Origin of the sequence: Rahnella sp. NRRL B-41462 (assembly GCF_003263525.1) — a bacterium.
GTDB classification, from domain to species: Bacteria; Pseudomonadota; Gammaproteobacteria; order Enterobacterales; family Enterobacteriaceae; genus Rahnella; species Rahnella aceris.
The window spans coordinates 1-57,671 of sequence record NZ_JYDF01000015.1 but is presented as its reverse complement, the minus strand read 5'-3'; the positions used below and the strand labels follow the sequence as shown (position 1 = coordinate 57,671).

The window sequence follows — 57,671 nt, the reverse complement described above, 5'->3', positions numbered from 1 at the left end:
GGAAGGGGAACTGCGGATTGATATCAATAATCAGGTTCCGGTTAGCAATGAACCGGCTGATAAAGACTTCAGACAGCGAATCCGGCAGTGCCTGATTCCAGAGTTGTTTCCAGTTTTCCGGCAAGGTGTATTCCAGCCCCGCAACAGACACTTCATCAAGCTGAAGGCGTTTGTTGGCGCGCAGCCAGTTGCCGGTCGTGCGCAATAAACTGCGCTCCCAGCGCGCCGTAGCTTGTTTGATCGCAATGCCCTGCGGCGAAAGGTCGAGGCTGATGATCGGATCCTGAATATGCAGGTTTCCATCAATCATATCCGTCGCATTCAGGGTGATTTCGCCGTCATCACTTTGCCAGTCGCCTTTTTCGAGCGTCAGATCCTGCACGGACAAATCAACGTCGCTGAATGCCCAGTCTGTTCCCTGCAAACGCGCGTCGATCAGATCAAGTCGCTGAATAGTCACTTTTGGCAGGGTCTGGAAGTCGTCGAAGAAAGCAGAAAGCGGTTTGGATGTTTGCAGACGCACATTGCTCAGCCGCAGGTTTTCTATGTTCCAGCTGCCATCGGCGGCCTGCGTCGCTTTACCCGTTAACTGACCGCGAGCCAGATCGCCGCCAAAATTACTCAGCGTCAGATTCTTATTATTGATGTTGCCCTGAATCAGCACATTTTCGGCCGGCAGTCCGTTGACCGTCAGGCTGGCGGCGCTCAGCTGGAAGTCAGCTTTATCGCCTAAAAGCTGATTGGGTTTTGGCTGCCACGGCGAAATACCGGCGTTAATCTGCTGACCCTGAATGTCTAAGCCAGCGGTATTGCCGGTGAGCGCCATTTTACTCAGTTGCAGGGTATTGGCCTGCAATGGCAAATTCATTGACGAAGGACTGACATTGAGGCGTCCGCTGACCAGCACGACGCGATCGAAAAAACGTGGCTCGGTGATCTGACGCCAGCTTAAATCCAGATCAACTTCACCGGCATTCAGCACTTCCGGCTGATTCTTCTGCCCGAAGATGACATTGGTTAACGTCACCCGACCCGGCGACGACCAGTTATGGTCGAGTTTCTCCACGGAGAGACGGTACTCGCTGTTATTGCTGACCCAGCGGCTGACCCAGCCAGCAGCCCAGCGGGTTTGTAATAGGACGTACACCAGCACGATCGCCAGCACCAGAAGTAAGGCGAACGTCAGCAAAATTTTACCGATAAATCTCATCGTCTGGAGCCCTGTAACGGGAAAATGGAAAAAGATTCTTTGTTTATGCCGCAAACAGCGAATTTTCTCAACAGGTTAGCCAAATGGAGGTAATAAAAAGCGGCAGAGGTTCCAGACCCTCTGCCGCTGTTGCACGCGGATTACATCCTGCTTTTACTTCTCGTGAGGGAAAACCAGATTCAGAACAATCGCAGTAATGCCGCCCGCTGCAATGCCAGAAGAGAGAAGGGTTTTCAGCCAGTCCGGTGCGAATTGCAGGATCAGCGGCTGCTGAGAAACACCCATACCGACGGCGAGAGAAAGCGCCATGATCATAATCGCGCGGCGATTCAGACGCTCGCGGGAAACAATGCGCACACCCGAAGCGGCAATGGTACCGAACATCACGATGGTCGCGCCGCCCAGTACCGGTTCAGGAATATGCTGCACAAATCCCGCAACAGCCGGGAACAGCCCGAGGATGATCAGCATCAGCGCGACCACAAAACCGACATAGCGGCTGGCAACGCCGGTCAGTTGAATGACGCCGTTGTTCTGCCCGAAGCAGGAATTCGGGAAGGTGTTAAATACAGCAGAAAGCATCGAGTTCAGGCCATTGGCCAGAACGCCGCCTTTGATGCGCTTCATGTACAGCGGGCCGCTGACCGGTTGCTCAGAAACGTCCGAGGTTGCGGTAATATCACCGATGGTTTCCAGCGATGTCACCATGAAAATCAGCATCAGCGGGATCAGCAAATTCCAGTCAAAACCCAGTCCGTAATACAGCGGCGTTGGTAATGTTATCCAGTTGCTTTGCGCGGCTGGCGCAACGGTTGGCAACATGCCCGTCATCCAGGCCACCAGATAACCCACCGCCATGGCGATAACCAGAGAGGCGACACGCAGGTAAGGGTTACGTTGACGGTTCAGCAGAACAATCACTACCAGCACGACGGCAGCCAGCAGCAGATTTTTCGGTGCCCCGAATGTGTGATCGCTCATGGCCGCATAACCGCCGCCGATAGACGTCAGACCGACCTGAATCAGCGACAGCCCGATAATCATCACCACGATGCCGGAAACCAGCGGCGTAATGATGCGACGTGCGAGATGCAGGAAACGGGAAAGAATGATTTCAGTGCAGGAAGCCAGCATCAGGGTGCCGAACAGCGCCGCCATCATGGTCGGCACATCCGCACCGCCATTTTTCAGCGCCATTCCGCCCATGATCAGCGGCGCAACAAAGTTAAAGCTGGTGCCCTGAATCGAGAGTAAACCCGAGCCGACCGGTCCCCAGGTTTTAATCTGCAAAATAGAAGCCAGGCCGGAGGCGAACAGCGACATGCTGATGATGTGCTGCGTGTCCTGCGCGGGCAAACCCAGCGCCTGGCAAATCAGTAGTGCTGGTGTGATTACCGCAACAAACATCGCCAGCAAATGCTGACAGGCGGCGAATAACGTTTGAGGTAATGGCGGGCGGTCCTCGAGCCGGTAAATCAGTTCACTTTTTTGCTGGCGGGAAAGATCGGGTTGCTGTGTTTCTTGTTCTGCGGTTTGCGAACTCATGCTGTGGCATTCCAATAAGCGGCAAAGCGGGCATTTTTATTGAAATTAACGACAAAAGCAATCGTTTGCTAATGGCAATATTCCTCGACTGGTTTTGGATTGGACGGGATTTATGGCCTGTTTTTCTTGCCTGACGCAGCTTGAATGACTTCTAATTCAGCTTCTGGGAAAAAACATGTCAGTGAAGTTTTTATAACTCGATAATTTTATTGGATTTATTTTAAAATGGAGTTCGTCAATGATTCAACTCGATACCTACGGCACCCTGGTTGCCGCCACGTTGGTGCTCCTTTTAGGACGGAAATGCGTCCAGTCGGTCAAATTCCTCAAAAAATACACCATTCCTGAACCCGTTGCCGGTGGTTTGCTGGTCGCTTTATTGTTACTGATCGCCAACCAGATAATCGGCTGGGAAGTCGGTTTCGACATGTCTTTAAAAGAGCCACTGATGCTGGCATTTTTTGCCACGATCGGTCTTAACGCCAATCTGGCAAGTCTGCGGGCAGGCGGTAAATCGCTGTTTATGCTGGTGTTTGTCGTCGTGGGCTTACTGCTTTTGCAAAATGCCATCGGTATCGGAATGGCGAAAATGCTCGGGCTGGATCCGCTGATGGGGTTGCTGGCGGGGTCGATTACCCTTTCAGGTGGCCACGGCACCGGCGCGGCATGGAGCAAGCTGTTTATCGAGCGTTATGGCTTTGAAAATGCGACGGAAGTCGCGATGGCTTGCGCAACTTTTGGTCTGGTGCTCGGCGGTATTATTGGGGGGCCGGTAGCGCGCTATCTGGTCAGCCATTCTTCCACCCCCAACGGAAACCCCGAGGATATGGTCGATCCGAGCGCATTTGAGAAACCGTCGATTGGCAGGATGATCACGCCACTGGTGATGGTTGAAACCATTGCCCTGATCGCGATTTGCCTGATGGCAGGGACATATGCCGCCAGTCTGTTGCAAGGCTCGGCATTTGAAATCCCAACCTTTGTCTGCGTGCTCTTCGTTGGTGTGATCCTGAGTAATATGCTGGCATGGCTCGGTTTTTATCGTGTCTTCGACCGTGCGGTATCCGTGCTGGGTAACGTCAGTTTGTCACTGTTCCTTGCCATGGCATTGATGAGCCTTAAGTTGTGGGAGATGGCGGCACTCGCCTTGCCGATGATGGCGATTCTTATCGTTCAAGCCCTCGCGATGGCGCTTTACGCGATTTTCGTGACTTATCGCGTGATGGGGAAAAACTACGATGCGGCGGTGTTGGCGGCAGGACACTGTGGTTTCGGGCTGGGTGCCACCCCGACGGCCATTGCCAATATGCAGGCGATCACCAACCAGTTTGGCCCTTCGCATCTGGCGTTTCTGGTGGTGCCGATGGTGGGCGCATTCTTCATCGATATCGCCAATGCGATTGTGATTAAACTCTACCTGATGCTGCCTGTATTCCCGGCTATAAGCTAAAAAAACAGGCACAGAAACATCGCTTCTGTGCCTGACGATTCCTTCCCGTCGGGTTTATTGTGCCGCGTCCGCCTTCTCAGTGAACACCTGTTCGGCCTCAGCGGCTTTTTCCTGCGTCAGTAACTGCTTCTCGTAGACTTTGAAGAATGGATAATAAATTACCATCGACAGTGCCATCAGCAGGATAACCAGAACCGACACTTTGAAATCCCAGCCCATCGCCCAGGCCGCCCCGATCGGTGCCGGCGATGTCCAGGGGACCAGTGAAATCATATGCGGGAGCAGATCCGTCGATACGGCCAGATAGGCGATAACGGCATTGACCATCGGTGCCAGCAGGAAGGGGATGAAAAATACCGGATTCATGACGATAGGTGTGCCAAAAATCACCGGCTCATTGATATTGAAACAGCTTGGCACCAGACTGAGTTTCCCCATGGTGCGCAGATGCGCTGACTTACTGCGACAAAACAGCAGGACCAGTCCCATTGTCGCGCCGGACCCGCCAATCACGATCAGGAAATTCCAGAATGCCTCGGTCATGATGTGCGTCATGGGTAAACCGGCAGCGAGATCTGTCTGATTCAGGCCGAGATTGGTTAACCAAAAAGCCTGCAACATGCCAGATACAATGGCCGAGCCATGAATGCCGGCGAACCACAACAGGTGGCAAATCAGCACGGCGAGAAGTACAGCAGGCAGTGAGTCTGCGGCAGAAATCAGGGGTTCGAACAGCGCCATAATCGCCTGTGGCAGCAACATATCAAACCCTGACTGGACCAGTAAGCTCAGCGGGAAAAGTGTAATCACCACGGCCACAATCGGGATCAGTAAATCAAACGAATGCTTAATGTTTGAAGGTACCTGTTCGGGTAAACGGATACCGATATTGTATTTTTTCAATAACCGCGTCAGTTCGGTGACATAAATCGCCACCAGAATAGCCGTAAAGATCCCCACGCCGCCCAGCGCCGTCGTCGACATCTTTTCATCAATCTGCGGTGCGGCGACCAGCAGGAAAGACATCAGCGCCAGCATTGCGGTCATGAACGGGTCTAGCTTGTAACTTCTTGCCAGATTGTAGGCAATCGATGCCGAGATGTAGATGGACATAATGCCCATCGTCATATTGAACGGCGTCAGGATCTGCACTTCATATTTTGCCGAGAGCGCCAGCCAGCTTCTGGCGAAGCCCCATGAAGATTCGGGCGAAAATGGCGGGTGAACAAAAACCAGTAAAAACGAACCAACAATCATAAAGGGCATTGCTGAGATGAAGCCATCACGCACTGCCATGACATGTCGCTGTGAGGATAATCGTGCGGCGAAGGGGCTGATTTTCTGTTCTATAAAAGTGAAGAGGGATTGGCTGATACTCATGATGATTTGGCCTTATGTTGAGGACATCAGACAGGGTTGCCTTAATTATCATCAGTGTAGTGACGGGAGGTGAAACCGGTTACCGGCTTTTCCCCACTCTGTGAAGGTTATCAAATAACCAGTGCGGAGAGTGGTTTTGGGGGCACAATAGGGAAAAGAGAAGAGAATATGTTGGAAACAAAACATCATTTTTAATAATGATTTGATGAAGTGAATGAGCGAAAAGAGAGATCAGGCGTTGGTGTAACGGACTCTTTCTGGCAGCCAGCGCTCAATCAGGGCTTTGGCATGATCAGGGAATTGTTGCTGCAGATAACGCGCAATGCGCTGTACATCCGGGATCATCGCCTGATCACGTAATAAATCAGCGACTTTAAATTCAGCACTGCCGGTCTGGCGCGTGCCCAGTAGTTCACCCGGCCCGCGGATTTCCAAATCCTGCTGTGCGATAACAAAGCCATCGTTGCTGTCGCGTAAAACCTGCAAACGTTTCTGCGCTGTTTTGCTGAGCGGCGTTTTGTAGAGCAGTACACAGTGAGAAGCAACGGCACCACGTCCAACGCGCCCACGTAACTGGTGCAACTGCGCCAGCCCTAAACGCTCCGGGTTTTCGATAATCATCAGGCTGGCATTCGGTACGTCAACGCCGACTTCAATGACAGTCGTTGCCACCAGAAGCTGCACTTCACCCTGTTTGAATGCCTGCATAACGGCCTGCTTTTCCTGGGCTTTCATACGACCGTGAACCAGTCCAATATTCAGCGCCGGGAGTGCCTCCTTCAGGCCTTCCCATGTGGCTTCAGCGGCCTGCGCTTCCAGCATTTCCGATTCTTCAATCAGCGTACACACCCAATAAGCCTGACGATTTTCCTGCTCGCAGGCACTTTTGACACGGCTGATAATGTCACTGCGGCGGGTGTCCGGAATGGCGACAGTAGTCACCGGCGTGCGGCCTGGCGGGAGTTCGTCGATCACAGAGGTATCAAGATCAGCGTAAGCCGTCATTGCCAGTGTGCGTGGGATCGGCGTGGCGGTCATGATCAACTGATGTGGATGGAAGCCCTGTTGCAGACCTTTTTCCCACAACGCCAGACGCTGATGCACACCGAAACGGTGCTGTTCATCGATAATGACCAGCGACAGTGACGAGAACAAAACCTGTTCCTGGAAGATAGCGTGCGTTCCCACCACCATCGACACCTGTCCGCTGGCGATCGCATCCTGCTGTGCCTGCCGGGCTTTACCCTTTTGTTTGCCCGCCAGCCAGCCGACCTGAATACCCAGTGGCTCAAACCACCGACGGAAATTATTGGCATGCTGTTCGGCCAGCAATTCTGTCGGCGCCATTAATCCGACCTGTTGGCCCTGAGCAATAGCGCAAAGTGCGGCGAGGGCGGCTACCAGCGTTTTACCTGATCCCACGTCGCCCTGCACCAGACGCATCATGGGATAACTTTTTGCCAGGTCCTGTTCAATTTCTGCCACAACCCGTGCTTGCGCACCGGTCGGGCTGAAAGGAAGCGACGCGAGGAACTGATTTTTCAGGCGGTCGTCATGATGCAACGGCAGAGCTTTATAACTCTGCGTACCGGCGCGGACAGCCAGCATACTGAGATTATGTGCCAGAAGTTCTTCCATAATCAGGCGGCGTTGAGCCGGATGATGACCTTTTTCAAGGTCTGCAAGCTGGATATCTGGCGGCGGGCGGTGCAGCAAATGCAGCGCCTGAGGAAGCGGGATCAGCGAACGACTCAGTTCCTCTGGCAACAGTTCGGCGACAGGTACGGTGTCGAGCAGTTCAAGTGCCTGATCCGTCAGTTTACGCAAGGTCGCCTGGCGGATACCTTCCGTTGTCGGATAAACCGGCGTCAGTGATTCCTGCAGAACGACTTCGCTGTTTTCACCCTGAATGCGGTATTCCGGATGAATGATTTCAGCACCGATCGTGCCGCGTTTGATTTCACCATAAGCGGTAACACGGCGACCTGTTGCCAGGCTGTTTTTCATCGCGGCGTTAAAGTTGAAGAAGCGCAACGTCGCCATGCCAGTGCCGTCACTTATCTGACAGGTCAGCATTCTGCGGCGGCCAAAACTGATATCACTACGCAACACTTCGCCTTCTATGGTGGCGAAAATGCCGGGCTGTAAATCATTGATGGTGTAAAGGCGGGTACGATCTTCATAGCGTAAAGGAAGATGAAGCAGTAAATCCTGAATAGTTTCAAGGCCGAGTTTGGCGAGCTTGTCTGCCTGACTGGCTCCGACGCCGGAAAGCGACGTCAGCGGGATGGCGTCGAGCAGGCGGCCTTTCATCTTTTTTTGACCGTCATTTGCATCGCCGACCACCATTCATCATCGGCAATGATTTGCCCGTGATCGTCAATGAAAGGGCGGGGAAGCTTCTTTCGCTTCGCCACATTGGACAGAACGGGATAGCCACCTTCAAACAGCAGTCGCTGCTGTTCCTTCTCGCTCAGCAGACTGCTGTCGCGGCGATACATACCGGCGTTTTCGCGCTGGCGCTGTGCTTCGTACAGGATAAGCGCCGAGGCAACGGAGACGTTCAGAGATTGCACCATACCGATCATCGGAATGATGATATCGCTGTCAGCCAGCGCTAACGCTTCAGGTGTGATACCGGTTTTCTCCTGACCCAGCAATATGCAAGTCGGGCGGGTGTAATCAATCGCGCGGAAGTCGACGGCTTTCTCTGACAAGTTGGTTGCCAGGATTTGCATGCCCTTCGCCTTCATTTTGGCGACGGCATCCTGAATGGTTTTGTGTGTTTTGACCTGAACCCAGCTGTTGCTGCCTGCCGCCGAAGAGACCAGTGTCTTCATTCGGGTCGTAGGCCAGACAGCGTGGATTTCGTGAACGCCGACGGCGTCTGCCGTACGGATGACGGCAGAAACGTTATGTGGTTTATGCACCTGTTCCATACAGACCGTCAGGTCTGGCTGTCGGGCCGCAAGCATTTCGCGGATGCGGGCATAACGTTCTGGGGTCATAACAATCAGTTTCGGTTGCGGGTAACTTTGATGACGTCCGGCATGATACGGATTTTACGCATGATATTCGCCAGATGAACGCGATCGCGGGTCGTCAGGCGGATAAAGGCGCTGTAGACGCGACCGTCTTTTTCTTCGGTGCTCAGATTCTGAATGTTCGACTGCGCGGCATTAATTGCAGCGGTCAGGTTCGCCAGTGCGCCCTGATGGTTGAACATATCAACTTTGATTTCAGCGATAAATTCCTGATCAGTTTCCTGGTGGTTATCCCAGTCAACGGCCATGAATTTCTCAGGTTCTTTCTGATAACCGCGAATATTACGGCAGGATTCATGATGGATCACCAGCCCTTTGCCCGGACTGACGTGGGCAATAATCGGGTCACCCGGAATCGGACGGCAACATTTCGCGAAGGTGATCAGCACGCCATCTGCGCCTTTAATCGGCAGATTACGGGTACCTGACGATGCCATTGAAGACTGGTCACCCATCAGGTTTTTGGCAACCACAACGCTCATGGCATTGCCGAGACCGATTTCCGCCAGCAGGTCATCCATCGCGGCGAGCTTCATACGATCCAGCTCGTTTTTGATGTTTTCCGGCGGAATGTCTGACAGTTTTTTACCGGCACCCAGCGCATGATTCAGCAGGCGACGGCCAAGTGAAACCGAATCATCACGTTTCAGGTTCTTCAGCATCTGGCGGATTTTGGCGCGTGCACGTGAGCTGACGACAAAGTTCAGCCAGGCAGCATTCGGGCGGGCGCCCGGTGCGGTAATGATTTCGATAGTTTGTCCGCTGGTCAGCGGTTGCGAGAGCGGATACGGCTGGCGGTCAACGCGCGCGCCAACGCAGGCATGGCCGATATCGGTATGCACAGCATAAGCAAAGTCGACCGGTGTCGCGCCCGCAGGCAATTCGACGATACGACCTTCCGGCGTAAAGACGTAAATCTCGTCCGGGAACAGATCCGATTTCACGCTCTCAATAAATTCAAAGGAGTTGCCTGCACTTTGTTGCAGCTCAAGCAGACTCTGTAACCAACGCTGAGCACGGATCTGTGCGGTGGTGCTGGTTTCACTGTTCTCTTTATAAGCCCAGTGAGCCGCAACCCCCATCTCCGCCATCTGATCCATATCTTCCGTACGGATCTGTACTTCAACCGGCACACCATGCGGACCGATTAGTGATGTATGCAAAGATTGATAGCCGTTGGCTTTGGGGATGGCGATGTAATCTTTAACCCGACCCGGACGCGGTTTGTACAGGCTATGTGCCTGTCCTAACACGCGATAACAGGTATCGAGTTCTTTAACGATCACCCGGAAGGCGTAGATATCCATAATAGAATGGAAACGCTGTTCCTTCAGGTGCATTTTGCAATAGATAGAATACAGGTGTTTTTCGCGACCACTGACACGGCACTGAATGCCGGCTTCGGTTAAACGGCCTTCAATCTCAGAGAGGATTTTCTGGATCATCTCTTTACGGTTACCACGCGCAGCTTTCACCACTTCTTTGATGACGCGATAACGGTTTGGATAAAGGGCTTCGAAGCCCAGCTCTTCGAGCTCGGTTTTCAGGTGATGAATACCCAAACGGTGTGCCAGCGGGCTGTAAATTTCCAGCGTTTCACGGGCAATGCGGCGACGTTTGTCCGGGCGTAAAGAGCCCAGCGTGCGCATGTTATGAGTACGGTCAGCGAGTTTGATCAAAATGACGCGGATATCTTGCACCATCGCCATGACCATTTTGCGGAAGTTTTCCGCCTGCGCTTCTTTCTTATCACGGAATTTCAGCTTGTCTAACTTTGAAACGCCTTCAACCAGCTCAGCAACGCTTTTGCCAAACAGTTGTTCCATGTCCTGGTAAGTTGCAGGCGTGTCTTCGATAACGTCGTGTAATAACGCCGCCATCAGAGTCTCATGATCGAGCCTCATTTCAGCCAAAATACATGCCACGGCCACCGGGTGAGTAATATACGGCTCACCGCTGGAACGTGTTTGCCCCTCGTGCGCGTCCCGCGCCACGAGGTAAGCCTGCACGAGGCGCTTAATTTGCTCCTCCGGCAGGTATTTTTGAATCAGTTGATTCAGGCTTTCAAAGATATACAAGTGAGATCCGTTTCGTTAATTAACGACGGCCTTCAGCGATGGCAGTCACTGCCTGAATCTCTGCGGCTTCCTGCTCCTGTTGCTCCTGACGGTCACGAACGTCGAGGATCTGATTGGTGATCAGGCCTTCTTCGATTTCGCGCAGGGCAATTACAGTGACTTTATCGTTTTCTTCAGCGACCAGTGGATCTTTACCACCAGATTGCAGCTGGCGTGCGCGACGAGCAGCCACCAACACCAGGTCAAAACGGTTACCAATTTTTTCAACAGCGTCTTGAACAGTTACGCGTGCCATATATGTGCTACTCCACAGGGTGACGAAAGACTGGGCATAATACTGAAAGTGACTTCAGTCTGCCAATAGTTTGGTGATTAATCCGTCATGACGGAGCCGCTGACGGCTCAGACGCAGACGTTCAGCGCGAATAATGGTTTTTAAATCCGATAAAGCCAGATCAAAATCATCATTCACAATTAAATAGTCGTATTCGGCAAAGTGTGTCATTTCAGCTACGGCTTGTGCCATACGTTTTGCGATAACGGCTTCGCTGTCTTGCCCGCGGCCACGCAGGCGACGGTCTAGCTCATCTTTCGATGGCGGTAAGACAAAAATACTGCGTGCCTGCGGCATTTTTTTCCGAATTTGCTGCGCGCCCTGCCAGTCGATATCCAGAAAAACATCCACACCCGACGCTAAAACCTGCTCAATGGTTTCACGCGAAGTCCCGTAATAGTTACCAAAAACTTCTGCGTGTTCTAAAAAGGCATCACGTTCAATCATCTCGCGAAACGCTTCTTTGTCGACAAAGAAGTAATGCTCGCCATCTTTCTCGCCCGGACGTATAGCTCGGGTCGTATGAGAAATAGAAACCTGTGTGTCGTAGAGCGGTTGTGTTTTAAGTAAAGCCTGAATCAGACTTGATTTGCCTGCTCCACTAGGGGCGGAGACAATATATAGCGTGCCTTGAACCATGATGACGTTTCAACTGAATGGGTTGATAGGAAGTATGCGAAGAGTGATCTCTCGCACAGTATACACGCTCGCTGCATTCGGTGCAGCGCCCAGACGTATTTCATCGCAACTTTGCCAGAGAAAATAGCCTTTCCTGACAGATTTACGTGCCGCATTCCAAATTTTTTCTTCGTTGCAGCAACAGATGAAATAACCAGGAAGGTATCTCGCAAGAAGGGGTTATGCCACTGGCAGGAAAAATTACACCGGCGTTTACTTGCCTTCACAAGGAGGTGCCAATGCGCCAGTTTATTTTTCTCATCTGCCTGTTCCCTTTTGCTTTCTCTGCTTACGGTAAGAATATGCCGTCGCCAGACTGCCCTGTCTGGCCATCAGAACGCCTGACACAGGAAACCCACCATCTCACCGCTCAGCTGACCCAGTGGGATGCAGCCTACCATCAGTCTGGCAGCAGCCCGATAGAAGATTCGGTCTATGATCATTTGCGTCAGAAACAACGTCTCTGGCTACAGTGTGCCAGCCAGCCGGTGCCTGAACTAACAGTGCCAGCGAGTGATGATGCTGAATTTACGCATCCGGTGGCTCATACCGGCCTGCATAAAATGAAAGATAAACATGCTGTCGCAAACTGGATGCAAGGGCGAAAGAATCTGTGGGTGCAGCCCAAAATCGATGGCGTAGCGGTGTCGCTGATTTACCGTTATGGGCAGCTGGCCGCACTGGTAAGTCGTGGCGATGGTGAGAAAGGACAAAACTGGACGGTAAAAGCCGCGTCAATTCCGGCGATCCCGCTGCATATCCCGGACATGAGCCCTGAGTTGATATTACAGGGCGAGCTTTATCTGTTGATGACCGGTCATCAACAAAGTGCTGATGGCGGGATGAATGCAAGATCAAAAGTTGCGGGTGCAATGATGCGTGCTTCTGCTTCTGCTTCTGACCTGCTGAAGCAGACGGGTATTTTTATCTGGTCATGGCCGGATGGACCCACGCTTATGGCTGACCACCTGGAGAAGCTGAGCCAGTTCGGTTTTCCGGTTGTGGCTCAGTTCACGCATGCGGTGAGCGCTGTCGAAGATGTGGAAAAGTGGCGTGAAGACTGGTTTCACCAGCCTCTGCCTTTTGCGACGGATGGTGTGGTTGTTCGTCAGCAAGAAGAGCCTGCCGGGAAATACTGGCAAAATAAACCCGCAGTCTGGGCGGTTGCCTGGAAATATCCGCCCGCCAGAGAGCTCACCGATGTCACGGGTATCACCACCACCACAGGACGAAGCGGGAAAGTGACCGTTATCCTCAACCTGAAGCCCCTGAGGCTGGACGATAAGTTAGTCAGTAAGGTGAGTGTGGGATCGGTTAGCCGGTTCAGACAATGGGATGTTCTTCCTGGCGATCAGGTCGCTGTCGCGCTGGCCGGACAGGGGATCCCGCGCCTTGATGAAGTGACATGGCGGGTAAGTAAGCGTACGGAAATGCCTTTGCCTGAACCAACGCGCTATAACGCACTTTCCTGCTTTACGCCTGAACCGGGCTGTATGCAGCAGTTTCTCTCACGTCTGATCTGGCTTAGCGGGCCGGAAGCGTTAGATATGGCGGGGTTCGGCGGGGCCACATGGCAAAAGTTACTGGATGCTTCCCCGGCGGATTCTCTGATCAGTTGGTTAAGCTTTAACGAGAAAGAGCTGGCTGCGGTTCCGGGTATCGGTGTTAAACAGGCGCAAAAACTGATGGCGCAAATTCATCTTGCACGCGAAAGGAGCTTCCGGCGCTGGCTGTCAGCAATAGGATTTCCTTCTTTTGCCTTGGGATTTGCAGAACGCCAGCAAAGCTGGAACAGGTTGAAACAGCTGACGTCTCGCGACTGGGAAATGACTGAGGGGATCGGGAGAAAGCGGGCCGCTCAGGTTTTTGATTTTATTCATCATCCGGACGTCGAGATTTTGACCGAAGCTCTGAGGCAGGCGCAATTGCCTGCATTCCGCTAACGGGCTACAGGAAGGACGCATTAGTGGTCCGAATGCGGGTAATTAAACACAGGCAATCCAAGGCGAAAACGCAGCGCAATAAGACGCGCGGTAAAGCCGATCAGTAACGTGATAATAACCACCAGATTGTGGGGCAGTGAGAAATATTGTAGCCCGATGTAAACCCAGGCTGAGGCAAATGACACGCCGGCATAAATTTCTTTCTGAAAGACCAGCGGGATCTGATTACACATCATGTCCCGCAGCACGCCGCCAAAAACACCGGTAATGACCGCACAAACCGAAGCAATGATAGCGCCATGTCCCATATCGAGGGCCACTTGTGTCCCGATAATGGAAAACACCACCAGCCCCACGGCATCAAGCACTAAAAAGAGCTTTCGCAGATGTTGCATTAAAGGAGCCAGCCAGGTGGTCATTAGCGCGGCCACAGCCACAATCACGATGTACTCCGGATGCTTAACCCATCCCAATGGGTAATGCCCTAAAAGCATGTCGCGAACAGAACCGCCGCCAATGGCCGTCGCTGCAGCAATAATAATGACGCCAAAGGAGTCCATTTTCCGACGTCCGGCAGCCAGAGCACCGGTCATGGCTTCTGCGGTGATCCCAATAATATAAAGAACGGTGAGTAACATGGATGTGCGCCAGACAAATCAGTCAGTGAGGAAACGGTAGCCGCGTAGAGTAATGAGTTTCCCATTAGCTGGCGACTGAGTTTTTCTTTTACATGGCTTTTAACATTACTTTATCTAATGCTGATTTCTCTCGTGTCAGCCATTACTAAAGGGTAAGAGAAAATGTTGCATTATTTTAGATTAGAAAATTGGTGATTACTCGTTTGTTTTGACGGTGCTTTTCCATTTATCCATGACGCCGTTTTTTATCAGAGGTGAATTTTCTTCGCTTATAGGTTACGATTAATTAAAATCGTCACTCATTGACGCACGGCTTAATTGTTTAATCTGCCCGGAGGAGTGTATGAAGCCCGATATTCCGGTTGCGTTAACACAGCGTGGACCTGCCGAGCACGAACGGCGTGAACAAATTATAGATGCGGCATTCGAGCACTTTCGTCTTTATGGCTATGCCAAAACGTCGGTGGCGGATCTTGCCAAGTCGATTGGCGTTTCAAGTGCTTATATTTATAAGTTTTTTGAGTCTAAACAAGCTATTGGCGAAGCCATTTGCTCGCAGCGGGTGGGGCAGATAGATGAAGCGCTCATGGTGATTGCGCAAAGTGACCAAAGTGCGACTCTGCGCCTGAGATCTATTTTTAAAACGCTGCTGACACGTAGTCTGGATCTCTTTTTCCTGGACAGGAAATTACATGATCTGGCCGCGATAGCCTCAGCTCAGCGATGGAAATCCACATTAAATCATCGTGCTATGATATACAGCATTGTTGAGAAAGTGGTTGCTGACGGCCGGGAATCCGGTGAATTTGAGCGTAAAACGCCGCTGGATGAGGTTTGTATGGCGATCACCACGGTGACAACCCCCTTCTCGCATCCGTTATTGCTGGAACAAAAAACACCTGAACAACTGGAAGAACGCGTTCAGGCAATCACCAGCCTGGTGTTGCGTAGCCTCGCAAAGTAGGCACAATAAAATTTTGGGTTACGGGTTTACAAAAACGTAATTCGTCACATACTGTCAGGCTTTATTATCCAGAAACCCGTTTCTGGCCGGTTCATGTAATCGCCTGCAGAAACTTACGTCTTATACAGACAGAGAGGAATGTTTTATGACTCATCGTCGAGTGGTTATTACCGGCATGGGGGCTGTGAGTCCTCTGGGCTGTGATATCGAAACTATCTGGAAGCGTCTGCTGGCCGGTCAGTCTGGTATCCGAGTTTTGCCGGAAGAGATTGTTGAAACGTTGACTGTGAAAATTGGTGGTCAGGTACAAACTAAAGAACAGGACCCTGAGTCAGGATTCGATCCGGATATGTTCGTGGTACCGAAAGACCAGAAAAAAATGGACCGTTTCATTCTGTTTGCGATGGCTGCTGCGGATATGGCTATTGCTGATGCCGGCTGGAAAGCAGAAACGCAGGAACAGCAGGAACGTACCGCAACAATCATCGGTTCTGGTATCGGCGGCTTCCCGGCTATTGCCCATGCCGTGCGCACCAATGACAGCCGTGGCGCTAAGCGTTTGTCGCCTTTCACTATACCTTCATTCCTGGTGAATCTGGCGTCTGGCCAGGTTTCGATTAAACATCAGTTCAAAGGCCCGATTGGCGCACCGGTAACGGCTTGCGCGGCAGGTGTTCAGGCGATTGGTGATGCAGTGCGTTTGATTCGCAATGACGAAGCCGATGTTGCGCTTTGTGGCGGCGCAGAAGCGGCGATTGATACCGTGAGCCTGGGCGGTTTTGCTGCAGCGAAGGCCATGTCTACCGGTCATGAAGATCATCCGGAAAAAGCCTCCCGTCCGTTTGACAGCGCGCGTGATGGTTTCATCATGGGCGAAGGCGCAGGCATGTTGGTGATCGAAGAGCTGGAACATGCGAAGGCACGTGGCGCCAAAATTCTGGCTGAGATTGTCGGTTACGGCACCAGCGGTGACGCCTACCACATGACGTCCGGTGCGGAAGATGGCAACGGTGCGGGCCGCGCGATGAAAATCGCCCTGCGTCAGGCGGGTATTCAGCCATCAGACGTGCAACATCTGAATGCTCATGCCACGTCTACGCCGGTGGGTGATCTGGGTGAAATCAATGCGATTAAAACCCTGTTTGGCACTGACGGCAAACTGGCTGTTACGTCTACCAAATCTGCGACCGGACACTTGTTGGGCGCGGCTGGCGGGCTGGAGACGATCTTCACCATTCTTGCCGTACGTGACCAAATCGTTCCTCCGACGCTGAATCTGGAAAACAAAGACGAAGCGGCTGCCGGTCTGAACATCGTCGGTAATACTGCGCAGAAACATGACATCACCTATGCCTTATCAAACGGTTTCGGCTTCGGTGGCGTTAATGCCTGTGTATTGTTGAAACGCTGGGAAGACTAATTTCTTTCTTCGCTGACGCATAAAAAAACGCCTCGGGTTTTATGACCGGAGGCGTTTTTTATTATGCGGGGGAGAGGATTTACTCGATGTTCTGAATTTGCTCGCGCATTTGTTCGATCAACACTTTCAACTCGATGGCTGACGTCGTGACATCAGCATTGATAGATTTAGATGCCAGTGTGTTCGATTCGCGGTTAAATTCCTGCATCATAAAATCAAGACGACGGCCCACGGCTTCTTCTTTCTTCATGATTTTATGTGTTTCTTTGACGTGCGCTTCAAGTCGGTCCAGCTCTTCAGCTACATCGACACGCTGCGCCATTAGAACCAGTTCCTGCTCCAGACGGGTATTTTCCAGCTGAACCTGCGCATCTTCCAGTTTGCTGACCAGGCGCTCGCGCTGCCATTGCAGAATATTTGGCATCTGGGCGCGGACTTTTACCACTTCTGCACTCACACCGTCGAGACGCTGTTCGATCATCGTTTTCAGTGCGGCACCTTCGCTTTCGCGTGCGCTGATGAAATCGTCCAGTGCTGTTTCCAGCGCCAGCAGCAACTCGGTGCTGATGGCATCCAGATCCTGTTCTTCAGCCAGCATCACGCCCGGCCAGCGCAGGACTTCCAGCGGATTAATTTCGCCTTCATCACTTTGCATTTTCACCCATTGCGCGGCTTCAACCAGCTGTTTCGCCAGTTTTTCATTGAGCTGCAACGTGCTTTGTGCGCCCGGATCGAGATCAAAACGCAGATTACATTCGACTTTACCGCGGGTAAGCCGGGCGCGAATGCGCTCACGGACAACCGGCTCCAGGCTGCGGAATTGCTCGGGCAGACGGATGTAGGTTTCGAGATAACGTTGGTTTACCGAGCGGAGTTCCCACGCTGCGCTGCCCCAGTCACCCTTAATTTCGCGTCGGGCATAAGCGGTCATACTTCTGATCATGTATGCGTACCTGTTAATGTAAAGATGCAGCGATTATAGCCGTGCCATGCCAGTCATGATAGGTATAACCTCCTGAAGTCCGTATCCCCGTCACCCTTCAGGCTGCCTCTGCGTTGGCGTCGTTTACTCATTCCGGTCGCTTACGTGAGTAAGCTCGCGGAGTTCATTCACTTGCCGCCTTGATGCAACCTGAATGTTTTTGGGTATAATGCGCAGCCAAACATGATTCGTGACCCGGAGAAGTATCCATGCGTCCAGCAGGCCGAAATGCACAACAAGTGCGCCCCGTAACACTGACCCGCCATTACACTAAACACGCTGAAGGTTCCGTGCTGGTGGAGTTTGGTGATACTAAAGTGCTATGTACCGCGACGGTGGAGGAAGGTGTTCCGCGTTTTCTGAAAGGTCAGGGACAAGGTTGGATCACCGCAGAGTACGGCATGTTGCCGCGTTCTACCCATACGCGTAATGCGCGTGAAGCCGCAAAAGGCAAGCAAGGCGGTCGTACTCTGGAAATTCAGCGTCTGATTGCCCGTTCCCTGCGTGCTGCGGTGGATCTGAAAAAGCTGGGTGAATTCACCATTACGCTCGACTGTGATGTGTTGCAGGCGGACGGCGGCACGCGCACTGCGTCCATTTCTGGTGCTTGCGTTGCTCTGGCGGATGCACTGAATGCGCTGGTAGCTGCAGGTAAACTGAAAGCTAATCCGATGAAAGGCATGGTTGCAGCGGTTTCCGTAGGCATCGTGAAAGGCGAAGCGCTGTGTGATCTCGAGTATGTCGAAGACTCAGCGGCAGAAACCGACATGAACGTGGTGATGATGGAAGATGGCCGCATGATTGAGGTACAGGGCACCGCAGAAGGTGAGCCATTCAGCCACGAAGAGTTACTCGGTTTACTTGCTCTCGCCAGAGGGGGCATCGACACTATCTTCCAGGCGCAGAAAGCGGCGCTGGCGGAATAATTTTTTAAGGCGACTGAGAAGTCGCCTTTTTTATGGCCTGCGGGCTGACAATAAGAAATAAGACGTTATAGAGGAGACCATCAATGAAAGCCTATCAGCGCCAGTTTATTGAGTTCGCACTGAACAAACAGGTTTTGAAATTCGGTGAATTTACCCTGAAGTCCGGGCGCATCAGCCCTTACTTCTTCAATGCTGGTCTATTTAATACTGGCCGTGATCTGGCGTTACTGGGACGTTTTTATGCCGAAGCATTGGTGGATTCCAAAATTGATTTCGATTTAGTGTTTGGCCCGGCTTACAAAGGTATTCCAATTGCGACGACCACCGCAGTTGCACTGGCTGAGCATCATGAGCGCGATGTGCCATACTGCTTTAACCGCAAAGAAGCCAAAGACCACGGTGAAGGCGGCTTGCTGGTCGGCAGCCCTTTGCAGGGGCGTGTCATGCTGGTCGATGATGTGATCACCGCCGGTACTGCCATCCGTGAATCGATGGAAATCATCAACGCGAACAAAGCCACTCTGGCTGGCGTATTGATTTCTCTGGACCGTCAGGAACGTGGACGCGCAGATATCTCCGCTATTCAGGAGGTTGAGCGCGACTATCATTGCAAAGTGATTTCAATTATTACGCTGGCCGACCTGATTGAGTATCTGGAAGAAAAGGCGGAAATGGCTGACCATCTGGCTGCTGTGCGGGCTTACCGGCAGGAGTATGGTGTTTAATATCGGGTAAAACCTCAAAGGCAGGGATGTCATGACACAAAATGAAGCCGGCAGCAAAGAATGGATGCCTTCGCGGGCGGCAGAGTTTCTCTGTCGCCAGACGGAGCGTCTGGTCAAAAGCGGTAGCCTGACGCCGGCCGCATGTCAGCGTATTTATGACTTTTGTGGCGTCCGGCCGGGTTATCCCGAATGGCGGAAATTTCTGGTTCCCTTACTCTCCCTGCTGGGTCTGTTATCACTGGTGGCCGGTGCCGTATTCTTTGTAGCCTGGAACTGGGCTGATATGCCAAAGATGGCAAAATTTGCGCTGGCCGAGTTACTGATCGTTGCGCTTGCCGTCGTCGTCTGGTGGCGCTGGTATGACGGGATTGCACGCAGTGCCTTGCTGGCTGCGGGTCTCGGCTTTGGTGCTCTGTTTGCCCTTTATGGCCAGATTTATCAGACGGGGGCCGACAGCTGGGAGCTGTTCAGGGCCTGGCTGTTTGTTTTCCTGCCTTTAGCCTTAATCGCCCGACAGAACAGTCTGTGGTTCTGCTCCTGGTTACTTGCCAATCTGACGTTTCAGCTCTATTACGCCACGGTGTCTATGTCCCTGATGGACAGCGCCGTATTCGACGGTCTCGACTATTTCCCCACAACTGCGCTCTACAGCTATCTGATTGCGCAGACGTTGTGCCTGATCATTCGCGAAGTTCTGGCCATGCGGGTCATTAAGCACAATCCCCACTCCTGGCTTGCCAGCCGCTGGTTTTCCCGGGTGATGGCTGGTTTCCTGCTGTTAGTGCTGACTTGCATTGTTGCCGAAAATATATCCGGTTGGGGATACGATACCCCTCACCCCTTTGTCACCGCCTTATGGCTGGCAGTCTTAGTGGTGAGTTACTTCTTTTATCGTTATCGCTATCCTGATCTCTGCATGCTGACTCTGGGAACCGCCAGCGCAGCGGCAGTGGGATGTGTGCTGATCGTGCAGATGTTCGACAGTTCTTACGATGTGGGTGGCCTGTTTATGCTGGGCTGTCTGATGGCTTTATGGCTGGCGGGATGTGGCGCCCTGATGCTCTACTGGCGGCGTAAACTCTATGAGAGCCAGCCGGTCGAGGTTTCTTCCACGGAAATGGCAGTGCTGACGGAACGACTACGCCGAAATGATTTGCTTAGTCAGGCGCAAATTGAAGAGATTCAGCAATACGATCACTCCTCTCATCTCCCCTGGTACCTGCGACTGACACTGGGTATCGGTGGCTGGGTCGCCGCAATGATTATTTTATTTCTGCTGATTCTGGTGCTGTATGTTGTCGACCTGCTCAATGACCCCAATGCTGCCACGGTGATTATCCCTTCTCTGCTCCTTGCAATTGTCGCGGGTGGGCTTTTGCGCATGCAGGGCGTGAGTAAGCATCATATCGGGCTGGCATGGGCGATAGCCGCGACCTGCGGCCTCTGTTTTGGTTTCTATCTTCTCTTTGAACCCGACTGGGAAATGTCCTTCCTGGTGGGCTCGCTCTGTTCATTACCGGTGCTTACGTTGATGGCGCTGGCAATGCGCGATCGTACTTTCCGCTTTATGGCGATAACGGCGCTGACATTTTTGCTGATCCTTTCCGGCAATTTGCTGACAGGGATGTATTTACCGCCGGTCACCCGTTTTTGGGCGGTTTCCGCGCTGGTTACTGTCATTGTGATTTTCTGGCTGTGGATTATCAGAGAACAAATTAACTTAAAAGCCACATCATGGGCTGAGGCTGTTTTCCCCCTCCTCTGGGGTATTCCTTCCGGCCTGATATTGCAGTGTTTTTCCGCCATTAACACCTCGCTTCTCTTCGATGTTTTCTGGCGGCCAGCGGGGTATTTTCCTCTTTCGGGAGGAACTGGCGCAGGCATTGCCGCAGGTTTAGTACTGGTGTGTTTGTATCAGACTGTGGTGAAAAAGACGCCATCAGCAATGCTGTATCTGGTGGCGGCGGTTGTGTGTGGCGTCGCAGCCTTTTATGCGCCGGGAATTGGCCTGGGGCTGTGGCTATTACTGATGGCGCGTTATCAGGGAAATCAGGGGATTTTAGCCGCGAGCGGCTGTTTCCTCGCGCTGTATGTTATCGACTGGTATTACTTCCTCGGCGTCAGCTTATTACAGAAATCCCTTCTGATGTTTGTCACCGGCGTGGTGTTGCTGGCGCTGGCCTTTGCAGCCAAAAAACTGATCCCCGTGCGTAAGGAGGAAGCTTATGCAAACCCGTAATCTGAGGAAATGGCTGTCAGGAGTAGTGATACTGCTGGCACTGATCGCAGTGAATGCGGGTATCTGGCAAAAAGAGCAGGTGCTTAAACAGGGCGCGGTAATGATATTGCAGCTTGCGCCGGTTGATCCGCGTTCTTTGATGCAGGGGGATTACATGGCTCTCAATTATGCCATCACGCGATCTTTGCAAGAGGAGTTATACCAGCAACGTCAGGGTTGTAATTCTCTTCCACAGACGCCTTGTTTTCCTGTTAGTGGCAAAATTATTGTGGCAGTTAATGAACACCGGCAGGTCACTCAGGCGCGGTTTGATAGCGGTGACCCGCTGAAGCCCGATGAATTACGGGTTAACTATCATATGAATGCCGGAACACTGATGGTGGGAACTAATGCGTATTTTTTCCAGGAAGGACAAGGTGAACGTTTCGCCCGTGCACGTTATGGTGCATTTCGGGTAGGTGATGACGGCACAGCGTTACTGACCGCGATGCTGGATGAAAATGGGAAAATGATTCAGCCATAATATGAAAAAAGGGCCTTTCGGCCCTTTTTAGATTTGACGTTTGTCCCTGCGCCTTTATTGCAGCTGAGCAGAGATAAGTGGCCAGCGGGTATCGAAGTCCTGAGTCGGTTTGTACTTGAATTCAGAGCGTACAAAACGTGACAGCATCCCTTCGCAAAATGCCAGTAACTGGCTGGCGAGTAGAGTTTCATCGCTGATGAATCCGCTGCCTTCACGCATTTTCTTTTCCCGCAGTACCTGACGCAGTTGCGCTTCAATCCGCTCGAAAAGTTGGTTGATGCGGCCCTGCAAACGGTCCTGTTCAAACATCAGGGCATGGCCGGTCATAATACGGGTCAATCCCGGATTACGCTCGGCAAACCCTAAAATCAGCAGCAAAATCAGACGTATTCTGTTTAGCGTATCCTTTTCATCCTGCAGGATGAGATTGATACGGGTGATCAGACTGTCTTCGATAAACTCAATTAAGCTGTCAAACATCCGCGTTTTACTGGGAAAATGACGATAAAGAGCTGCTTCTGAAACCCCCACGCTGGCGGCGAGCTTTGCAGTCGTGATCCGCTGGCTGCCGTCGCTGGACTGAAGCATTTGCGCTAATGCCTGCAAAATCTCTTCGCGCCTGTTCCTTTTTGTCGTTTCTTTCTCTGCCATGTCTGAATAGACCCTTGCTAAAAAACGGCTAAAATCATGGAGAAACCGCACAACTGCCGCATGAATCGCTGTGATCCTGCGGCTTATTTCGTTCCCTTCGCGTTGTTACGGTCTGATAGTGATAAGGATCTGTTCAATATCGCGTCAAAATCAGCGGTGCTGAACAGGTTCTTATTGGCGACCTGAGTGGCCAAAGCCCCCTTCGCCGCGTTCACTGGCGTCAAAATCTTCCACCAGATTGAATTCTGCCTGAACGACAGGCACAAACACCATCTGAGCAATGCGCTCGCCCGGTTCGATAACAAATGTTGTCTGACCACGGTTCCAGACGGACACCATAAGTTGGCCCTGATAATCTGAATCGATAAGGCCAACCAGATTGCCCAGTACAACGCCGTGTTTATGACCCAGACCGGAACGTGGCAAAATCACCGCCGCCAGATTAGCATCACCAATATGGATAGCCAGACCTGTTGGCAGCAGTGTGGTTTCGCCCGGTTTCAGTTCTACAGAAGCATCCAGACAGGCGCGTAAATCCAGACCCGCAGACCCCGGTGTCGCGTAAGCCGGTAAAGGGAAAGTCGAACCGATGCGCGGGTCGAGAATTTTAATGTCGATTTTTTTCATCATAACGGCTGACAATCTCTTCTAATAAACGTTGGCCAAGCAGGGACTTATCGCTGAGTGGTAAGATTTTATCCCCGTCCTGCCAAAAAAGATGCAAGGCATTGGAATCGCTGTTGAAACCTTGCCCGGCAAGTGAAACATCGTTGGCGCAGATCAGATCCAGATTCTTACGGATCCTTTTTTGCCGCGCGTATTCTTCCACATTCTGGGTTTCAGCGGCAAACCCCACGACGTAAGGACGGTTTTCTGTCATGGCCGCGACGCCAGCGACGATGTCAGGGTTTTTAATCATTTCTACAGTGATTTCATCGCCTTGCTTTTTGATCTTCTCATCAGCAATACGTTCTGCGCGATAATCTGCCACGGCAGCGCAGGAAATAAAAATATGCTGAGAAGCTGCCGAAAGCTGGACGGCTTGCTCCATTTCCAGCGCACTTTCCACATCAATACGATGAACACGGGCAGGCGTCGGTTGCGTCACCGGCCCGGCGATCAGCGTTACTTTGGCACCACGTTCAGCGGCGGCTTTGGCAATGGCAAAACCCATTTTGCCGGAACTGTGATTACTGATGAAGCGGACAGGATCCAGCGGCTCACGGGTGGGGCCTGCGGTCACCATAATATTCAGATGCGCCAGATCCTTGCGCGAAGAGAAATGCGCATTGGCCATATCCACAATCACCAGCGGGTCCAGCATACGTCCCGGGCCAACATCGCCGCAGGCCTGACTGCCGCTGTCCGGCCCCCACAACAATGTGCCCCGTGCTGCCAGGCTTTGCAGGTTTTCTTGCGTGATGGCCGCACGATACATTTGCTGGTTCATCGCAGGAAGTACCGCGACCGGTGCCGCTGTCGCCAGACACACCGTCGTCAACAGATCATTTGCCATGCCAGCATTCATGCGAGCCAGCAAATCCGCTGTGGCAGGCGCGATAATGACTAAATCTGCCCATTTCCCTAACTCGATATGTCCCATTGCCGCTTCGGCCGCCGGATCAAGCAGGTCGTCAGAAACCGGATAGCCAGAAACAGCCTGCAGGCTCAGCGGAGTCACGAAAGATTTCGCCGCTTCTGTCATGACGACGCGAACTTCAGCGCCTCTTTCACGTAAGCGACGTACCAGTTCTGGTGCTTTATAGGCAGCGATACCACCGCTGATACCGAGCACAATATGTTTGCCGGAAAGTCCCGTCATCATCATTGTCCGATTGGTTGAGAGCTGAAAGAAGCGACATTTTAGCATAACGGGGAATGATGACAGCTATTGGCGATGCGTCGAAAGTTGAGGAATAAAAATTCTGCGTAACATCTCGCAAGCTGACATACCGGACGTTATGACAGGGAGAATGCTGTGACACAATCGCCGCAAAAAAGGAGTCAGGATGACGAAACAGCAAAACCAGTGGCCGGGAGTGATGCCACCGCGCGAAAAATTATTGCAGCAAGGGGCAAAAGAGCTGACGGATCAGGAATTGCTGGCGATTTACCTGCGTACAGGATGCCGGGGATTGCATGTGATGGACCTGGCAAAGAATCTGCTGGAAGAGTTCGGTTCATTGCATCAGTTACTGATGGCGGATTTTGACGCCATGGCGCGCACGAAAGGAATGGGGGTTGCCAAGTTTTCGCAACTTGTGGCGGTGTCCGAATTATCCCGCCGCGCTTATCTGCGCCACCTGAGTGCCGAAAATGCGATGCTCAGCCCCAAAGTTATCCGTGAATATTTGCAGAATTTACTCGTTTTTCGGGAAAGAGAGGTGTTCCTGGTACTTTTTCTCGACAACCAGCATCGCGTTATTCGCCATGAGGAGATGTTTGCTGGTACTATTGGGCACGTAGAAGTGTATCCCCGCGAAATTGTTCGTGGTGCGATGAAGGTTAATGCGGCAGCCCTAATTCTGGCGCATAATCACCCATCCGGTCGGGCTGAGCCCAGTCTGATGGACAGAAAAGTAACTGAACAGATTATTCGAGCGTGCCAGTTGCTGGAAATTCGTGTCCTTGACCATTTGGTTGTAGGCCACGGAGAAACGGTATCTTTTGCCGAACGCGGCTGGATTTAACTTCGTTTTTTGAAGATCCTTAGGGATCTTTAGCTGTTCGGGACTTGAGCACTTACGCTACAGAGCGTATACTACGCCACCTTTGAGAATCTTGGGTTTGGCGTTAAGAGCCTATCTCAGCAGGTTTCTGACCTGATGAATTGGTTTTTTACCCGACGACAGTGAGTCGGTTCTCAGTGGAGTTTGCTGAGATGGGCTCTAAAAGCCTGACGAGGCGGCCATACCCTATACGAAGCTCGAGCTGATTTGATTTTTGGAGAATAGACATGTCCCGAGTCTGCCAAGTTACTGGCAAGCGCCCGGTGAGCGGTAACAACCGTTCCCACGCAATGAACGCGACCAAACGCCGTTTTCTGCCGAACCTGCACTCCCACCGTTTTTGGGTTGAGGCTGAGAAGCGCTTTGTAACTCTGCGTGTATCTGCTAAAGGTATGCGTGTTATTGATAAGAAGGGTATTGAGACGGTCTTGGCCGATCTGCGTGCCCGCGGTGAGAAGTATTAAGGAACTGCATCATGGCTAAAGGTGTTCGCGAGAAGATCAAGCTGGTTTCTTCTGCTGGTACTGGTCACTTCTATACCACCACGAAGAACAAGCGTACTAAGCCGGAAAAATTGGAACTGAAGAAATTCGATCCAGTTGTCCGTCAACACGTGATCTATAAAGAAGCTAAAATTAAATAATTTTAGTGGATTGCTAAAACCCGGCTCCGGCCGGGTTTTTTATTGCCTGAATTTCGTGATTTCCATTTAGTGCGACTTTTATTTGCCTGATGTCGGTGTCTGCTACACACTTTGAACACGATTTTGCTCAAGGGGAAATTATGCCGGAATTACCTGAGGTTGAAACCAGCCGCAGAGGGATTGAACCCTATCTGAAAGGTCACACGATACTGCATGCCATTGTGCGTAATCCGCGCCTGCGCTGGCCTGTCTCGGCGGAGATCTTAGCGTTAAGCGATCAGCCGGTTCTGAGTGTGCAGCGTCGGGCAAAATATCTGCTGGTTGAGCTGCGAACCGGATGGATTATCATTCATCTGGGCATGTCCGGCAGTTTGCGGGTATTGCCGGAAGAAACTGAAGCAGGTAAGCATGACCACGTTGATCTGGTGATGGATACCGGCCATGTGCTGCGTTATACCGATCCGCGACGTTTTGGTGCCTGGTTATGGTCTTCTGATCTGGCGGCCAGTAATGTCTTAGCCCATCTGGGGCCGGAACCGCTGAGCGAGGATTTCAACGCAGATTATCTGTTTGAGAAATCCCGTACGAAGAAATCGCCAATCAAACCCTGGCTGATGGATAACAAACTGGTGGTCGGCGTCGGGAATATCTATGCCAGCGAATCCCTGTTTGTTGCCGGTATTTCACCTGACAGACCTGCACATTCGCTCAAACGTGATGAGACGGAATTGCTGGTGAGAACCATCAAAGCGGTATTGCTGCGCTCTATTGAACAGGGCGGGACGACGCTGAAAGACTTTCTACAGTCAGATGGGAAGCCGGGATATTTTGCACAGGAACTGCAGGTATACGGCAGAACGGGCGAGCCTTGCCGCGCATGTGGTACGCCCATTGAGAGTAAGAAACACGCTCAGCGCACCACGTTTTTCTGCCCGCGCTGTCAGCGCTAACGCATGATTCAGGCGCTGATTTTTTCCATCAGTGCCTGAGTAATGATTTGCGGCAGGAAAGGCGTGATATCCCCACCGTGGCGGGCGACTTCTTTGACCAGCGAAGAAGAAATAAACGACCATTCTTTTGAGGGCATCATGAACACGCTTTCCAGCGTTGGCAGCAAATGTCGGTTCATGTTCGCCAGTTGCATCTCATATTCAAAATCAGACACCGCACGTAATCCCCGTACCAGCACGTTTGCGCCCTGATTTTTGGCGAAATTCGCCATCAAATCGCTGAAACCAATGACTTCAACATTATCCAGATGGGATGTGACCTGGGTCGCCAGTGCCACGCGTTCATCCAGCGAAAACATCGGTTTTTTGCTCGGGCTGGCCGCAATCGCAAGAATGACCTGGTCGAACATCAGCGCCGCACGGGTGACGATATCGAGATGCCCGTTGGTCATCGGGTCGAAAGTGCCGGGATAAATTGCCTTAGTGCTCATGACGGCTCACTTTTGCAGTTGGTGGCTGAGTGCCCACAGGGCGGCATATTTATTGAACGTATATTGTGCATTGACGCCTGCCAGGATCAACCCCTGCTTTCCATCCATAAAACCGGCCCGCAGGATCCAGGTTTTGACGAATGCGCCCAGCGTATGCGAAAGAATTGAGGAAAAACTGCAACGGCGGCCTTGCTGATTACGTTGCTCTGCCCATGCCTGCGCATAGCTGAGTTGTTTACGCTGGAAGGCGAAAAGGTCGCGACAGGTGAGATGCAGCAGGTCACCTTGCAAAGCAACGACAGTCGCATTGCCTGTGTTCAGTGATTCATGCACCAGATCGTCGTTGTAGCAGAATGTAGCAGGGTACAGGCGGTTGACCCGATCAGGATACCAGCCGCTGTGGCGCATGAATTTTCCGAGGAACAGATTACTGCGTCCGAGGCTATAAACGGTATTTTCCTGCGGGCAATTCAGCACGGTTTCAATCGACTGGCGTAATTCAGGGGTGACACGCTCGTCGGCATCGATCATCAAAATGTAGTCACCGGTGGCATGACTTTGCGCCAGCTGGCGCTGTTTGCCAAAACCCGGCCACTCTGTGTTCTGGAATACTTTAGCGCCGAAGTGGCGGGCAACATCCTGCGTCGCATCGTTGCTGCCGGAATCGAGCAGAATTATTTCATCTGCCCAGTCTACTGACTTAAGGCATTCCGGCAATAAATCCGCCTCATTACGGGCAATCAGCACGACGGATAAACGTTTTTTATCAGCCATTAATGACTCCGGATGGGCAGATAAGGCTCCAGTAAATGCAGCAGGCGCTGTAACGCCCCCTGATTTTGATGCAGAACTTCAACGGCATGGCGACCGTAATACAAACGGTAGTCTTCATCGGTCAACAGTGTAGAAATTTCTTTCACCAGCGATGCAGTATCAGTGACCGTGATCAGACCGTCGTCCTGAGCCAGCTTGGCGCAGATGTCTTTGAAATTGAAGGTATGGGGTCCCATCAGCACCGGAATTGCGTGGGCTGCCGCTTCCAGGGGATTATGGCCTCCGCGATCGACCAGACTGCCACCGACAAACGCCAGGTCAGCAATGCCATACAGCAACATTAATTCGCCCATCGTATCGCCTATCACGACCTGAGTGGCCGAAGAAGGAACTTCCCCTGAGCTGCGCTGAATGAAAGAGAGGCCAGCTTTGCGCGTCAGCTCACAAGCTACCGGGAAACGTTCAGGATGGCGCGGCACCAGAATAAGCAGCAAGTTCGGATGCGCTTTCAGCAGCTCTTTGTGCGCCTCCAGCAGTAAAGTTTCTTCGCCTTCATGCGTACTGGTAGCGATCCACACCTGACGGCGTGATGCCCACTGGCTGCGCAGTGCAATGGCTTTTGCCGCCAGCTCCGGGGTGACCGAGATATCGAATTTCAGGCTACCGGTCACCGCAAGCTGGTTGCGTTTGAGTCCTAAAGACAAGAAGCGTTCACCATCTTCCTGATTCTGTGCGGCGATCAGTGTAATGCGTTGCAAAATGGTGCGAATGAATTTGCCTAGCTTCTGGTATCCCTTCGCTGAGCGGGCAGAAAGACGGGCATTGGCGATAACCAGTGGAATTTTGCGACGATGCAATGCACTGATAAGGTTCGGCCAAAGCTCGGTTTCCATAATGATTACCAGCTTGGGGTTAACCTCATCCAGGAAACGATTTACGGATCCGGCCAGATCATAAGGCAGATAGACGTGGTGCACACCCTTGCCAAAAGCGGACTGAACACGCTCTGAGCCTGTCGGTGTCATGGTGGTGACGGTAATTGGCAAGGAAGGATAACGATGACGTAATGCGCGGACTAAAGGGATCGCTGCCAGCGTTTCTCCAACGGAAACGGAATGCAGCATAATGCCGCCGGAGACAACCTTTCCTTTGCAGAAGCCATAACGTTCAGCCCAGCGTTTACGATAGGCGGGCGACTTGCGGCTGCGCAAAAGTAAACGGATCCAAATCAATGGCTGAATTAAATATATGATTATATTATAAAAAATATTCATCTTTTATCAGGCGTTGCATAAGGGAAAGTCAATTTCATAGAGCGAAAATAGTCCCGGCGGATAGATGGGCACATGTTATCAGATAAGTGTGATCGACTCATCATGTCAGCGCCTGCGTCCTCAGACCAGTAACGAGTGATAAAGTGTAACCAACTGTTTTGAAAGGTTTTTAGGGCTGTAAGGTAAAATCCGCTCTCTTGCCGCATTTCCCATCTGGTCATTTTCCTGACGGGAAGGAATTTTATTAACGTATTCGCTAAGTCTTATCACATCCAGGGCATCGCAAACGAAGCCTTCGCGCCCCTGCAGAATAAACTCTGCGCCACCACAGGTTTCGCTGGTGATAACGGGCAATCCGCAGGCCATGGCTTCAAGAATCACGTTCGGGAACGGGTCGTATAATGTCGGCAGAATCATGCCATCAGCCGCATGGTAATAAGGGAGTACATTGTTTTGTACCCCGACAAAGCGGACCCGGTCGGCGCACCCTGATTGCTGAGCCAGCGACGCATATTTTTTCTGGTCTTTATCTTGTCCGACGACAATGAGGTAGCGATCGCCACAAGCGATAGCTTCAATGGCAGGCTTCAGCCCTTTGCGTTCAAAACCTGAACCTACGTAAATCAGTGCCACGGCCTGCGCAGGAATTGAAAGCATTTCACGCGCAGCAAGGCGCTGTGCATCTGTCGCCGGTACGAATTTTTGGGAATCAATGGCGTTATAGATCACTTCAAAACGGCTCTCATCAACTCCGTAACAGCGGATGATATCCCGTTTTACCATCTCAGAATTGCAGATGATTTTTTTCAATGCCGGGGAGTGGAACATCTCTTCTTCGGCTTGCAGGACATAGCGGTGGTAGGGGCTGATTTTTGTAAGAAAACGCTGAAGAGGGGAAATGACACGCGCCCGTTGTTCCAGCCAGACACGATGTGCACCATCGCCGGCCCGGAAAATGTCGCAACCCGGAATACGTTCGTGGCTTTGCACTATGTCGAAATGTTCCTGTTTCCAACATTGTTGCGCAGCAGCGGCAAAACCCTTCTCACGTGAAACACGGCCATACTTTGCCGGATTACACAGGTGAATTTTCCATTGCGGATTTGGCTTGCCTTCCCACTGGCGGGTAATAATATTCAGATCAATATTTTGGTCATCCAGTGCCTCCAGGGCGCGGGAAATAAAACGTTCCGCGCCGCCATCCGGGCGATATTTTTGTCTGACAATCGCTAAACGGATGTTTTTCCCACTGGCGGCATTAGTCATGCAGATAACTCCTGGCTGCATCAATCACATCACTGACAGGGATTGCATGCAGATAACGTTGTTGAGTTTTCGTATCGATCGAATCGGGTGCGGGTAGCGGCGCGTAGTCCCCCGCCCAGAGAGTGGTATTATTTTTGCCCCATGGACGCCAGTGCTGCATTTTCGTCGGGCCGAATAAGGCGACGCAAGGCGTATTAAGCGCGGCGGCCATATGCATCGGCGCAGAATCCACCCCAATAAAGAGTTTTGCACCGTCAATCATTGCAGCCAGCTGGGTCAGTGATAACTGACCGGCGACAGAGATCACCTGCGGATTGTGCGTGAGATCCTGGATTTTGCTCACCATATCCAGCTCTTTCTTATCCGGGCCGGAGGTCATCACGATCGTCAGGCCGGTTTCAGCAAGTCCATCAATCACATTGGCGAATTTGTCATCATCCCAGCATTTGAACGTCCAGCGGGACGTTGGCTGAATCACAATATATTCGCCAGACACCTGATTTTTCAGAAGTAATTGCTGACAAAATGACTTGTCACTTTCTGAATAATGCATTGATGTCAGAGCGTTATCGGTGGAAATACCAAGCGGTGACAAAATCGACATATTCTGTTCGACAGTATGCAAAATGCTGTGATTTTCGGTCGTCACTAACTGCGTATGACCTGCCCGCCAGAAAGCAGAACGTCGTTTTTTATAGTCGAATCCTAAACGAACTTTCGCGCCACTAAATCGGGAAATCAAAGCACTGCGCCATTGATCGGCAAGATTAATCACCAGATCATAATGTCGGTCGCGGACAGCTTTGAGTAACTGATATTCCTGTTGTAACTGATAGCGGACACCTTGTTTTTTCCATGTTCTGTCAATGACATGGATATGAGATAGCGCTGGATGTTCACTGAGAATAGGGCGAGTTTCTTTATACAGAAGCACATCAATTTCAGCATCGGGGTAATGCTCGCGTAGCCTGTTTATTACCGGCGTGGTCAGCACCATATCTCCATGATGACGGAGTTTCACCAGAAGAATTCTTTGGGGTCTGAACGCTGCGTATTTGGCTTCTGAATTAGGCATTCTATTATCTGATAGTAGAATATAGTGAGTTGATTTTAGGTGAAGAATCGTATGCTGTGAAGTTATTTATCTTCCTGATATAGAAAGATAAATAACTTCATTTATGAAATAGTTAGATTCCACTTAAACGAATAAAGGAATCGTCTCTTTCTGAAACAACTTAACCGAGTTTTTTACGCAGGTTATGGAGACGATACAGCCACAGTAACAGTTGCCACCATTGTTTCGGTCCGCGTGCGTTACGCAGCATTATCCTGCGTGTGCCGGAGGTGTAAATATCGTCGATCATGGCTTTCTGAGCGGCCTGAACAGGCTCGCGGCGAACAGAATGACAAACCGTCAGGGCTTCCCGGGTGACCTGTCTCGGAAACTCTGCATAGATTTTTACCCGGTCTTTATATCGCTTATTTAATTCATCAAGCATCTTGGCAATTTTCAGGTAATGCCGTTGATATTCAACGTTTTTCATTCCGGTTCTTTTTTGGTTACTGATTGACTGACCATGAATGTAATAGCGATAAAGCACCTCTTGGGTGTATTTCACGCGGCGTGCGTTGAACATGAATTCGGTTGTCCAGGGAATATCCTGATGATGCAGGCCGGGTTCAAAATACAGATGATGCTTTTTAATAAGTTCCAGACGATAGACACCTAACCACACTACGTGCAAATAACGGTTTGTTGCCAGCGCCATTTTAAGCCAGTGCGGGCCATCCAGCACGGCAGTCGACGTTAAACGATCGGTGGGGATGATGGGTTTAACTTTTTCTGAGCCGACAAAATAACGTTCACCATTGCATTGTGCGACATCCAGATCATCCTGTTCACACAGTTCAATCAGCGTTTGGTACATGTTCGGATAGAGTATGTCATCGGCATCCGGAAAAGTGACGTACTGACCTTTGGCGATATCCAGGCCAGCATTACGCGCACGCGATACGCCGCCGTTAGCCTGATGAATGACGCGAATATGCGGGTATTTCTCAGCATATTCTTGCGCAACGCACTCGGAACCGTCTGTCGAACCATCATTGACGATAATGATCTCGAAGTTTGTCAGCGTCTGGGCGACGAGCGAATCCATAAAGTTTCGGAACATTTCCCCTGCGTTATACAGAGGGATAATCGCGCTGAGCTTAATGTTGTCGGATGTCGTTGTAAGGGGCATATCACACAATTTCCACTGATAAGGAGGGCAATCAACCGGGCCGGTGTAAGTTTCACAGCCCGGAAAAAATCATTGTTTTTCTATCGCGGGATGTGGCCTCATCCTGAGCATCATCAGGTAGGCAAATACCAGCACAATAAAATACGGTGATTCGCGATTGTAAAACTGGGTATCACCCATGCTGAAGTAAATTACCGGGACCGACAGTAATAAAAATTCGTAACCTTTGGGCACCAGCCTGAAGGGATAGAGCAATAATACGGCGAAGAAAAGTACCATAATCAATGCGCCTAAAATTCCCTGTAATGACATTGTATCGATAATATCATTGTGCAAATGGAACTGAAGATTGCGTAACGCTTCCGGGTTTCCGCCTTCATGCTCATCGATGAACGTGGTGGCAAGTGCATTGCGGCTGTCGGCGGACTGACCAAACGGGTGATGTTTGAAAGCATCCACTCCGGCTCGCCACATTGAGAAACGCGCACCGACTGAAGTATTACGCTCCCCGTCATTGTAAGAGGTAACCTCGTTTTGGAGATTATCGAAGCGGGTGAGGACTTTATTGTAATAAGGATGACCAGAAGTCACGGCGGCAATAATTAAGACCGCAATGGCAAAACCGTAGATGATTTTAGACGTATGCGAGCTTTTGGTGAAATCGTAAATAATGCTGCCTGCACTAATAAGTATAAAGAGTATTATTGCAGAGCGGGTTTCTGTGGCAGCGAGAACCGCAAAAGTTAGCGTCATCACAATCAGACAAATGAGCCTGTAATGCTTTAACGCATGATATTTAAGACTGTACATCACCAGCAAAGAAAAAATAGTAAATGTATAGGCGCCGGAAGTCGGAGCGTCAGAATTTATTTTCATTCTTTCGCCTGTCTTTAAATAAACAATGATTCGTATGACGGATATAACGATAAAAAGAATCGTCATAATAGCTATCCCCGTGCGCACTGTCAGTGCAGGGATTTTCCATTTGTGAATGTTATGTTCAATGGCATACAGAATAAATGAAGCTAATATGAGTCTCTTACCGCTAATTTGGTAATGATAGGCAATGAGCGGATATTGATGGTTTACGGTGAGCATAACCCAAAGCAACTTGCTGATACCCAGAAGTAGAATTGTGCAGGCAACCGGGTAGAATTTAATTTTCTTATCAACACGCAGGGTGACGTAGATGAAATACAGGACAGCAATATACGTTGCGATATAAAAGAAATTCCGGGTTATTTCACCAGAGTACATAAAGAAAGAAATGGAAATGGTAATCAATAAGAATAGTAAAGATGCAAGTTTATCGTCAAAAGACGATTTTTTTATCTGTGCCATCAGATTACTTTTCATAAAGAGCTTTTCCTGAAAATCTTATTATTCATATATTTGGTCATCCAGCGCAAGCTGGTCAGGTAGCGACCCTTATGCCAGAGTGCCTGGGCATAGCGTTTCATCTCTTTATAGGAAACCGGCACGTCATGTGGGACTGCGTGCCATGGGGATTGCGCATAATATTGATCATAAATATCGGCCAGTTCTCCCATTCCCCAAAGGTGCCAGGGTTTACATTTACCCGTATAATGAATCAGGATGGTATCTTTCGGGATATCAACTCTCTTTCCCACTTTATTTAAAATGATGTCACACACAAAATTATATCTTTTAGGAAGCAGCAGAACTTCCTGTTCCAGGACAATATTAAGTGCGTCCTGGTCAGGGAATTTAAATTCACTTTCCTGAAGGCTAAGTGTCCGGATGATCCGCTTAGTTGTATTTTTCTCAAGCCATTGAGGGATATTGATGTATAAGAATCCTGAGTTGAAATAATTTCCCTTTGTCAGACTTAACTGTGAACAAAGTTTATTTCTTGCCCGTTGCGTATCATTGACGGCTGCCAGCGTATAAGGGCTGATATCCATCTCGCTCAGTTCTTTATAACTGCCTAAACATAATGTGTCCGCGTCAAGGTAGAGTAATTTTGATGTGACGCCAGAAAGGATGTAGGGAGTGAATAACCGATAATAAATAGCCTGAGGATAGCGCCCCATCAGCGGTAAAGCAGTGAACGCAGATTCTTTAAAAACGTAACAGGTGATGGCCAGCGGATGATTTGCCGCCAGCTCAAGCAGCCGGGATTTTGATATTTCATCGAGCGCACTGCCAAATATATGAATATGAAAAGCTAAGTCAGGATTGTTTTTCAGAACAGAAAAGACAGTGACCCCCATACCACGGGCATAGGCATTATTTATTCCGAATGCGATATGGACCACAGGGAGTGATGAATCCCCTAAATTATTCACGAGCTCTTCTTTATGCTCGAGATAGCTCATATATTCATGGTCAGACATAGTGTTGTACCTGACTTGTTTTGCTTATAACAAATGAACGTATTTTCTCCAGTTGAGCATCACTGAGTGAAAAAAGTTCTTCAGCACTGTGCCGGAATTGATAAGGTGCTGAGAAAATAAAAGATTCAGGCGCGAGTTTTTTATCTTCAGGCGTCAGGATGAGTGGCGCATAGGTTGGATGCTGCTCGGTTAAGTCACAAGGACCCGCTAAACATACCACTGGGATATTCACCGCATCTGCGATATACACGTTTCCAGAATCTGAGGCGATATACATATCCATCTGAGAAATGGCATGTGGGACTTCATGCAATTTTAGCTTACCGATCAGGTTAATGATGTTTTCGCGAGCACTGAGTTTTTCCAGCAACTGATCAAGGTATTTCTGCTCATTCTCCGGGCCAAAAACATAAAACTGACAAGGAAGGCCAGCCAGGGTATTAAGGATTTTAATCCATACCGCTGTCGGAATTGTTTTAGCTTTATTGCCTGCCGAAATGCTGATACCAATTTTGACCTGCTTGCTTGCCGCCAGCTCCGGCAAGGTTTTTTCAGGTATCCACAAGGGAAGGGTGGCATGTTTAGTATAGCTTTCTGCACTGAGGCTGGGGTCTGCCAGCTTAAGATAACTTTCCAGCGTAAAATCGGTTTTCTGATGCAAACGAACAACGTCGGCCGTCTGATAAAAAATTCCGTGATACCACTTGCGGGTATAAGCGATCAGAAAGGCTTTATGCTTCGCATTACAGAAGGCGGCATAGAAGCCGTTAACGCTGTTAGGTTGCAGCAGATAAATATTGTCGTAGCGGTTGAGCAGGCGAAAGGCGAGACCAATTTTACTGACTAAAGATTTTTTGTAATCTTCAATGAGATAAATAGAATCGATCGTCGAATCGTGTGCAGCCAAAGGCAAAACCGTTTTACTGATCAAGACATCTGATTTTTTTAAATGCTTCAGTAAAGGCGTGATATTGACGAAATCACCAATTTTGGCGGTTTGTATGACCAGATTTCGTCCTTTGCCCTGATGAAAAGGCTTCATCAGCATTTTGAACGGCCACAGCAAGATGAAAATAATCACGTAGCTCATGGTCAGTTCACTTCCTCTTTCGCAGCGGTCAGATCACTCAGACGCTCAAAGACGGTTTTGGCTGATAAGTTTTCCAGTGAATTGTTCTCGGCTTTGAGGATAAACTGATTCTTTCCATACCCGCCAATCAATCCCGGATCGGTCGGTCCGTAAAGCGTGATATTTGGACGATCCAGCGCGGCAGTCAGATGGCTCAGCCCCGTATCAACAGAAATGACCGCTTTCGCACCGGCTAAAACCTCAGCAACTTTTTCCAGACTCAACTTGGGCAACACCTCGACATAAGGGAAACCTTCTGCCAGACGCAATGCGCGCTGATGTTCATGGTCTGCCCCCCACGGAAGTTTGATGCGGATATCTTGCCCGCCGAACATGCTGATCAGCTCACGCCAGTGTTCTTCCGGCCAATGTTTATCGGCGCGGGTGGTGGCATGAAGAAACACCAGATACCGGCCCGCGTCGGCAGGAAGATGGGAGAGGAAACGTGCTGCAATAGCATAATCTCCCTGGCCTGATGGCTTTTCATAGCCCAGGCTTTTCGCAAACAATTCCCGGGTACGCTCTACCGCGTGCTGCTTTTTATCGATTTCATGACGCTGATTGTAGAACCAGCTGGCGAATGGTTCACGGGCACTTTTACAATCCTGACCGTGTTTTTCACCTTTGGCGACACGGGTGATCAGTGCCGCGCTTTTAATCAGACCCTGAGCATCAATGATCGCATCATAGGTTTGAGACTGAACTTCGCGTTTGAAGTCGCAGCGTTGCTGACGGGTTTCAGAGCCGAACCAGTTTTTACGCCAGCGGCGGATGGCGACAGGTATCACGCGATCAACGGCAGGATGCCAGCCGGGGATCTGGCTAAATCCTTCTTCCACGACCCAGTCAAAGCGGATCCCGGCAATGGCCTGCATAGCATCCGTCAACGCCGGAAGGGTATGCAGAACGTCGCCCATGGACGACGTTTTGACGATGAGAACCCGCATTAAAGCTCCTTCCTTGCGCTCAGCAACTGGGTGAGTTCCTGATAAACTTGTCCGGGTTGAATATCAATTAAACTTTGGTGATAGCCTTCTTCAGCATCGCCTTTACGGACTTTATGGTAGCCAGTGATCAGACGTATAACTTTTGCCTGATGGCTGAGGGGCGGTGTGAAGCCCGGGCTGCTGGGCCCGTAAAGTGCTATCAGCGGTTTATCCAGCGCGGCGGCAACGTGCATCAGGCCTGAATCATTACTGACGACCGCATGACAGGCGGCAATCATCACCACCGCCTGATCCAATGAGGTTTTCCCCGCCAGATTGAGACAGAAAGGTTGTGCGTTTTCTGTCAGTGCCAGGCGGATTTGTTCACCTGCTGCGTTATCTTTTGCAGAGCCAAAGAGCACCACCTGATAGCCTTCGCTGATCAGTTTTTCAGCCAACACCGCGTAGTGATAATGAGGCCAGCGCTTTGCCGGACCAAACTCTGCGCCAGGGCAGAAACCAATCAGCGGCCGGGTGTTATCCACAGAGAATGAGGTTTTAACCGCGGTGACTTCAGCGTCGCCGACCTCTAATTTAGGCCAGAGAATGGGTTGTGGAAGATCAGCGGCAGTTTTGATTTGCCGGGCATCGTAGCCCAGAGCAGCATAACGCTGAACCATCAGTGGAAAAGCGGGTTTATCCAGCACCCGCAAATCATTGAGCAGACCATAGCGCATTTCGCCACGCCAGCCGGTGCGTTGCGGAATACGGGCAAAGAAAGGAACCAGCGCCGATTTAAACGAGTTAGGCAGAACGAATGCACGCTGATATTTCTCATTGCGCAATGAAATACCCAGACGACGACGTTCGCCCAATTCCAGCGCACCGTGGCCCAGCGGCATGGCCAGCGCCTGATGTACTTCCGGCATGCGATCAAGTAAAGGACGGCACCATGCAGGTGCCATCACGTCAATTTGAGCGTCGGGGTGCGCAGCTTTCAGGGTGCGATAAAGACTTTGTGACATCATCATGTCACCGACCCATGACGGCCCAATTACCAGTATTTTCATACCGTTAATCCATTCCTCAATGTGCAGGGCTTAAACTGTGCGGTTAAGCCAGCTCATGTATTCCGTAACACCTTCGGCAACCGTTTTGAACGGTTTGTCGTAACCGGCGTTACGCAGGGCCGTCATGTCGGCCTGTGTGAAGGACTGGTAACGGCCTTTGAGTTTTTCCGGGAATGGAATGTATTCGATATCGCCAGACTTGTGGTATGCCACGACAGCATCTGCCACGGCCTGGAAGGATTCCGAACGTCCGGTACCGCAGTTAAAAATGCCCGAAACACCGTTTTGCCAGAACCACAGGTTCACGGCTGCCACATCACCCACGTAGATAAAATCGCGTTTGAAGCCTTCGCTGCCCGAGAACAGTTTTGGGTTCTCCCCGGCCTTGATCTGATTATTCAGATGGAACGCTACGCTCGCCATGCTGCCTTTATGGCCTTCACGCGGTCCGTAAACGTTGAAATAACGGAAACCACAAATTTGAGATTCAGCGTGCGGCAGAATTTCGCGAACATACTGGTCAAACAGGAACTTAGAGTAACCATAGACGTTCAGCGGTTGCTCGTATTTACGCTCTTCAACAAAGCTGGTGCTCTGGCTACCATAAGTGGCTGCGGAAGACGCATAAAGGAAGGGAATGCTACGATCTAAACAATAATGCAGGACATCTTTAGAGTACTGATAGTTGTTATCCATCATGTACTTGCCGTCCCACTCGGTAGTGGAAGAGCATGCGCCTTCGTGGAAAATGGCGTCGATATCACCCAGATCGTCGCCGGCCACGATGCTGGCGATAAAATCTTCTTTGTCGCAATAATCCGCAATATCCAGATCCACCAGATTGACGAACTTGGTGCCATCTTTCAGATTATCCACCACCAGAATATCGCGGTATCCCATATCATTGAGCGATTTAATAATATTGCTGCCGATAAAACCAGCGCCGCCAGTGACGATTATCATGGGATTCACCTTTAATCATTTGAAGAACTGCGCACCATGCACAGCCTGTATATTGGGTAATATCATAACACTTCATTATGAAGCTCACATTGGGAAGGTGTCCGATAACAGGGATTCTTATGTTTCAGAGCGTAAGGCGTGAACTATGCTGCAAAACAAAGATATTGTGAGCACTTCCATCGTTATTTTATATGCAGATTAGTAAGGTATTCCGTGAATGAGTCATTTCAGGAGAATACTGTATGTCTGTTTCGTTTTATCGCCAGCTGGAAGATCAGCTGGAGCAGGCCCGGGTTGAAGGGCTGTTTAAAGAAGAACGCATTCTCACCACGCCCCAGCAGGCTGAAGTCTCCGTCGCTGGCGGCCGTCCGGTCATCAATTTTTGCGCCAACAACTACCTTGGCCTGGCGAATCATCCCGAACTGATCCGTGCTGCAAAAGCCGGTCTCGACAGCCACGGTTTCGGCATGGCTTCGGTCCGCTTTATCTGCGGCACACAAGATACGCACAAAGAACTTGAACATCGTCTGGCTGACTTTCTCGGTATGGACGATGCGATCCTCTATTCCTCCTGCTTTGATGCCAACGGTGGGTTATTTGAAACACTGCTGGGTGAAGAAGACGCCATCATTTCGGATGCGCTGAATCATGCCTCAATAATCGATGGTGTTCGCTTATGCAAAGCGAAACGCTATCGGTATGCCAACAACGATATGTCTGAACTGGAAACCCGTTTGCAGCAGGCAAAAGATGAGGGTGCCCGTCATATTCTGGTGGCAACTGACGGCGTATTTTCAATGGATGGCGTGATAGCCAACCTGAAGGGCGTGTGCGACCTGGCCGAACGGTTCGACGCGCTGGTGATGGTCGATGATTCCCATGCGGTAGGTTTTGTCGGTGCCGAAGGGCGGGGAACGCACGAATATTGCGATGTGATGGGGCGCGTGGACATCATCACTGGCACGCTTGGCAAAGCGCTGGGCGGGGCTTCCGGCGGTTATACCGCTGCGCGTCAGGAAGTGATCGACTGGTTGCGTCAGCGTTCGCGGCCATATCTCTTCTCTAATTCCCTGGCACCGTCGATTGTTTCTGCCTCCCTGAAAGTGCTTTCCATGCTCGAAGAAGGCAGCGAACTGCGTGAGCGTTTGCTCAGCAATTCAAAATTGTTCCGCGAGAAAATGACCGCCGCGGGTTTCACGCTGGCGGGGGCTGATCACGCCATTATCCCGGTGATGCTTGGCGAGGCTCGTCTGGCTCAGGAGTTTGCGTCGCTTTTGCAGCAGGAAGGGATTTACGTCACCGGCTTCTTTTACCCGGTGGTGCCTCAGGGGCAGGCGCGCATCCGTACTCAAATGTCAGCAGCGCACAGCACGGAACAAATCGAAAAGGCCGTTGAAGCCTTCACCCGTATTGGCAAAAAACTTGGCGTGATCGCCTGAGGAATGTCGATGAAAGCTTTAGCAAAACTCAAACGTGAAGAAGGCATCTGGATGACGGATGTGGCCGTGCCGGAATTAGGGCACAACGATTTGCTGATCAAAATCCGTAAAACCGCCATTTGCGGAACCGATGTGCACATCTACAACTGGGACGAATGGTCACAAAAAACCATTCCCGTACCAATGGTGGTCGGACACGAATATGTCGGCGAAGTGGTGGGCATCGGGCAGGAAGTTAAAGGTTTCAGTATCGGTGACCGGGTGTCGGGCGAGGGGCATATTACCTGCGGACACTGCCGTAATTGCCGGGGAGGACGTACGCATTTGTGCCGCAACGCACAGGGCGTGGGGGTAAACCGTCCGGGCGCTTTTGCTGAGTATCTGGTATTACCTGCTTTTAATGCGTTTAAAATCCCAGACAATATTTCTGATGATCTGGCTGCCATTTTTGATCCCTTTGGTAATGCTGTGCATACCGCATTGTCGTTTGATCTGGTCGGCGAGGATGTTCTGATCAGCGGTGCCGGGCCGATTGGCATCATGGCGGCAGCCATCTGCAAACATGTTGGTGCCCGCCATGTGGTGATCACGGATATGAACGAATACCGTCTGGAACTCGCGCGCAAAATGGGTGTGACGCGGGCGGTGAATGTCAGCCAGCAAAGCTTGCAGAATGTGATGGATGAGCTGGGCATGACGGAAGGGTTTGACGTCGGGCTGGAAATGTCAGGTGCACCTGCGGCATTTCGCAGCATGCTTAACGCCATGAATCATGGCGGCCGGATTGCGATGCTGGGCATTCCATCGACCGAGATGGCAATCGACTGGAATCAGGTGATTTTCAAAGGACTGTTTATTAAAGGGATTTACGGAAGGGAAATGTTCGAAACCTGGTACAAAATGGCCGCCCTGATCCAGTCAGGATTAGATCTTACACCTCTGATTACGCACCATTTTCCGATTGATGAATTCCAGAAAGGGTTTGATGCGATGCGCTCCGGGCATTCCGGCAAAGTGATACTTAACTGGTAATCTGGCGCTCTGAAAATGCAAAAGCCCGCTGAAAATAGCGGGCTTTTGCTGATAGCGGGCGCAGTCTTTACGCCGCAGGACCGGCCATTTGTTTCTCGTCATCCGTCAGATAACGCACTTTACGGGTGTAATCCTGACCTTTGAATAACAGTTCATTATCCGGTGAAGCCAGATACTTTTGCCATTCTGTCAGCGGGAAGCCGCCATGAGCGCCGATCACTTCTTTAGGGATAACCGACGGTGTGCCGCCAATTTTTTTCGATACCGGCCAGTTCATCCAGTCGCCCAGATTGACGCTTTTGATGTCCAGCGTATCCAGCATGGCCGCCAGAGGCAGTTGATCTGTCGGGGGCTGGTTGTCTGGCAGAATGTTCCATGTATCGATGAAAAACATAATCCACAGCGGGCACAAACGCTCCCAGGTTTTACGCGTGGCGGCTAAAAAAGCGCCGTTCACGTGATCGACAATATAAGGACGCACGCTGTTTTTGTAATACGCCGGGATGATCTCAGGATCACAACCGTCCAGTTTGGCAATCATCTTGCCCTGACGGAAACTTGAATAAATATGATTTTCATGTAACTGAATTTCCGGCATTTTAAGCAAATTAAGATCGGAATCGATCATCAAAATACCGTCAGTTCTGGCCTGCAAAGGCGCCATCAGTTTGATCAGGCGGCTGAGATAAATTTGTTTATAACGATAATCACCGGATTTGGTTTCAGGGTGAAGCGTGACGATCCGGACTTTCTCCGGTAACGGGCGAAACTGGCTGGCAGCCTGATCGGTAACAATCACGATTTCCTGTAATGCGGTCGCAAATTTATCGGCAAACTCTGCACACAGACAAGCTTCTTCAATATAGTCAGCCCCCGCGGAAGGGATCACCACAGACGTCACGCTGTTCTTTGGTTTTCCTGCCATGACGGTCCCGTCATACGGCAAATTATGGCGTGAAAGAATGTGACGATATTTTGGATTTAGAAATTTGAACATATTCAGCCTTGTTTCTTTTTCACACTGCTTAAAACGGTTTCAACGCCTGAGACATATTTTTCAATTGCAAATTTTTCGCGAACAGTCAGATTTGCCTGCTCTGCAATTTCATTTCTCAGATGGGCATTGAGATACAGTGTTTTCATATGATTAAAGAGCATATCAATATCGCCATACTCAAATAACATGCCGGTTTCTGCATTTTTAATCAGTTCGGCTGTACCGGTGACATTCGAACCAATCACCGGCGTTTTCAGCAGCATGGATTCCAACACGACCCGCGGAAGCCCTTCACTTTTTGAGCCTAATATAAAGGCATCAAACGCGGACAGATATTCCAGCGCATTGCTCTGGAAGCCTGTAAATACCACTTTATCCATCATATTCAGAGCCGAAGTTTGCTGAATGAGACGGCGTAAATTCGGGCCTTCACCCACAAACACCATTTTCCATTTAGCTTCCGGAAATGCGCGATTAAATTTGTCTAGTGCCAGTAATGTGAAGTGATGAGCTTTGCGGTTAATCAGAGAACCTATACTGCCAAAGATGAACGTGTCGTTGTCGGCGGCTAATTCTTCCCGGATTTTTGTGCCTTCGGGCAATGGCTGATGAATATCAATGCCATTAAAAACGGTAAAACATAACTCTTTGCGTACACCACGTTTGAGCAGCTGTTCCTGAACGCCTTGAGAAACAGAGATAATGCTGTGGCAGAACCGGTTAACGATGCGCACAACCTCCCGGTTGAGCACCGGTTCAATGCGACAATGCTGTACGATTTCTGTGGGTAAACCGGCAGTAGAATAATAGCCTTCGACGTTAGAGCTGGGCTGATTATTCATATAGAGAATGTCAAACTGACCGAGTTCAAGCAGGGAGTGAATTTTGCGGATATTGGGATTAATACGCCAGATTTTGTCGATAGAGTAAATGGCTTTCTGACGCAAATTACTGCTAAAGAAAAACAGCGTTCTTAATACTTCTTTAGCTATTTTCGCCCAGGCAGGTTGCTTAACCTGCGGAATAAAAAATACCGGTACATTCAGTGAGTTTAAAATCTGACTGATAGTTTCGCCGTTGTCCCGGGCGTAATCGTTGTAAAAGCAGCAGCTGATTTCATATTTTTCACGATCGATTCTTTTCAGCAGTTCTAACATGCTGTTAGTCCCGCCTCCCCATTCCTTGCCACTATCCAGTAGCAGAATTTTAGATCGATCTTGTCCCATCGGTTAGCGCCCTTGCTCAGTCCGGTCAAAAAAATATACAGCGCCCATTATATGAGGCAAAACCCAGAAGCTCTACTTTTTAGTTTGGCTATGAAATCAATTGATATCAATAAGTTAGTTGGTGATGCCAAATATATGCGTACCACCAATATAATCAGGAAACCGCCAATGAGTGCGATTTCTACTTTTTAGTAAAAGTTGTTATCACAGAATACTGCCGTTCAACAAATGCCGCAGCGGGTGAAGATTTCAGGCTTTCCCCGAGAATTTTAAACATGCTGTCGGCATAAATCTGCGGGAGAGGTTGCCTGAGGTGGCAGACGCTGATGCCTTTACGTGATGATTTTACGGGCGCAATCGTGACCTTACCGGCGGGTATGCTGCGCTGGGGTTCGTTCAGCAGATCACTTGGCCTGACCAGAACGATATCGGAAGGTAGATTCGGCAACATTTGCTGCAGTACTTTCACTGTCGTCGGATGCGGGTGTCCTATCGCGATGGCATATCCATTCTTGCGTGCGAGCTGAATTGCGCGTTCAAACTGACGGCGGATTTCCGCTTCATTCTGCACATCATCTAAAAAGACATTGCGCTTAATGACTTTCACCCGGGTGCCCTGAGCCGCTTTGACTGACTGGGTGTTACCAATGGTCATGCTGTCGAGGAAAAACAGGTTGTGGACATTCATTGCCTGCATGACATTTTCCATCCCGGTCAGGCTGGAGGTCATAGCACTACCCATATGGTTATTGATGCCAATCGCGTAAGGGATATTGCTGATCGCCTGATCGACAATACGTTTCACTTCTGCGGCGCTCATGGAGGGGGTCAGCGTGTCTTTTTCCAGCGGTTGCTTACTAAGTGGCGCCATCGGCAGATGGATCAGAATTTCACGCCCCTGCTGGTGAGCCTTGTTCATCATCATCTGTGAATCGGGTGCGTTGGGGAAAATCGCGACGGATACCGCTTTTGGCATCTGAAGTACCTGGTTTTCCTCATGCTGGCGATAACCAAAGTCATCGATCAGGATGGATAATTTCGCTGCCTGAACCTGACAAGCAAAAAACGCAGTACCACAAAGGGCAGCTAAAACGGACTTGTTATATCGCAATGCTATCTTCCCAACCACGGCTGTGGATTAACGGCCTGGCCCTGACGACGAATTTCAAAATACAGCGATGGCTGGCCTTGTCCGCCGCTGTTCCCAACTTTAGCAATGGCCTGGCCCGTTCTGACCTGGTCGCCTACGCTGACCAGTGCATCCTGGTTGTAACCGTACAGGCTCATATCGCCTTTGCCATGATCGATAACCACAACCAAACCGTATCCCTGTAACCAGTCCGCCAGAATGACGCGTCCGTCAGCAATCGCCCGGACATCACTGCCTTCTCTTGCTGAGATCACAATCCCTTTCCAGCGTAGTTCACCCTGCAGTTGTTCGCCGAAGCGATGTATCAACGAACCATTAACAGGCCACATATTTTGACCTGATGGTCTGCCCAGACCGCCGGTACGGGCCATCAGAGATTGCTCGCTTTGGGTCGGTTTGTAGGTGGAACCGGATTTCTTCGCCTGCTGTTCTTTCGCTCTGACTGCCGCAGCTTCACGCGCTTCTTTTTCTGCGCGTGCTTTGGCAGCACGTTCGGCAGCGGCAATTTTGTTTTGCAGGCTGGATTCGTTAGCGCGCAGTTCGGTCAGGCTCTGTTCATCTTTTTGCAATGAAGACTCCAGTGCCGTGAGCGTTTGCTTACGGGCGGCACGAGCCTGTTCGAGTTTCTGCTGCTGGGTTTGTTGTTCACTCAGCAGGCTTTTTTGCTGGGTTTGTTTCGATTGCAAAGAAACACGCTGTTCAGCCAGCGTGGCTCGGGTCTGTTTCAGATCCTCAATGGTTTTCTGTCGCGCTTCATTCAGATAACCAAAATAAGCCAGGATCCTCTCGCTGCGAGCGCTCTCTTCGCTGCTCAGCAGTAATTGCAGGCCTTTATGCTGCCCGATCCGGAATGCGGCATCGAGCTGCTTTGCCAGAATAGCTTCCTGCGTCTTTTGCTGTTTTTGCAATTTATCAATGGACGCATTCAGCCCGGAAATGTCTTTTCCCAACGTGGCGAGGGTTGACTGAGTGCTGCGTAACTGACTGCTGGCTGAGGCGATGGTTTTTTCCTGCGCCTGCAATTGCTGCAATAACGTGCCTCGTTGCTGTTTCTGCTGTTTTACGCTTTTCTCTTTTTCCGCGATGTTTTGCTGAATGGTTTTGAGCTGATCTTTATTGTCGTCAGCATGCACACTCACAGAAAGAGACAGCAGGGAAACGCAAAGTAGTAAGGCTGGAGATGGGAAGGCAGATACGGCCTTGTCCTGAGCGGAAAGGCGGGTTCTCATCAGGCTGAAATGATTGAATTTGCTCAAACTTTTTTCCGCTTGTCGACCGTGGATGATAGACAATATGGCTGTCCCTTTTCGTATCGTAACACTAATCAACCCGCTGATGCACAAACAAAAAAGGCGTACCAACGGGTGTCAGTACGCCTTTTTTGACGGTTTTTAACAGAAATTAACGCGCGATAAACAGCGGCTTGCCGCTCATTTCCGGCGGAATTTCCATGCCCATCAGTGAAAGCATAGTTGGCGCGATATCAGATAATTTACCGCCTTCAACCGCTTGTGCATTTCCGCCGATATAAATCAGCGGAACCGGCAGGCTGGTGTGTGCAGTGTGTGCCTGACCGGTCGCCGGGTCACGCATTTGTTCTGCATTACCGTGGTCGGCGGTAATCAGCAACTGACCACCCACGGCTTTCACTGCGTCCACAACCTGAGCAACACATTTATCGAGTGCTTCAACGGCACTCACTGCTGCGTCGTAAACGCCGGTATGACCGACCATGTCGCCATTCGGATAGTTACAAATGATGGTGTCGTACTTACCACTGCTGATTGCGCCGAGCAGCTTTTCCGTCAGTTCAGCAGAGCTCATTTCCGGTTGCAGGTCATAAGTCGCCACGTTTGGTGATTTCACCAGAATACGGTCTTCGCCTTCAAACGAATCTTCCATGCCCCCGTTAAAGAAGAAGGTGACATGGGCATACTTCTCGGTTTCAGAGATACGCAACTGCGTTTTGCCGTGCGCCATCAGCCATTCACCCAGCGTGTTTTTCAGTGATGCCGGTGGATAGGCGCAGGCTGCGTTGATGTCTGCAGCATATTCGGTCAGCATGATGAAATCGCCGAAGTTGATGACTTTTTCGCGGGCAAAACCATCGAAGTCCGGACTGATAAAGGCGCGGGTGATTTCGCGGGCCCGGTCTGCGCGGAAGTTCATGAAGATCAATGCATCGCCGTCATTGATGGCTGCGGATTCTTCGCCTGCTGCCTGCAATACGGTTGGCTTCACGAATTCATCATTTTCATCACGGGCATAAGCGGCCTGCAGGCCAGCCAGTGCATTATCGGCAGTAAATGCGCCTTTTGCCTGTGACATCAAATCATAGGCCAGTTGCACGCGATCCCAGCGGTTATCGCGATCCATGGCGTAATAACGGCCCACGATTGACGCAATACGACCCGTACCGATTTGTGCGAATTTCTCTGAGAAGCGTTTCAGCGCCGCTTCAGCGCTGCGTGGTGGTGTATCGCGACCATCCAGGAAGGCATGCAGATAAATGGCTTTCGCGCCACGGCGTTGCGCCAGTTCGACCATCGCCATGATGTGGTCTTCGTGGCTATGAACGCCGCCCGCAGACAACAGTCCCATAATGTGAACCGCTTTGCCTGCGGCGATTGCGCGATCAACAGCGCCAGTCAGTACGCTATTATTAAAGAAGTCGCCTTCTTTAATTTCTTTGTCCAGACGGGTGAGATCCTGATACACGATGCGGCCGGCACCTAAATTGACATGGCCTACTTCGGAGTTTCCCATCTGACCATCAGGCAGACCGACGTCCAGCCCGGATGCGGCGATAAGGGTATGCGGGTGAGTGGCCCACAGATTATCCATGACGGGGGTTTTGGCATTCAGAATTGCGTTATCTTGTTGTTCTTCACGATGCCCGTAGCCATCCAGAATCACCAGAACCATCGGTTTTTTGTTGCTCGACATGTCAATTGACCTCAGTTTAAAAGATGAAATGCTCAATAGGCTCGCCAGTTGCAACGGCATGAACAGGCGCGGCTAAATGCACTCAGGCGGGCTGATTTTACCCCAGCGCCGTGTGTGAATAGCCCGAGGAGATCAAAGATGAGGCGGGGTGAGGGTTAACTTTCGGCATAAAGCCGTGTTAATTTTCCAGGATGTGCCGCAGATTGTGGCATTCACCCGCGCTTACTGGCTGTATTTGCTCCGACGCGCAGGTATACTCTGAAGCCTTGAATTTTCCCCCAACTGACGGGAGTTGCTACACCCCATGCAAGATATTATGCCATTCATCAGTGCGCATCCGGTTCTCAGCCTGGCGTGGGTTGCGTTACTGATTGCAGTAATTGTGACCACCTTTAAAACACGTTTTTCTAAAGTGAAAGAGATCACCCGTGGCGAAGCAACCCGCCTGATTAACAAAGAAGATGCCATCGTTGTCGATGTTCGCGCGCGTGAAGAATTCCGCAAAGGCCACATCGCTGAATCACAGAATGTGTTGTCTGCTGACATCAAGAACAACAACCTGGGTGAGCTGACCAAACATAAAGCACAGCCTGTTATCGTGGTTTGTGCCACAGGACAAACTTCCCGCACTGCGGCTGAAGGCCTTATTGCTGCTGGTTTTGAGCGTGTGTTTACACTCAAAGAAGGTATCAGCGGCTGGAGCAGTGAAAACCTGCCTTTAGTGCGCGGTAAATAAGACATTAAGCCAACTGCTACGGCACTCAATTTTACGACTCTGAGGTGGAACCCATGGCAAAAATTGAAATCTACACCAAGGCAACCTGCCCTTATTGCCATCGTGCGAAAGCTCTGCTTAATAGCAAAGGAGCTTCATTCGATGAAATCGCTATCGACGGCGATGCAGATAAACGTGAAAAAATGATCGCCCGCAGCGGTCGTTCAACCGTTCCTCAGATCTTTATCGACGGGCAGCATGTCGGCGGTTGTGATGATTTACATGCACTTGATGCACGCGGTGGCCTTGACCCAATGCTGGGTTAATAAAGGCGGCGGCTGTTTTTCATTAAGTGTTTAAAAGGACTATTAACCCGAGGGTACTACTCACATGTCAGAACAAAATAACACCGAGATGGCTTTCCAGATCCAACGTATCTACACCAAAGACATCTCTTTTGAAGCGCCAAATGCGCCTCAGGTTTTCCAGCAAGACTGGCAGCCAGAAGTTAAACTGGATCTTGATACCGCTTCCAGCCAGCTGGCTGAAGGCGTATATGAAGTCGTCTTGCGTGTGACGGTAACTTCTTCACTGGGCGACGAAACTGCGTTCCTGTGCGAAGTTCAGCAGGGTGGTATCTTCACTATCTCCGGTATTGATGGCAACCAGATGGCGCACTGCCTGGGTGCATATTGCCCGAACATTCTGTTCCCGTATGCCCGTGAGTGCATCACCAGCCTGGTTTCCCGCGGTACCTTCCCGCAACTAAACCTTGCACCTGTTAACTTTGACGCTCTGTTCATGAACTATCTGCAACAGCAAGCTGAAGGCGAAGGTGCTGAACCGCATCAGGATGCCTGATGAAAACCGTCAATGCGTCAATGACAGTGATCGGTGCCGGCTCGTACGGCACCGCTTTAGCGATTACTCTTGCCAGAAATGGCCATCCCGTTGTGCTGTGGGGACATAATCCCGACCACATCAACGCATTACAACGTGCCCGTTGTAATCAGGAATTCCTTCCTGATGTTCCGTTCCCCGATAATCTGTTGCTCGAAACCAATCTGTCTGTCGCGTTAGCGGCCAGCCGTAATGTGCTGGTTGTGGTACCCAGCCATGTATTTGGTGACGTTTTGCGTCAGCTGAAACCCCATTTGCGCCCTGATGCGCGTGTGGTATGGGCGACGAAAGGGCTGGAAGCAGAAACCGGCCGTCTGTTGCAGGATGTCGCACGCGAAGAACTCGGTGATGCCATTCCGTTAGCGGTGGTTTCCGGGCCGACATTCGCCAAAGAACTGGCGGCAGGTATGCCAACGGCAATCTCACTGGCCGCCACTGATGCCAGTTTTGCCGAAGATCTGCAGCAATTGCTGCACTGTGGCAAAAGCTTCCGTGTTTACAGCAATCCCGATTTTATCGGGGTTCAGTTGGGCGGTGCGATTAAAAACGTTATCGCGATTGGTGCCGGAATGTCCGATGGTATCGGCTTTGGGGCTAATGCAAGAACCGCGCTGATTACCCGTGGTCTGGCTGAAATGACCCGCCTGGGTTCCGCTTTAGGCGCTGATCCGGCCACATTTATGGGCATGGCAGGCTTGGGTGATTTGGTGTTAACCTGCACAGATAACCAGTCCCGTAACCGTCGCTTTGGCATTATGCTGGGGCAAGGCAAGGATGTTCAGACTGCTCAGGACACCATCGGTCAGGTTGTTGAAGGCTATCGCAATACGAAAGAAGTACGGGCTCTGGCGCAGCGTAATAACGTTGAAATGCCAATCACTGAACAGATTTACCAGGTCTTGTACTGCGGTAAAGATGCGCGTGAAGCGGCGATCAGTTTGCTTGCCCGTGCGAGCAAGGATGAAAAACACAGCCACTGAAAGGCATCTGCAGAATAGCCACCTTGTTGGTATTCCCGACAGGGCGGCTTTTTATTACCCGAACTTGCAAAGTCGTAAGGAAAAGTGATGTCGCTAGAAGAATTAGAACTGGTCTGGAATAACATTAAATCAGAGGCGAGAGCGCTGGCTGAGTGTGAACCGATGCTGGCCAGTTTTTTCCATGCGACGTTGCTAAAACATGAAACGCTGGGCGGCGCGTTGAGCTACATTCTGGCCAACAAGTTGGGCAATCCGATTATGCCTGCGATGGCGATCCGTGAAGTTGTCGAAGAAGCCTATCGCAACGACGAACAAATGATCCTCTCTGCTGCCCGTGACATTCTGGCTGTGCATCAGCGTGATGCGGCAGTCGACAAATATTCCACCCCGTTACTCTATCTGAAAGGATTCCACGCGCTGCAGGCATACCGTATCGGTAACTGGCTGTGGAAGCAGGATCGTAAAGCGCTGGCGATTTATTTCCAAAATCAGATTTCAGTGTCATTCGGCGTAGATATTCACCCGGCGGCGCGTATTGGCTGCGGCATCATGTTTGACCACGCCACCGGGATTGTCATCGGTGAAACGGCCGTGGTTGAGAATGACGTATCGATTCTGCAATCTGTGACGCTTGGTGGTACAGGAAAAACCTGCGGTGACCGCCACCCTAAAATCCGTGAAGGCGTCATGATTGGTGCCGGTGCGAAAATCCTCGGCAATATTGAAGTGGGTGCTGGTGCGAAAATCGGTGCGGGCTCAGTCGTGTTGCAATCCGTTCCTCCGCACACCACGGCTGCAGGCGTTCCGGCGCGAATTGTCGGGCGTCCGGAAAGCGAGCGTCCTTCCATGGATATGGATCAGCATTTCAACGGTATTGCGCAGGGTTTTGAATTCGGCGACGGTATCTGACGGTTTTTCAGATGGCATGAATCTGCATGCCATCTTCTTCACTTCCATTCCGCTATTCTTTCAGCAATGCGCCCGGATATCCCAGTTGACGCCAGGCTTCATAAACCACCACAGAAACAGCATTCGACAAGTTCATGCTGCGACTTTCTGCGCGCATAGGAATGCGAATTTTCTGCTGTGCGGGCAGATTATCCAGAATAGACGCCGGTAAGCCGCGAGTTTCGGGGCCAAACAGCAGGAAATCATTATCCTGATAGCTCACGGCGCTGTGCGCTGGCGTGCCTTTGGTTGTCAGGGCAAAAAGACGTTGTGGATTTTCGCTGCTGAGGAAAGCGTCATAATTAGCGTGATGCTTTATATGGGCGAATTCATGGTAATCGAGCCCGGCACGGCGCAGACGTTTATCGTCCCAGCCAAAGCCCAAAGGTTCGATGAGGTGAAGCTGACATCCGGTGTTGGCACACAGGCGGATAATGTTGCCGGTGTTGGGCGGGATTTCTGGTTCAAATAAAACAATGTTAAGCATGCGTCCCCCTGATAGAGGGACGCAGAATAGCAGAATCTTAACGCTGGTGCAGCGGCAGCCAGATAATCAAACGAAGGCCGCCCAGCGGGCTGTCTTCGGCTTTTACCTTGCCTCTGTGCTGCTGAACCGCGGTATCCACGATCGCCAGCCCAAGGCCGGTGCCGCCGGATTCCCGATCACGCGCTTCATCAGTGCGGTAGAACGGACGGAAAATCTGTTCACGATCTTCTTCACTCACACCAGGGCCATCGTCATCAACGGTGATGGTGATCCCTTCACTGTCGTGGGCGAAGTTCAGGACAATGTGATGATGCGAATAACGCAGGGCGTTACGGACGATGTTTTCCAGCGCACTGTCGAGAGCCGCAGCATTACCGATCAGTTTCCACGGGCCAGGTGGCGACGTGACCTCAAGGTTTTTACCCATCTGTTCGGCTTCAAACTGTGCATCATCAATCACACCCGCCCACAATTCGCTGGCCTTCAGGGTTTCGCGCGATAATTCATTTTTATGCTGGCTGCGTGATAACACCAGCAGGTCATTGATCATGCCATCAAGGCGCTGAGCCTCATTTTCGATACGTTGCAGCTCTTTACCCTCACCATGACGACGTCTCATCAACGCGGTGGCCAGTTGCAGGCGCGTCAGTGGGGTACGTAGCTCGTGTGAGATATCCGAAATCAGCCGTTGCTGTGCTGTTACCATTCGTTCGAGTGCGCTGACCATCTGGTTGAAACTGGCACCTGTCGCAAGGAATTCCTGCGGTCCGGCTTCGAGTTCCGGATGCTGCTTGAGATTGCCGCGTGCAACGTCGTCTGCGGCGTTTTTCAGCTTACGTGCAGGTTTTGCCAGGCTCCACGCCAGCCAGAGCAACAGCGGGGCGCTGATCAGCATGGTGACGATTAGCAGCAATAGCGGACGGTCGAACATCAGGTTGATAAAATCAGACTGAGAACTGCTGGCGGGGCGCATCAGGTAAAGCTGGTAGTTGTCTTCGCCATCACGAACGGAGAAAGGCCCCACCATTTCGACGCGACCATATTTTTTCTTCTTTGGACGATCTGAGTTATCCGACTGGCCGATAAAGTTACGTACGATCTGCATTTCATTGCGCTGAGCGCCAATAACGCGCCCTTCGCTGGTCACCAGCAACAAGCGTTGACCCGGCGGTGCCCATTTGTCGATGGCACGGAACAACCGGCGCCACCACATCAGGTCATTGGCAGGATCGGTCGCCAGTTCAGCTTCAACGTGTTGTTCAATCATCAGGCCTTGCCGCTGCTCGTTATCAAGCAACGGCGTAATCTGGCGTGAATCGAGTTTCGGCACCATTAATACCAGCATCAGCACTAAGGCTAATGTGAACCAGAAAATGGCAAAAATACGTGCCGTAAGACTGTTTATCATGAAGCAGAAACCATCAGATAACCGCGTCCACGCAGGGTTTTAAACCATGGATGTCCGTCCTGACGATCGGGTAATTTACGGCGTAAATTGGAGATGTGCATATCAATAGCACGGTCAAACGGCGTCAGACGTTTACCCAGCACTTCCTGACTCAGATGTTCGCGGGAAACGACCTGTCCGAGATGTTTTGCCAGTAAGTACAACAGGGTGAATTCAGTGCCGGTTAAATCCAGCGCTTCACCGTTAAAGCTGGCTTCCTGACGGCCGGGGTTCAGTTGTAAGCCATCGACTTCAAGCGTCGGTGAACCGTTGTTCTCATTGGTTTGCTGCTGTTCGCTCCAGTTAGAACGCCGCAACATGGCCCGGATACGTGCCACAAGCTCACGGTCGTTAAACGGTTTTGGCAGATAGTCATCGGCACCCAGTTCGAGGCCGAGGACACGGTCTAATTCACTGCCACGAGCAGTTAACATAATCACTGGCGTCTGATGGCGCTGGCGTAATTCTTTAAGGGTTTCAATGCCGTTTTTCTTCGGCATCATCACGTCAAGTAACAGAAGATCGATGGTATTATCGATTTTCTCTAATGCCTGCTCACCGTCGTAAGCCACTACAACATTAAAGCCTTCCATTTCGAGCAATTCTTTCAAAAGTGAAGTCAGTTCACGGTCGTCATCAACTAACAAAATTTTATTCATTGTATTTACCTCTAGACGCAAAATACGTCATCAATTGCCGCTATTCCATGACTTTACGTACTTTTACAAGCACTGACGCTTGTTTGCAGCAGCAGGTTTAGACTGCTTTTCAATGATTCGCGATGAAGCGATAAAGACTTTAGGAGTATGTGATGTTTAAGGCAGCTTCATTCGGTTTGGCCACGCTTCTGACGCTGAGTTCAGGTGTCGTTTTAGCAGATGGTGCGAAACCAGTGTCGGCGATGCCAGCAGAACATGATAGCACGATGTTGGATAAGCCTCAGGAACGCAACACCATGTTTGATGGTGTAAATCTTACTGAGCAACAGCGCCAGCAAATGCGTGACCTGATGCACCAGGCTCGTAAAGATCTACCCCATGTAAATGTAGAACAGATAGAAACGATGCACAGGCTGGTTACCGCCGAAAAGTTTGATCAGGCCGCCGTGCGAGCACAAGCTGAATTAATGGCTCAGGAGCAGGTGGATCGTCAGGTCGAAATGGCCCGCATCCGCAACCAGATGTTTAATCTGCTGACCCCTGAGCAAAAAGATGTATTGAACCAGAAACATGAGCAGCGCATGAAACAGATGCAAATGCAGTTATCTGGATTACAGCCCTCTTCTGCCCAGAAGACGAGTAGTACCAGCACGACCGAGTAAGATCCCTGTTTTTCCTTGCCATAGACACCATCCCTGTCTTCCCCCATCGAAAGGTGGGGTTTTTTTTGTCCTCAATTTGGGTTGGATTTGCAGAACAGGAAATTAACAAGGTGGAAATGTGATCGTAACGAACTGGAAATATCTTGTAAAAGCCGTATGAATCAGTAAATTGCGATGTACCGAGCGGTGTATGCGTATTCTTGCTGACTTGAATCAATTCAGCACCGGTGTTTTGTTATACTATAGGCTCAAACGCTAATAAGCCCTTTTGGCTGCATAAAAAAAATTCGCCCAACAGGCTGGCTCAAGATTCTTAAGAAATTGCATCTACAAGTTCAGAGGTAGTCATGATCAAAAAAATTGGTGTACTGACAAGTGGTGGCGATGCCCCAGGCATGAATGCTGCGATCCGTGGCGTTGTCCGCGCCGCTTTATCTGCAGATTTGGAAGTCTACGGTATTGAAGATGGCTACCTCGGCATGTATGAAAACCGCATGCGCAAACTGGATCGCTACAGCGTCTCCGATATGATCAACCGTGGCGGTACTTTCCTGGGTTCAGCACGTTTCCCGGAATTCCGTGATCCAGAAATGCGTAAAGTTGCGCTGCAGAATATGAAAGACCGTGGTATCGATGGCCTTGTGGTTATCGGCGGTGACGGTTCATATGCCGGTGCAGACCTGCTGACCAAAGAAGGTGGCATCCGTTGCATCGGCCTGCCAGGCACAATCGATAACGACGTTGCGGGCACTGACTACACTATCGGTTTCTTCACGGCGCTGGGCACAGTGGTTGAAGCCATTGACCGTTTACGTGATACCTCCTCTTCACACCAGCGTATCTCTATTGTTGAGGTGATGGGCCGTTATTGCGGTGATTTGACCTTAGCAGCAGCGATTGCCGGGGGTTGCGAATTTATCGCTATCCCTGAAGTTGAATTCAAACGTGATGATCTGGTTGCTGAAATCAAAGCCGGTATCGCGAAAGGCAAAAAACATGCCATCGTTGCCATCACCGAGAAGTTAGATGACATTGAAGAACTGGCTAAATACATCGAGAAAGAAACCTGTCGTGAAACGCGTGGCACGGTATTAGGTCATATTCAGCGTGGCGGCGCACCTGTCGCTTATGACCGTATCCTGGCTTCCCGCATGGGTGCGTATGCTGTTGACCTGTTGCTGGAAGAAGATCGTGACTATTCTCAGGGCGGTTTCTGCGTGGGTGTTGAAAACGAGAAAATGGTTCACGAACTCATCTCGATTTGTATCGCGCCAGAGAACAAGAAAAGCAAATTTAAAGAAGACTGGTACGACACGGCGAAAAAACTTTTCTGATTCAGCTTATTGCGTGTTTAAAAGAACCTCCTTTGCGGGAGGTTTTTTTTCGCCACTCTTTTTGTTTATTCCATAAAGTAATAGAAAAAAACCTTTTATTCTTTATGTGTTTCGTTTTTATCTGGCACGCTCTCTTTAACGAACAAATAAATGAAATCCATAGAAACTATTTCGGGAGAGTACGATGCGTAAATGGGCTGCAGGTTTGGGATTGCTGTTGGTGGCAACCGGAGCAATTGCCAAAGATATTCAGATTCTGAACGTGTCATACGATCCAACCCGCGAATTCTATGAACAATATAACAAGGCATTCAGTAAATACTGGCAGGGCAAAACCGGTGATACCGTCACCGTACGCCAGTCGCATGGTGGCTCAGGCAAACAGGCTACGTCAGTAATTAATGGCATTGAAGCGGATGTGGTAACACTGGCGCTGGCTTATGACGTTGATGCTATTGCAGAACGCGGCCGTATCGATAAAAACTGGATCACCCGCCTGCCGGACAACTCTGCGCCTTACACGTCCACCATTGTGTTCCTGGTGCGCAAAGGCAACCCGAAACAAATTCATGACTGGAATGATTTGATCAAACCGGGTGTATCGGTGATTACGCCGAACCCTAAAACGTCTGGCGGCGCACGCTGGAACTATCTGGCAGCCTGGGGTTACGCGTTGCATCACAACAACAATGACAAAGCGAAGGCTCAGGATTTCGTGAAAGCATTGTATAAAAACGTCGAAGTGCTGGACTCCGGTGCACGTGGCGCAACGAATACTTTCGTTGAACGTGGTATCGGTGATGTGCTGATTGCCTGGGAAAACGAAGCGTTGCTGGCAACAAAAGAAGTCGGCAAAGATAAGTTCGAAATCGTCACGCCAAGCGAATCGATTCTGGCGGAGCCAACGGTTTCTGTGGTTGATAAAGTCGTGGATAAGCGTGATACCCGTACAGTGGCGGATGCTTACCTGAAATACCTGTACTCGCCGGAAGGCCAGACTATCGCGGCAGAAAATTATTACCGTCCGCGTGATCCGGAAGTGGAGAAGAAATTCGCGGCTGAATTCCCGAAACTGAAACTGTTCACCATTGATCAGGTTGCAGGTACCTGGGCTGAGGCGCAGAAAGACCATTTTGCGACAGACGGAATTTTCGACCAAATCTCCAGGCGTTAATCGCCATGTTACAGGCAATAAAAAACCCCG

At 50.6% G+C, this 57,671-nt stretch carries 55 protein-coding genes (1 of these 55 running past the window's edge); 22 read left to right on the top strand and 33 right to left on the bottom strand.

Going from position 1 to position 57,671, the window contains the following annotated elements; translation table 11 throughout:
* Together UC14_RS05480 and UC14_RS05475 are read right to left on the bottom strand one after the other, a co-directional pair.
* Window positions 1–1,210, bottom strand: the 5' portion of a protein-coding gene (locus UC14_RS05480; RefSeq protein WP_112197357.1) for an AsmA family protein. 485 nt of this gene lie to the left of the window's left edge; the window shows 1,210 of its 1,695 coding nt (coding positions 1–1,210); its start codon is at window positions 1,208–1,210; its stop codon lies beyond the left edge, outside the window.
* A gap of 153 nt (window positions 1,211–1,363) precedes the next feature.
* Window positions 1,364–2,755, bottom strand: a complete 1,392-nt coding sequence (locus UC14_RS05475; protein ID WP_013577645.1) for an NCS2 family protein — start codon at window positions 2,753–2,755, stop codon at window positions 1,364–1,366.
* A 238-nt stretch (window positions 2,756–2,993) separates the two neighbouring features.
* Between UC14_RS05475 and gltS the strand changes: the two genes are divergently transcribed.
* Window positions 2,994–4,205: a sodium/glutamate symporter gene (gene gltS / locus UC14_RS05470; RefSeq protein WP_112197356.1), complete on the top strand. Its 1,212-nt coding sequence runs from the start codon at window positions 2,994–2,996 to the stop codon at window positions 4,203–4,205.
* Window positions 4,206–4,259: 54 nt separating this feature from the next.
* Here the strand turns inward: gltS and UC14_RS05465 are convergent, their stop codons facing one another.
* The 6 genes from UC14_RS05465 to gmk form a co-directional block, all read right to left on the bottom strand.
* The gene (locus tag UC14_RS05465) at window positions 4,260–5,585 is read right to left on the bottom strand and encodes a PTS cellobiose transporter subunit IIC (RefSeq protein WP_013577643.1); all 1,326 of its coding nucleotides are present in this window, start codon (window positions 5,583–5,585) and stop codon (window positions 4,260–4,262) included.
* A 231-nt stretch (window positions 5,586–5,816) separates the two neighbouring features.
* Window positions 5,817–7,898, bottom strand: coding sequence for an ATP-dependent DNA helicase RecG (gene recG, locus UC14_RS05460; protein WP_112197355.1), 2,082 nt, complete (start codon window positions 7,896–7,898; stop codon window positions 5,817–5,819).
* Window positions 7,895–8,593: a tRNA (guanosine(18)-2'-O)-methyltransferase TrmH gene (trmH, locus tag UC14_RS05455; RefSeq protein ID WP_013577641.1), complete on the bottom strand. Its 699-nt coding sequence runs from the start codon at window positions 8,591–8,593 to the stop codon at window positions 7,895–7,897. Before trmH ends, recG begins: the two co-directional genes overlap by 4 nt.
* A gap of 5 nt (window positions 8,594–8,598) precedes the next feature.
* On the bottom strand, window positions 8,599–10,707 hold the full coding sequence (spoT, locus tag UC14_RS05450; protein ID WP_013577640.1) for a bifunctional GTP diphosphokinase/guanosine-3',5'-bis pyrophosphate 3'-pyrophosphohydrolase: 2,109 nt from the start codon (window positions 10,705–10,707) through the stop codon (window positions 8,599–8,601).
* A gap of 19 nt (window positions 10,708–10,726) precedes the next feature.
* Entirely contained in the window at window positions 10,727–11,002 is a 276-nt protein-coding gene (gene rpoZ / locus UC14_RS05445) for a DNA-directed RNA polymerase subunit omega (protein WP_013577639.1), read from the bottom strand.
* A gap of 54 nt (window positions 11,003–11,056) precedes the next feature.
* Window positions 11,057–11,680 (bottom strand): guanylate kinase, encoded by a 624-nt coding sequence (gmk, locus tag UC14_RS05440; RefSeq protein WP_013577638.1) that lies wholly within the window; start codon window positions 11,678–11,680, stop codon window positions 11,057–11,059.
* 278 nt (window positions 11,681–11,958) lie between these two features.
* On the opposite strand from gmk, the gene ligB reads away from it, so the two are divergent.
* Entirely contained in the window at window positions 11,959–13,662 is a 1,704-nt protein-coding gene (ligB, locus tag UC14_RS05435; protein ID WP_112197354.1) for an NAD-dependent DNA ligase LigB, read from the top strand.
* Between the two features lie 20 nt (window positions 13,663–13,682).
* Here the strand turns inward: ligB and UC14_RS05430 are convergent, their stop codons facing one another.
* On the bottom strand, window positions 13,683–14,300 hold the full coding sequence (locus tag UC14_RS05430) for a trimeric intracellular cation channel family protein (RefSeq protein ID WP_013577636.1): 618 nt from the start codon (window positions 14,298–14,300) through the stop codon (window positions 13,683–13,685).
* A gap of 343 nt (window positions 14,301–14,643) precedes the next feature.
* On the opposite strand from UC14_RS05430, the gene UC14_RS05425 reads away from it, so the two are divergent.
* On the top strand, window positions 14,644–15,264 hold the full coding sequence (locus tag UC14_RS05425; RefSeq protein ID WP_013577635.1) for a TetR/AcrR family transcriptional regulator: 621 nt from the start codon (window positions 14,644–14,646) through the stop codon (window positions 15,262–15,264).
* A 145-nt stretch (window positions 15,265–15,409) separates the two neighbouring features.
* Window positions 15,410–16,684, top strand: coding sequence for a beta-ketoacyl-ACP synthase II (gene fabF / locus UC14_RS05420; RefSeq protein WP_013577634.1), 1,275 nt, complete (start codon window positions 15,410–15,412; stop codon window positions 16,682–16,684).
* A 79-nt stretch (window positions 16,685–16,763) separates the two neighbouring features.
* Here the strand turns inward: fabF and UC14_RS05415 are convergent, their stop codons facing one another.
* Window positions 16,764–17,627, bottom strand: coding sequence for a YicC/YloC family endoribonuclease (locus UC14_RS05415; RefSeq protein ID WP_013577633.1), 864 nt, complete (start codon window positions 17,625–17,627; stop codon window positions 16,764–16,766).
* Between the two features lie 248 nt (window positions 17,628–17,875).
* Here UC14_RS05415 and rph point away from each other — a divergent pair, with 248 nt between their 5' ends.
* The 4 genes from rph to UC14_RS05395 all read left to right on the top strand — a co-directional run bounded on the left by rph (window position 17,876) and on the right by UC14_RS05395 (window position 22,079).
* Window positions 17,876–18,592, top strand: coding sequence for a ribonuclease PH (gene rph, locus UC14_RS05410; protein ID WP_013577632.1), 717 nt, complete (start codon window positions 17,876–17,878; stop codon window positions 18,590–18,592).
* 83 nt (window positions 18,593–18,675) lie between these two features.
* On the top strand, window positions 18,676–19,317 hold the full coding sequence (pyrE, locus tag UC14_RS05405) for an orotate phosphoribosyltransferase (RefSeq protein ID WP_037035354.1): 642 nt from the start codon (window positions 18,676–18,678) through the stop codon (window positions 19,315–19,317).
* Between the two features lie 31 nt (window positions 19,318–19,348).
* Entirely contained in the window at window positions 19,349–21,556 is a 2,208-nt protein-coding gene (locus UC14_RS05400; RefSeq protein WP_112197353.1) for a DUF2157 domain-containing protein, read from the top strand.
* Window positions 21,543–22,079 carry a GDYXXLXY domain-containing protein gene (locus UC14_RS05395; protein ID WP_013577629.1) on the top strand — a complete coding sequence of 179 codons (537 nt, stop codon included), beginning with the start codon at window positions 21,543–21,545 and terminating at the stop codon, window positions 22,077–22,079. Before UC14_RS05400 ends, UC14_RS05395 begins: the two co-directional genes overlap by 14 nt.
* A 54-nt stretch (window positions 22,080–22,133) precedes the next feature.
* On the opposite strand, the gene slmA is transcribed toward UC14_RS05395, so the two are convergent.
* The 3 genes from slmA to coaBC all read right to left on the bottom strand — a co-directional run bounded on the left by slmA (window position 22,134) and on the right by coaBC (window position 24,555).
* On the bottom strand, window positions 22,134–22,730 hold the full coding sequence (gene slmA, locus UC14_RS05390; RefSeq protein WP_013577628.1) for a nucleoid occlusion factor SlmA: 597 nt from the start codon (window positions 22,728–22,730) through the stop codon (window positions 22,134–22,136).
* 171 nt (window positions 22,731–22,901) lie between these two features.
* Window positions 22,902–23,360: a dUTP diphosphatase gene (dut, locus tag UC14_RS05385; protein ID WP_013577627.1), complete on the bottom strand. Its 459-nt coding sequence runs from the start codon at window positions 23,358–23,360 to the stop codon at window positions 22,902–22,904.
* Entirely contained in the window at window positions 23,338–24,555 is a 1,218-nt protein-coding gene (gene coaBC / locus UC14_RS05380) for a bifunctional phosphopantothenoylcysteine decarboxylase/phosphopantothenate--cysteine ligase CoaBC (protein ID WP_198670052.1), read from the bottom strand. Before coaBC ends, dut begins: the two co-directional genes overlap by 23 nt.
* A gap of 184 nt (window positions 24,556–24,739) precedes the next feature.
* On the opposite strand from coaBC, the gene radC reads away from it, so the two are divergent.
* The 4 genes from radC (at window position 24,740) to mutM (ending at window position 27,052) form a co-directional block, all read left to right on the top strand.
* On the top strand, window positions 24,740–25,420 hold the full coding sequence (gene radC / locus UC14_RS05375; RefSeq protein ID WP_013577625.1) for a DNA repair protein RadC: 681 nt from the start codon (window positions 24,740–24,742) through the stop codon (window positions 25,418–25,420).
* A gap of 266 nt (window positions 25,421–25,686) precedes the next feature.
* Complete coding sequence (gene rpmB, locus UC14_RS05370) at window positions 25,687–25,923, top strand: 50S ribosomal protein L28 (RefSeq protein WP_004931195.1); 237 nt, start codon at window positions 25,687–25,689, stop codon at window positions 25,921–25,923.
* Between the two features lie 11 nt (window positions 25,924–25,934).
* Complete coding sequence (gene rpmG, locus UC14_RS05365; RefSeq protein ID WP_004392084.1) at window positions 25,935–26,102, top strand: 50S ribosomal protein L33; 168 nt, start codon at window positions 25,935–25,937, stop codon at window positions 26,100–26,102.
* 140 nt (window positions 26,103–26,242) lie between these two features.
* A complete protein-coding gene (gene mutM, locus UC14_RS05360) occupies window positions 26,243–27,052 on the top strand; it encodes a bifunctional DNA-formamidopyrimidine glycosylase/DNA-(apurinic or apyrimidinic site) lyase (protein ID WP_013577624.1) in 810 nt (269 codons plus the stop codon).
* A gap of 8 nt (window positions 27,053–27,060) precedes the next feature.
* Here mutM and coaD read toward each other — a convergent pair whose 3' ends face one another.
* The 12 genes from coaD to rfaD form a co-directional block, all read right to left on the bottom strand.
* Complete coding sequence (gene coaD, locus UC14_RS05355) at window positions 27,061–27,543, bottom strand: pantetheine-phosphate adenylyltransferase (RefSeq protein WP_013577623.1); 483 nt, start codon at window positions 27,541–27,543, stop codon at window positions 27,061–27,063.
* 6 nt (window positions 27,544–27,549) lie between these two features.
* On the bottom strand, window positions 27,550–28,317 hold the full coding sequence (locus tag UC14_RS05350; protein ID WP_112197351.1) for a glycosyltransferase family 2 protein: 768 nt from the start codon (window positions 28,315–28,317) through the stop codon (window positions 27,550–27,552).
* On the bottom strand, window positions 28,317–29,591 hold the full coding sequence (waaA, locus tag UC14_RS05345) for a lipid IV(A) 3-deoxy-D-manno-octulosonic acid transferase (protein ID WP_013577621.1): 1,275 nt from the start codon (window positions 29,589–29,591) through the stop codon (window positions 28,317–28,319). Before waaA ends, UC14_RS05350 begins: the two co-directional genes overlap by 1 nt.
* A 120-nt stretch (window positions 29,592–29,711) precedes the next feature.
* Entirely contained in the window at window positions 29,712–30,857 is a 1,146-nt protein-coding gene (locus UC14_RS05340; RefSeq protein WP_013577620.1) for a glycosyltransferase family 4 protein, read from the bottom strand.
* The gene (rfaQ, locus tag UC14_RS05335; RefSeq protein WP_013577619.1) at window positions 30,850–31,932 is read right to left on the bottom strand and encodes a putative lipopolysaccharide heptosyltransferase III; all 1,083 of its coding nucleotides are present in this window, start codon (window positions 31,930–31,932) and stop codon (window positions 30,850–30,852) included. The genes UC14_RS05340 and rfaQ overlap by 8 nt, the downstream gene beginning before the upstream one ends.
* Before the next feature lie 160 nt (window positions 31,933–32,092).
* Complete coding sequence (locus UC14_RS05330) at window positions 32,093–33,100, bottom strand: glycosyltransferase (protein ID WP_013577618.1); 1,008 nt, start codon at window positions 33,098–33,100, stop codon at window positions 32,093–32,095.
* 69 nt (window positions 33,101–33,169) lie between these two features.
* Window positions 33,170–34,456, bottom strand: a complete 1,287-nt coding sequence (locus UC14_RS05325; RefSeq protein WP_112197350.1) for an O-antigen ligase — start codon at window positions 34,454–34,456, stop codon at window positions 33,170–33,172.
* Window positions 34,453–35,457 carry a glycosyltransferase family 8 protein gene (locus UC14_RS05320; protein WP_112197349.1) on the bottom strand — a complete coding sequence of 335 codons (1,005 nt, stop codon included), beginning with the start codon at window positions 35,455–35,457 and terminating at the stop codon, window positions 34,453–34,455. The genes UC14_RS05325 and UC14_RS05320 overlap by 4 nt, the downstream gene beginning before the upstream one ends.
* Complete coding sequence (locus UC14_RS05315; RefSeq protein WP_037035340.1) at window positions 35,450–36,547, bottom strand: glycosyltransferase family 9 protein; 1,098 nt, start codon at window positions 36,545–36,547, stop codon at window positions 35,450–35,452. Before UC14_RS05315 ends, UC14_RS05320 begins: the two co-directional genes overlap by 8 nt.
* A gap of 2 nt (window positions 36,548–36,549) precedes the next feature.
* A complete protein-coding gene (gene rfaC, locus UC14_RS05310) occupies window positions 36,550–37,533 on the bottom strand; it encodes a lipopolysaccharide heptosyltransferase RfaC (RefSeq protein WP_112197348.1) in 984 nt (327 codons plus the stop codon).
* Entirely contained in the window at window positions 37,533–38,582 is a 1,050-nt protein-coding gene (gene rfaF / locus UC14_RS05305) for an ADP-heptose--LPS heptosyltransferase RfaF (protein WP_112197347.1), read from the bottom strand. Before rfaF ends, rfaC begins: the two co-directional genes overlap by 1 nt.
* Before the next feature lie 30 nt (window positions 38,583–38,612).
* A complete protein-coding gene (gene rfaD, locus UC14_RS05300; RefSeq protein WP_013577612.1) occupies window positions 38,613–39,545 on the bottom strand; it encodes an ADP-glyceromanno-heptose 6-epimerase in 933 nt (310 codons plus the stop codon).
* A 242-nt stretch (window positions 39,546–39,787) separates the two neighbouring features.
* Here rfaD and kbl point away from each other — a divergent pair, with 242 nt between their 5' ends.
* Together kbl and tdh are read left to right on the top strand one after the other, a co-directional pair.
* Window positions 39,788–40,984: a glycine C-acetyltransferase gene (gene kbl, locus UC14_RS05295; protein WP_013577611.1), complete on the top strand. Its 1,197-nt coding sequence runs from the start codon at window positions 39,788–39,790 to the stop codon at window positions 40,982–40,984.
* 9 nt (window positions 40,985–40,993) lie between these two features.
* Entirely contained in the window at window positions 40,994–42,016 is a 1,023-nt protein-coding gene (gene tdh, locus UC14_RS05290) for an L-threonine 3-dehydrogenase (RefSeq protein ID WP_013577610.1), read from the top strand.
* Window positions 42,017–42,083: 67 nt separating this feature from the next.
* Here the strand turns inward: tdh and UC14_RS05285 are convergent, their stop codons facing one another.
* The 5 genes from UC14_RS05285 to gpmM all read right to left on the bottom strand — a co-directional run bounded on the left by UC14_RS05285 (window position 42,084) and on the right by gpmM (window position 48,335).
* Window positions 42,084–43,013, bottom strand: coding sequence for a hypothetical protein (locus UC14_RS05285; RefSeq protein ID WP_013577609.1), 930 nt, complete (start codon window positions 43,011–43,013; stop codon window positions 42,084–42,086).
* Between the two features lie 2 nt (window positions 43,014–43,015).
* Entirely contained in the window at window positions 43,016–44,239 is a 1,224-nt protein-coding gene (locus tag UC14_RS05280) for a glycosyltransferase (protein WP_013577608.1), read from the bottom strand.
* 181 nt (window positions 44,240–44,420) lie between these two features.
* Window positions 44,421–45,350, bottom strand: coding sequence for a divergent polysaccharide deacetylase family protein (locus tag UC14_RS05275; protein ID WP_112197346.1), 930 nt, complete (start codon window positions 45,348–45,350; stop codon window positions 44,421–44,423).
* A 2-nt stretch (window positions 45,351–45,352) separates the two neighbouring features.
* Window positions 45,353–46,645 (bottom strand): murein hydrolase activator EnvC, encoded by a 1,293-nt coding sequence (envC, locus tag UC14_RS05270; RefSeq protein ID WP_015690600.1) that lies wholly within the window; start codon window positions 46,643–46,645, stop codon window positions 45,353–45,355.
* 145 nt (window positions 46,646–46,790) lie between these two features.
* Entirely contained in the window at window positions 46,791–48,335 is a 1,545-nt protein-coding gene (gpmM, locus tag UC14_RS05265) for a 2,3-bisphosphoglycerate-independent phosphoglycerate mutase (protein ID WP_037035330.1), read from the bottom strand.
* Window positions 48,336–48,639: 304 nt separating this feature from the next.
* Here gpmM and UC14_RS05260 point away from each other — a divergent pair, with 304 nt between their 5' ends.
* From UC14_RS05260 to cysE, 5 genes are all read left to right on the top strand, one after another.
* Window positions 48,640–49,071, top strand: coding sequence for a rhodanese-like domain-containing protein (locus UC14_RS05260; RefSeq protein WP_013577604.1), 432 nt, complete (start codon window positions 48,640–48,642; stop codon window positions 49,069–49,071).
* A gap of 53 nt (window positions 49,072–49,124) precedes the next feature.
* Window positions 49,125–49,376, top strand: coding sequence for a glutaredoxin 3 (gene grxC, locus UC14_RS05255; protein ID WP_013577603.1), 252 nt, complete (start codon window positions 49,125–49,127; stop codon window positions 49,374–49,376).
* Between the two features lie 64 nt (window positions 49,377–49,440).
* Window positions 49,441–49,911 (top strand): protein-export chaperone SecB, encoded by a 471-nt coding sequence (gene secB / locus UC14_RS05250; protein WP_013577602.1) that lies wholly within the window; start codon window positions 49,441–49,443, stop codon window positions 49,909–49,911.
* Complete coding sequence (gene gpsA / locus UC14_RS05245) at window positions 49,911–50,930, top strand: NAD(P)H-dependent glycerol-3-phosphate dehydrogenase (RefSeq protein ID WP_013577601.1); 1,020 nt, start codon at window positions 49,911–49,913, stop codon at window positions 50,928–50,930. The genes secB and gpsA overlap by 1 nt, the downstream gene beginning before the upstream one ends.
* Before the next feature lie 87 nt (window positions 50,931–51,017).
* Window positions 51,018–51,839: a serine O-acetyltransferase gene (cysE, locus tag UC14_RS05240; protein WP_013577600.1), complete on the top strand. Its 822-nt coding sequence runs from the start codon at window positions 51,018–51,020 to the stop codon at window positions 51,837–51,839.
* Window positions 51,840–51,891: 52 nt separating this feature from the next.
* Here cysE and trmL read toward each other — a convergent pair whose 3' ends face one another.
* The 3 genes from trmL to cpxR are packed head-to-tail and all read right to left on the bottom strand — an operon-like array spanning window position 51,892 to window position 54,471.
* A complete protein-coding gene (gene trmL / locus UC14_RS05235; RefSeq protein WP_013577599.1) occupies window positions 51,892–52,365 on the bottom strand; it encodes a tRNA (uridine(34)/cytosine(34)/5-carboxymethylaminomethyluridine(34)-2'-O)-methyltransferase TrmL in 474 nt (157 codons plus the stop codon).
* 37 nt (window positions 52,366–52,402) lie between these two features.
* Window positions 52,403–53,773 carry an envelope stress sensor histidine kinase CpxA gene (gene cpxA, locus UC14_RS05230; protein WP_013577598.1) on the bottom strand — a complete coding sequence of 457 codons (1,371 nt, stop codon included), beginning with the start codon at window positions 53,771–53,773 and terminating at the stop codon, window positions 52,403–52,405.
* On the bottom strand, window positions 53,770–54,471 hold the full coding sequence (cpxR, locus tag UC14_RS05225; RefSeq protein WP_013577597.1) for an envelope stress response regulator transcription factor CpxR: 702 nt from the start codon (window positions 54,469–54,471) through the stop codon (window positions 53,770–53,772). The genes cpxA and cpxR overlap by 4 nt, the downstream gene beginning before the upstream one ends.
* A gap of 152 nt (window positions 54,472–54,623) precedes the next feature.
* Between cpxR and cpxP the strand changes: the two genes are divergently transcribed.
* The 3 genes from cpxP to UC14_RS05210 all read left to right on the top strand — a co-directional run bounded on the left by cpxP (window position 54,624) and on the right by UC14_RS05210 (window position 57,641).
* A complete protein-coding gene (cpxP, locus tag UC14_RS05220; RefSeq protein ID WP_013577596.1) occupies window positions 54,624–55,133 on the top strand; it encodes a cell-envelope stress modulator CpxP in 510 nt (169 codons plus the stop codon).
* A gap of 347 nt (window positions 55,134–55,480) precedes the next feature.
* On the top strand, window positions 55,481–56,467 hold the full coding sequence (pfkA, locus tag UC14_RS05215; RefSeq protein WP_013577595.1) for a 6-phosphofructokinase: 987 nt from the start codon (window positions 55,481–55,483) through the stop codon (window positions 56,465–56,467).
* 184 nt (window positions 56,468–56,651) lie between these two features.
* Window positions 56,652–57,641 (top strand): sulfate ABC transporter substrate-binding protein, encoded by a 990-nt coding sequence (locus tag UC14_RS05210; protein WP_112197345.1) that lies wholly within the window; start codon window positions 56,652–56,654, stop codon window positions 57,639–57,641.
* The last annotated feature ends 30 nt before the right edge of the window (window positions 57,642–57,671 follow it).

Bases quoted from the DNA above. Each gene is read 5' to 3' on its own strand.
- UC14_RS05475 (WP_013577645.1), bottom strand. From the start codon at position 2,755: ATGAGTTCGCAAACCGCAGAACAAGAAACACAGCAACCCGATCTTTCC.
- gltS (WP_112197356.1), top strand. From the start codon at position 2,994: ATGATTCAACTCGATACCTACGGCACCCTGGTTGCCGCCACGTTGGTG.
- UC14_RS05465 (WP_013577643.1), bottom strand. From the start codon at position 5,585: ATGAGTATCAGCCAATCCCTCTTCACTTTTATAGAACAGAAAATCAGC.
- recG (WP_112197355.1), bottom strand. From the start codon at position 7,898: ATGAAAGGCCGCCTGCTCGACGCCATCCCGCTGACGTCGCTTTCCGGC.
- trmH (WP_013577641.1), bottom strand. From the start codon at position 8,593: ATGACCCCAGAACGTTATGCCCGCATCCGCGAAATGCTTGCGGCCCGA.
- rpoZ (WP_013577639.1), bottom strand. From the start codon at position 11,002: ATGGCACGCGTAACTGTTCAAGACGCTGTTGAAAAAATTGGTAACCGT.
- gmk (WP_013577638.1), bottom strand. From the start codon at position 11,680: ATGGTTCAAGGCACGCTATATATTGTCTCCGCCCCTAGTGGAGCAGGC.
- ligB (WP_112197354.1), top strand. From the start codon at position 11,959: ATGCGCCAGTTTATTTTTCTCATCTGCCTGTTCCCTTTTGCTTTCTCT.
- UC14_RS05430 (WP_013577636.1), bottom strand. From the start codon at position 14,300: ATGTTACTCACCGTTCTTTATATTATTGGGATCACCGCAGAAGCCATG.
- UC14_RS05425 (WP_013577635.1), top strand. From the start codon at position 14,644: ATGAAGCCCGATATTCCGGTTGCGTTAACACAGCGTGGACCTGCCGAG.
- fabF (WP_013577634.1), top strand. From the start codon at position 15,410: ATGACTCATCGTCGAGTGGTTATTACCGGCATGGGGGCTGTGAGTCCT.
- UC14_RS05415 (WP_013577633.1), bottom strand. From the start codon at position 17,627: ATGATCAGAAGTATGACCGCTTATGCCCGACGCGAAATTAAGGGTGAC.
- rph (WP_013577632.1), top strand. From the start codon at position 17,876: ATGCGTCCAGCAGGCCGAAATGCACAACAAGTGCGCCCCGTAACACTG.
- pyrE (WP_037035354.1), top strand. From the start codon at position 18,676: ATGAAAGCCTATCAGCGCCAGTTTATTGAGTTCGCACTGAACAAACAG.
- UC14_RS05400 (WP_112197353.1), top strand. From the start codon at position 19,349: ATGACACAAAATGAAGCCGGCAGCAAAGAATGGATGCCTTCGCGGGCG.
- UC14_RS05395 (WP_013577629.1), top strand. From the start codon at position 21,543: ATGCAAACCCGTAATCTGAGGAAATGGCTGTCAGGAGTAGTGATACTG.
- slmA (WP_013577628.1), bottom strand. From the start codon at position 22,730: ATGGCAGAGAAAGAAACGACAAAAAGGAACAGGCGCGAAGAGATTTTG.
- dut (WP_013577627.1), bottom strand. From the start codon at position 23,360: ATGATGAAAAAAATCGACATTAAAATTCTCGACCCGCGCATCGGTTCG.
- coaBC (WP_198670052.1), bottom strand. From the start codon at position 24,555: ATGATGACGGGACTTTCCGGCAAACATATTGTGCTCGGTATCAGCGGT.
- radC (WP_013577625.1), top strand. From the start codon at position 24,740: ATGACGAAACAGCAAAACCAGTGGCCGGGAGTGATGCCACCGCGCGAA.
- rpmB (WP_004931195.1), top strand. From the start codon at position 25,687: ATGTCCCGAGTCTGCCAAGTTACTGGCAAGCGCCCGGTGAGCGGTAAC.
- rpmG (WP_004392084.1), top strand. From the start codon at position 25,935: ATGGCTAAAGGTGTTCGCGAGAAGATCAAGCTGGTTTCTTCTGCTGGT.
- mutM (WP_013577624.1), top strand. From the start codon at position 26,243: ATGCCGGAATTACCTGAGGTTGAAACCAGCCGCAGAGGGATTGAACCC.
- coaD (WP_013577623.1), bottom strand. From the start codon at position 27,543: ATGAGCACTAAGGCAATTTATCCCGGCACTTTCGACCCGATGACCAAC.
- UC14_RS05350 (WP_112197351.1), bottom strand. From the start codon at position 28,317: ATGGCTGATAAAAAACGTTTATCCGTCGTGCTGATTGCCCGTAATGAG.
- waaA (WP_013577621.1), bottom strand. From the start codon at position 29,591: ATGAATATTTTTTATAATATAATCATATATTTAATTCAGCCATTGATT.
- UC14_RS05340 (WP_013577620.1), bottom strand. From the start codon at position 30,857: ATGACTAATGCCGCCAGTGGGAAAAACATCCGTTTAGCGATTGTCAGA.
- rfaQ (WP_013577619.1), bottom strand. From the start codon at position 31,932: ATGCCTAATTCAGAAGCCAAATACGCAGCGTTCAGACCCCAAAGAATT.
- UC14_RS05330 (WP_013577618.1), bottom strand. From the start codon at position 33,100: ATGCCCCTTACAACGACATCCGACAACATTAAGCTCAGCGCGATTATC.
- UC14_RS05325 (WP_112197350.1), bottom strand. From the start codon at position 34,456: ATGAAAAGTAATCTGATGGCACAGATAAAAAAATCGTCTTTTGACGAT.
- UC14_RS05320 (WP_112197349.1), bottom strand. From the start codon at position 35,457: ATGTCTGACCATGAATATATGAGCTATCTCGAGCATAAAGAAGAGCTC.
- UC14_RS05315 (WP_037035340.1), bottom strand. From the start codon at position 36,547: ATGAGCTACGTGATTATTTTCATCTTGCTGTGGCCGTTCAAAATGCTG.
- rfaC (WP_112197348.1), bottom strand. From the start codon at position 37,533: ATGCGGGTTCTCATCGTCAAAACGTCGTCCATGGGCGACGTTCTGCAT.
- rfaF (WP_112197347.1), bottom strand. From the start codon at position 38,582: ATGAAAATACTGGTAATTGGGCCGTCATGGGTCGGTGACATGATGATG.
- rfaD (WP_013577612.1), bottom strand. From the start codon at position 39,545: ATGATAATCGTCACTGGCGGCGCTGGTTTTATCGGCAGCAATATTATT.
- kbl (WP_013577611.1), top strand. From the start codon at position 39,788: ATGTCTGTTTCGTTTTATCGCCAGCTGGAAGATCAGCTGGAGCAGGCC.
- tdh (WP_013577610.1), top strand. From the start codon at position 40,994: ATGAAAGCTTTAGCAAAACTCAAACGTGAAGAAGGCATCTGGATGACG.
- UC14_RS05285 (WP_013577609.1), bottom strand. From the start codon at position 43,013: ATGTTCAAATTTCTAAATCCAAAATATCGTCACATTCTTTCACGCCAT.
- UC14_RS05280 (WP_013577608.1), bottom strand. From the start codon at position 44,239: ATGGGACAAGATCGATCTAAAATTCTGCTACTGGATAGTGGCAAGGAA.
- gpmM (WP_037035330.1), bottom strand. From the start codon at position 48,335: ATGTCGAGCAACAAAAAACCGATGGTTCTGGTGATTCTGGATGGCTAC.
- UC14_RS05260 (WP_013577604.1), top strand. From the start codon at position 48,640: ATGCAAGATATTATGCCATTCATCAGTGCGCATCCGGTTCTCAGCCTG.
- grxC (WP_013577603.1), top strand. From the start codon at position 49,125: ATGGCAAAAATTGAAATCTACACCAAGGCAACCTGCCCTTATTGCCAT.
- secB (WP_013577602.1), top strand. From the start codon at position 49,441: ATGTCAGAACAAAATAACACCGAGATGGCTTTCCAGATCCAACGTATC.
- gpsA (WP_013577601.1), top strand. From the start codon at position 49,911: ATGAAAACCGTCAATGCGTCAATGACAGTGATCGGTGCCGGCTCGTAC.
- cysE (WP_013577600.1), top strand. From the start codon at position 51,018: ATGTCGCTAGAAGAATTAGAACTGGTCTGGAATAACATTAAATCAGAG.
- trmL (WP_013577599.1), bottom strand. From the start codon at position 52,365: ATGCTTAACATTGTTTTATTTGAACCAGAAATCCCGCCCAACACCGGC.
- cpxA (WP_013577598.1), bottom strand. From the start codon at position 53,773: ATGATAAACAGTCTTACGGCACGTATTTTTGCCATTTTCTGGTTCACA.
- cpxR (WP_013577597.1), bottom strand. From the start codon at position 54,471: ATGAATAAAATTTTGTTAGTTGATGACGACCGTGAACTGACTTCACTT.
- cpxP (WP_013577596.1), top strand. From the start codon at position 54,624: ATGTTTAAGGCAGCTTCATTCGGTTTGGCCACGCTTCTGACGCTGAGT.
- pfkA (WP_013577595.1), top strand. From the start codon at position 55,481: ATGATCAAAAAAATTGGTGTACTGACAAGTGGTGGCGATGCCCCAGGC.
- UC14_RS05210 (WP_112197345.1), top strand. From the start codon at position 56,652: ATGCGTAAATGGGCTGCAGGTTTGGGATTGCTGTTGGTGGCAACCGGA.